61 protein-coding genes, 4 tRNA genes and 1 pseudogene are annotated in these 57671 nt (G+C 34.9%); 26 read left to right on the forward strand and 40 right to left on the reverse strand.

Annotated features, from left to right (window positions below; genetic code table 11):
* Together PQ963_03585 and nikR are read right to left on the reverse strand one after the other, a co-directional pair.
* The coding region (locus tag PQ963_03585) for a hypothetical protein (protein ID MEN4028749.1) at window positions 1–286 on the reverse strand (286 nt) is incomplete at its 3' end.
* Window positions 287–355: 69 nt separating this feature from the next.
* Entirely contained in the window at window positions 356–802 is a 447-nt protein-coding gene (gene nikR, locus PQ963_03590) for a nickel-responsive transcriptional regulator NikR (GenBank protein ID MEN4028750.1), read from the reverse strand.
* Window positions 803–1140: 338 nt separating this feature from the next.
* On the opposite strand from nikR, the gene PQ963_03595 reads away from it, so the two are divergent.
* A complete protein-coding gene (locus PQ963_03595; GenBank protein ID MEN4028751.1) occupies window positions 1141–1539 on the forward strand; it encodes a CBS domain-containing protein in 399 nt (132 codons plus the stop codon).
* A gap of 60 nt (window positions 1540–1599) precedes the next feature.
* Here PQ963_03595 and PQ963_03600 read toward each other — a convergent pair.
* The 8 genes from PQ963_03600 to PQ963_03635 form a co-directional block, all read right to left on the reverse strand.
* Window positions 1600–1673: transfer RNA gene (locus tag PQ963_03600), tRNA-Gly, on the reverse strand.
* Window positions 1674–1675: 2 nt separating this feature from the next.
* Window positions 1676–1749, reverse strand: a tRNA-Gly gene (locus PQ963_03605).
* Between the two features lie 173 nt (window positions 1750–1922).
* Window positions 1923–2576: a PAS domain-containing protein gene (locus PQ963_03610; protein MEN4028752.1), complete on the reverse strand. Its 654-nt coding sequence runs from the start codon at window positions 2574–2576 to the stop codon at window positions 1923–1925.
* Between the two features lie 93 nt (window positions 2577–2669).
* Window positions 2670–3491: a sulfite exporter TauE/SafE family protein gene (locus tag PQ963_03615; protein ID MEN4028753.1), complete on the reverse strand. Its 822-nt coding sequence runs from the start codon at window positions 3489–3491 to the stop codon at window positions 2670–2672.
* A gap of 51 nt (window positions 3492–3542) precedes the next feature.
* Window positions 3543–4199, reverse strand: coding sequence for an ABC transporter ATP-binding protein (locus tag PQ963_03620; GenBank protein MEN4028754.1), 657 nt, complete (start codon window positions 4197–4199; stop codon window positions 3543–3545).
* Window positions 4192–5280 carry an FtsX-like permease family protein gene (locus PQ963_03625; GenBank protein ID MEN4028755.1) on the reverse strand — a complete coding sequence of 363 codons (1089 nt, stop codon included), beginning with the start codon at window positions 5278–5280 and terminating at the stop codon, window positions 4192–4194. The genes PQ963_03620 and PQ963_03625 overlap by 8 nt, the downstream gene beginning before the upstream one ends.
* Window positions 5281–5363: 83 nt before the next feature.
* A complete protein-coding gene (locus PQ963_03630; GenBank protein MEN4028756.1) occupies window positions 5364–5573 on the reverse strand; it encodes a helix-turn-helix transcriptional regulator in 210 nt (69 codons plus the stop codon).
* 25 nt (window positions 5574–5598) lie between these two features.
* Window positions 5599–6030: a hypothetical protein gene (locus tag PQ963_03635; GenBank protein ID MEN4028757.1), complete on the reverse strand. Its 432-nt coding sequence runs from the start codon at window positions 6028–6030 to the stop codon at window positions 5599–5601.
* 182 nt (window positions 6031–6212) lie between these two features.
* On the opposite strand from PQ963_03635, the gene PQ963_03640 reads away from it, so the two are divergent.
* Window positions 6213–7130, forward strand: a complete 918-nt coding sequence (locus PQ963_03640) for a DMT family transporter (protein ID MEN4028758.1) — start codon at window positions 6213–6215, stop codon at window positions 7128–7130.
* A gap of 85 nt (window positions 7131–7215) precedes the next feature.
* Window positions 7216–7512: a hypothetical protein gene (locus tag PQ963_03645; GenBank protein MEN4028759.1), complete on the forward strand. Its 297-nt coding sequence runs from the start codon at window positions 7216–7218 to the stop codon at window positions 7510–7512.
* Between the two features lies 1 nt (window position 7513).
* On the opposite strand, the gene PQ963_03650 is transcribed toward PQ963_03645, so the two are convergent.
* On the reverse strand, window positions 7514–8665 hold the full coding sequence (locus tag PQ963_03650) for a thiolase domain-containing protein (protein ID MEN4028760.1): 1152 nt from the start codon (window positions 8663–8665) through the stop codon (window positions 7514–7516).
* An 11-nt stretch (window positions 8666–8676) separates the two neighbouring features.
* Window positions 8677–9717 carry a hydroxymethylglutaryl-CoA synthase gene (locus tag PQ963_03655; GenBank protein MEN4028761.1) on the reverse strand — a complete coding sequence of 347 codons (1041 nt, stop codon included), beginning with the start codon at window positions 9715–9717 and terminating at the stop codon, window positions 8677–8679.
* A gap of 482 nt (window positions 9718–10199) precedes the next feature.
* Here PQ963_03655 and PQ963_03660 point away from each other — a divergent pair, with 482 nt between their 5' ends.
* Window positions 10200–10751, forward strand: a complete 552-nt coding sequence (locus PQ963_03660; protein ID MEN4028762.1) for a YIP1 family protein — start codon at window positions 10200–10202, stop codon at window positions 10749–10751.
* A gap of 2 nt (window positions 10752–10753) precedes the next feature.
* Window positions 10754–11617, forward strand: coding sequence for a hypothetical protein (locus PQ963_03665; GenBank protein MEN4028763.1), 864 nt, complete (start codon window positions 10754–10756; stop codon window positions 11615–11617).
* A 46-nt stretch (window positions 11618–11663) separates the two neighbouring features.
* Here the strand turns inward: PQ963_03665 and PQ963_03670 are convergent.
* The 3 genes and pseudogenes from PQ963_03670 to PQ963_03680 all read right to left on the reverse strand — a co-directional run bounded on the left by PQ963_03670 (window position 11664) and on the right by PQ963_03680 (window position 14284).
* Window positions 11664–11771, reverse strand: a pseudogene (locus tag PQ963_03670) (4-hydroxy-tetrahydrodipicolinate reductase).
* A gap of 69 nt (window positions 11772–11840) precedes the next feature.
* A complete protein-coding gene (locus PQ963_03675) occupies window positions 11841–12071 on the reverse strand; it encodes an LSM domain-containing protein (protein MEN4028764.1) in 231 nt (76 codons plus the stop codon).
* An 89-nt stretch (window positions 12072–12160) separates the two neighbouring features.
* The gene (locus PQ963_03680; GenBank protein ID MEN4028765.1) at window positions 12161–14284 is read right to left on the reverse strand and encodes a thioredoxin domain-containing protein; all 2124 of its coding nucleotides are present in this window, start codon (window positions 14282–14284) and stop codon (window positions 12161–12163) included.
* Between the two features lie 201 nt (window positions 14285–14485).
* Here PQ963_03680 and PQ963_03685 point away from each other — a divergent pair, with 201 nt between their 5' ends.
* The 6 genes from PQ963_03685 to PQ963_03710 all read left to right on the forward strand — a co-directional run bounded on the left by PQ963_03685 (window position 14486) and on the right by PQ963_03710 (window position 21087).
* Window positions 14486–15877, forward strand: a complete 1392-nt coding sequence (locus tag PQ963_03685; protein MEN4028766.1) for a DUF460 domain-containing protein — start codon at window positions 14486–14488, stop codon at window positions 15875–15877.
* A gap of 60 nt (window positions 15878–15937) precedes the next feature.
* Window positions 15938–17248 carry a UDP-N-acetylglucosamine 2-epimerase (non-hydrolyzing) gene (wecB, locus tag PQ963_03690; protein MEN4028767.1) on the forward strand — a complete coding sequence of 437 codons (1311 nt, stop codon included), beginning with the start codon at window positions 15938–15940 and terminating at the stop codon, window positions 17246–17248.
* A gap of 71 nt (window positions 17249–17319) precedes the next feature.
* On the forward strand, window positions 17320–18300 hold the full coding sequence (locus PQ963_03695) for a DNA adenine methylase (protein MEN4028768.1): 981 nt from the start codon (window positions 17320–17322) through the stop codon (window positions 18298–18300).
* 51 nt (window positions 18301–18351) lie between these two features.
* Window positions 18352–19350 (forward strand): ATP-grasp domain-containing protein, encoded by a 999-nt coding sequence (locus PQ963_03700; GenBank protein ID MEN4028769.1) that lies wholly within the window; start codon window positions 18352–18354, stop codon window positions 19348–19350.
* Between the two features lie 9 nt (window positions 19351–19359).
* The gene (locus PQ963_03705) at window positions 19360–20394 is read left to right on the forward strand and encodes a hydantoinase/oxoprolinase family protein (protein MEN4028770.1); all 1035 of its coding nucleotides are present in this window, start codon (window positions 19360–19362) and stop codon (window positions 20392–20394) included.
* 15 nt (window positions 20395–20409) lie between these two features.
* A complete protein-coding gene (locus PQ963_03710; protein MEN4028771.1) occupies window positions 20410–21087 on the forward strand; it encodes a hypothetical protein in 678 nt (225 codons plus the stop codon).
* 34 nt (window positions 21088–21121) lie between these two features.
* Here PQ963_03710 and PQ963_03715 read toward each other — a convergent pair whose 3' ends face one another.
* Window positions 21122–21640 carry a CDP-2,3-bis-(O-geranylgeranyl)-sn-glycerol synthase gene (locus tag PQ963_03715; GenBank protein ID MEN4028772.1) on the reverse strand — a complete coding sequence of 173 codons (519 nt, stop codon included), beginning with the start codon at window positions 21638–21640 and terminating at the stop codon, window positions 21122–21124.
* Window positions 21641–21713: 73 nt separating this feature from the next.
* On the opposite strand from PQ963_03715, the gene PQ963_03720 reads away from it, so the two are divergent.
* From PQ963_03720 to PQ963_03745, 6 genes are all read left to right on the forward strand, one after another.
* Window positions 21714–23234, forward strand: coding sequence for a radical SAM protein (locus PQ963_03720; protein ID MEN4028773.1), 1521 nt, complete (start codon window positions 21714–21716; stop codon window positions 23232–23234).
* 12 nt (window positions 23235–23246) lie between these two features.
* Window positions 23247–24245 (forward strand): beta-ribofuranosylaminobenzene 5'-phosphate synthase, encoded by a 999-nt coding sequence (locus PQ963_03725; GenBank protein ID MEN4028774.1) that lies wholly within the window; start codon window positions 23247–23249, stop codon window positions 24243–24245.
* An 8-nt stretch (window positions 24246–24253) separates the two neighbouring features.
* Window positions 24254–24742 carry a homoaconitase small subunit gene (gene hacB, locus PQ963_03730; GenBank protein MEN4028775.1) on the forward strand — a complete coding sequence of 163 codons (489 nt, stop codon included), beginning with the start codon at window positions 24254–24256 and terminating at the stop codon, window positions 24740–24742.
* 75 nt (window positions 24743–24817) lie between these two features.
* The gene (locus tag PQ963_03735; GenBank protein ID MEN4028776.1) at window positions 24818–25417 is read left to right on the forward strand and encodes an HVO_0476 family zinc finger protein; all 600 of its coding nucleotides are present in this window, start codon (window positions 24818–24820) and stop codon (window positions 25415–25417) included.
* A complete protein-coding gene (locus tag PQ963_03740) occupies window positions 25414–26070 on the forward strand; it encodes a protein-L-isoaspartate O-methyltransferase (GenBank protein MEN4028777.1) in 657 nt (218 codons plus the stop codon). The genes PQ963_03735 and PQ963_03740 overlap by 4 nt, the downstream gene beginning before the upstream one ends.
* Window positions 26071–26084: 14 nt before the next feature.
* The gene (locus tag PQ963_03745; protein ID MEN4028778.1) at window positions 26085–27365 is read left to right on the forward strand and encodes a tRNA (N(6)-L-threonylcarbamoyladenosine(37)-C(2))-methylthiotransferase; all 1281 of its coding nucleotides are present in this window, start codon (window positions 26085–26087) and stop codon (window positions 27363–27365) included.
* 558 nt (window positions 27366–27923) lie between these two features.
* Here PQ963_03745 and PQ963_03750 read toward each other — a convergent pair.
* The 3 genes from PQ963_03750 to PQ963_03760 all read right to left on the reverse strand — a co-directional run bounded on the left by PQ963_03750 (window position 27924) and on the right by PQ963_03760 (window position 28636).
* Window positions 27924–27996: transfer RNA gene (locus PQ963_03750), tRNA-Phe, on the reverse strand.
* A 3-nt stretch (window positions 27997–27999) separates the two neighbouring features.
* Window positions 28000–28071 (reverse strand) — tRNA-Val (locus PQ963_03755).
* A gap of 358 nt (window positions 28072–28429) precedes the next feature.
* Window positions 28430–28636: a histone family protein gene (locus PQ963_03760; protein ID MEN4028779.1), complete on the reverse strand. Its 207-nt coding sequence runs from the start codon at window positions 28634–28636 to the stop codon at window positions 28430–28432.
* A 330-nt stretch (window positions 28637–28966) separates the two neighbouring features.
* On the opposite strand from PQ963_03760, the gene cofH reads away from it, so the two are divergent.
* On the forward strand, window positions 28967–30082 hold the full coding sequence (gene cofH, locus PQ963_03765; GenBank protein MEN4028780.1) for a 5-amino-6-(D-ribitylamino)uracil--L-tyrosine 4-hydroxyphenyl transferase CofH: 1116 nt from the start codon (window positions 28967–28969) through the stop codon (window positions 30080–30082).
* A 52-nt stretch (window positions 30083–30134) separates the two neighbouring features.
* Here the strand turns inward: cofH and PQ963_03770 are convergent, their stop codons facing one another.
* The 9 genes from PQ963_03770 to PQ963_03810 all read right to left on the reverse strand — a co-directional run bounded on the left by PQ963_03770 (window position 30135) and on the right by PQ963_03810 (window position 39427).
* Entirely contained in the window at window positions 30135–30527 is a 393-nt protein-coding gene (locus PQ963_03770) for a hypothetical protein (protein ID MEN4028781.1), read from the reverse strand.
* A gap of 429 nt (window positions 30528–30956) precedes the next feature.
* A complete protein-coding gene (locus PQ963_03775) occupies window positions 30957–31538 on the reverse strand; it encodes an acetate uptake transporter (protein ID MEN4028782.1) in 582 nt (193 codons plus the stop codon).
* A 572-nt stretch (window positions 31539–32110) separates the two neighbouring features.
* Entirely contained in the window at window positions 32111–33571 is a 1461-nt protein-coding gene (locus tag PQ963_03780; protein ID MEN4028783.1) for a cation acetate symporter, read from the reverse strand.
* On the reverse strand, window positions 33561–33836 hold the full coding sequence (locus PQ963_03785) for a hypothetical protein (protein ID MEN4028784.1): 276 nt from the start codon (window positions 33834–33836) through the stop codon (window positions 33561–33563). Before PQ963_03785 ends, PQ963_03780 begins: the two co-directional genes overlap by 11 nt.
* Before the next feature lie 10 nt (window positions 33837–33846).
* Complete coding sequence (locus PQ963_03790) at window positions 33847–34332, reverse strand: universal stress protein (protein MEN4028785.1); 486 nt, start codon at window positions 34330–34332, stop codon at window positions 33847–33849.
* Between the two features lie 37 nt (window positions 34333–34369).
* Complete coding sequence (acs, locus tag PQ963_03795; protein ID MEN4028786.1) at window positions 34370–36274, reverse strand: acetate--CoA ligase; 1905 nt, start codon at window positions 36272–36274, stop codon at window positions 34370–34372.
* A 237-nt stretch (window positions 36275–36511) separates the two neighbouring features.
* A complete protein-coding gene (locus PQ963_03800; protein MEN4028787.1) occupies window positions 36512–37030 on the reverse strand; it encodes an NUDIX domain-containing protein in 519 nt (172 codons plus the stop codon).
* Between the two features lie 158 nt (window positions 37031–37188).
* On the reverse strand, window positions 37189–38817 hold the full coding sequence (thsA, locus tag PQ963_03805) for a thermosome subunit alpha (protein ID MEN4028788.1): 1629 nt from the start codon (window positions 38815–38817) through the stop codon (window positions 37189–37191).
* Window positions 38818–38968: 151 nt separating this feature from the next.
* Entirely contained in the window at window positions 38969–39427 is a 459-nt protein-coding gene (locus PQ963_03810) for a RimK/LysX family protein (protein ID MEN4028789.1), read from the reverse strand.
* 229 nt (window positions 39428–39656) lie between these two features.
* Between PQ963_03810 and pheT the strand changes: the two genes are divergently transcribed.
* A complete protein-coding gene (gene pheT / locus PQ963_03815; protein MEN4028790.1) occupies window positions 39657–41369 on the forward strand; it encodes a phenylalanine--tRNA ligase subunit beta in 1713 nt (570 codons plus the stop codon).
* A 16-nt stretch (window positions 41370–41385) separates the two neighbouring features.
* Here pheT and PQ963_03820 read toward each other — a convergent pair whose 3' ends face one another.
* The 11 genes from PQ963_03820 to PQ963_03870 all read right to left on the reverse strand — a co-directional run bounded on the left by PQ963_03820 (window position 41386) and on the right by PQ963_03870 (window position 50745).
* On the reverse strand, window positions 41386–41799 hold the full coding sequence (locus PQ963_03820; GenBank protein MEN4028791.1) for a secondary thiamine-phosphate synthase enzyme YjbQ: 414 nt from the start codon (window positions 41797–41799) through the stop codon (window positions 41386–41388).
* A 122-nt stretch (window positions 41800–41921) separates the two neighbouring features.
* Complete coding sequence (locus PQ963_03825) at window positions 41922–43613, reverse strand: cell wall-binding repeat-containing protein (GenBank protein ID MEN4028792.1); 1692 nt, start codon at window positions 43611–43613, stop codon at window positions 41922–41924.
* Window positions 43614–43632: 19 nt separating this feature from the next.
* Window positions 43633–44097, reverse strand: a complete 465-nt coding sequence (gene pyrI, locus PQ963_03830) for an aspartate carbamoyltransferase regulatory subunit (GenBank protein ID MEN4028793.1) — start codon at window positions 44095–44097, stop codon at window positions 43633–43635.
* 224 nt (window positions 44098–44321) lie between these two features.
* Entirely contained in the window at window positions 44322–44750 is a 429-nt protein-coding gene (locus tag PQ963_03835) for a DUF2267 domain-containing protein (protein MEN4028794.1), read from the reverse strand.
* A 169-nt stretch (window positions 44751–44919) separates the two neighbouring features.
* The gene (locus tag PQ963_03840) at window positions 44920–45543 is read right to left on the reverse strand and encodes a tetratricopeptide repeat protein (protein MEN4028795.1); all 624 of its coding nucleotides are present in this window, start codon (window positions 45541–45543) and stop codon (window positions 44920–44922) included.
* A gap of 64 nt (window positions 45544–45607) precedes the next feature.
* Window positions 45608–46351, reverse strand: coding sequence for a sulfite exporter TauE/SafE family protein (locus tag PQ963_03845; GenBank protein MEN4028796.1), 744 nt, complete (start codon window positions 46349–46351; stop codon window positions 45608–45610).
* A 52-nt stretch (window positions 46352–46403) separates the two neighbouring features.
* Window positions 46404–47624: an MMPL family transporter gene (locus tag PQ963_03850; protein ID MEN4028797.1), complete on the reverse strand. Its 1221-nt coding sequence runs from the start codon at window positions 47622–47624 to the stop codon at window positions 46404–46406.
* Complete coding sequence (locus PQ963_03855; GenBank protein MEN4028798.1) at window positions 47621–48463, reverse strand: protein translocase subunit SecF; 843 nt, start codon at window positions 48461–48463, stop codon at window positions 47621–47623. The genes PQ963_03850 and PQ963_03855 overlap by 4 nt, the downstream gene beginning before the upstream one ends.
* A 12-nt stretch (window positions 48464–48475) precedes the next feature.
* On the reverse strand, window positions 48476–48970 hold the full coding sequence (locus PQ963_03860) for a flavodoxin (protein MEN4028799.1): 495 nt from the start codon (window positions 48968–48970) through the stop codon (window positions 48476–48478).
* Window positions 48971–49189: 219 nt separating this feature from the next.
* Complete coding sequence (gene argC / locus PQ963_03865) at window positions 49190–50200, reverse strand: N-acetyl-gamma-glutamyl-phosphate reductase (protein MEN4028800.1); 1011 nt, start codon at window positions 50198–50200, stop codon at window positions 49190–49192.
* 224 nt (window positions 50201–50424) lie between these two features.
* The gene (locus PQ963_03870; protein MEN4028801.1) at window positions 50425–50745 is read right to left on the reverse strand and encodes a hypothetical protein; all 321 of its coding nucleotides are present in this window, start codon (window positions 50743–50745) and stop codon (window positions 50425–50427) included.
* Between the two features lie 529 nt (window positions 50746–51274).
* On the opposite strand from PQ963_03870, the gene PQ963_03875 reads away from it, so the two are divergent.
* The 4 genes from PQ963_03875 to PQ963_03890 all read left to right on the forward strand — a co-directional run bounded on the left by PQ963_03875 (window position 51275) and on the right by PQ963_03890 (window position 55001).
* On the forward strand, window positions 51275–52336 hold the full coding sequence (locus PQ963_03875) for an mRNA surveillance protein pelota (GenBank protein MEN4028802.1): 1062 nt from the start codon (window positions 51275–51277) through the stop codon (window positions 52334–52336).
* A gap of 39 nt (window positions 52337–52375) precedes the next feature.
* On the forward strand, window positions 52376–53005 hold the full coding sequence (locus PQ963_03880) for a 4Fe-4S binding protein (GenBank protein ID MEN4028803.1): 630 nt from the start codon (window positions 52376–52378) through the stop codon (window positions 53003–53005).
* Between the two features lie 694 nt (window positions 53006–53699).
* Window positions 53700–54053 carry a hypothetical protein gene (locus PQ963_03885; protein ID MEN4028804.1) on the forward strand — a complete coding sequence of 118 codons (354 nt, stop codon included), beginning with the start codon at window positions 53700–53702 and terminating at the stop codon, window positions 54051–54053.
* A gap of 42 nt (window positions 54054–54095) precedes the next feature.
* On the forward strand, window positions 54096–55001 hold the full coding sequence (locus PQ963_03890; protein ID MEN4028805.1) for a cell wall biosynthesis protein: 906 nt from the start codon (window positions 54096–54098) through the stop codon (window positions 54999–55001).
* Between the two features lie 13 nt (window positions 55002–55014).
* On the opposite strand, the gene PQ963_03895 is transcribed toward PQ963_03890, so the two are convergent.
* On the reverse strand, window positions 55015–55170 hold the full coding sequence (locus PQ963_03895) for a hypothetical protein (GenBank protein MEN4028806.1): 156 nt from the start codon (window positions 55168–55170) through the stop codon (window positions 55015–55017).
* Window positions 55171–55263: 93 nt separating this feature from the next.
* On the opposite strand from PQ963_03895, the gene PQ963_03900 reads away from it, so the two are divergent.
* From PQ963_03900 to PQ963_03910, 3 genes are read left to right on the forward strand one after another with little or no spacing between them, the layout of a single operon-like run.
* A complete protein-coding gene (locus PQ963_03900) occupies window positions 55264–55587 on the forward strand; it encodes a heavy metal-binding domain-containing protein (GenBank protein MEN4028807.1) in 324 nt (107 codons plus the stop codon).
* On the forward strand, window positions 55580–56416 hold the full coding sequence (locus tag PQ963_03905; GenBank protein ID MEN4028808.1) for a heavy metal-binding domain-containing protein: 837 nt from the start codon (window positions 55580–55582) through the stop codon (window positions 56414–56416). The genes PQ963_03900 and PQ963_03905 overlap by 8 nt, the downstream gene beginning before the upstream one ends.
* 38 nt (window positions 56417–56454) lie before the next feature.
* Window positions 56455–57495 (forward strand): glycosyltransferase, encoded by a 1041-nt coding sequence (locus PQ963_03910; GenBank protein ID MEN4028809.1) that lies wholly within the window; start codon window positions 56455–56457, stop codon window positions 57493–57495.
* The last annotated feature ends 176 nt before the right edge of the window (window positions 57496–57671 follow it).

Below are 57671 nucleotides of genomic sequence, written 5' to 3' on the forward strand. Positions count from 1 at the left end.
CGGCCTTCAAAATCTCCGATTTTGACTGCCCAAACACTTCGTGTTTGACGGCCTTCAAAATCTCCGATTTTGACTGCCCAAACACTTCGTGTTTGACGGCCTTCAAAATCTCCGATTTTGATGCATCGAAAATTCCGTAGGAATTTTCGGTGGCCTTTTCCATTATTGCTTCGTGAAAAGCTTTTAACCTTTCCTTGTCAGATAAAAGATTAAAATGATATGGTGTTGTGCGCATTTCATTTTTTAGTGAACTTAAATCCACTACAGGCTGTTTTGAAGCGCACATACTGATCATCACTGATTATCAGGCTCTCTAAAGTCATTGTTAGATGATGTCTGTACTAACAAAAATTGCTTATGGTGAAATAGTACTTCTGGCACTGGCTTTATCGAGATCTAATGATTTTCCAAGGGCAGTACTGGTTAAACGTACGTGTTCTACACCTTTCAATCTCATTATTTTCTCTGAAAGTGCTCTGATGTATTTAACATCGCCTTTAACAACTATTACTTCAAGACAGTGTGTATCTGTCATGTGTACGTGCATAACTGCATTAATGAAATCTTTGTAGTCGTGCTGTATTTCTGTAAGGTCTTCCATTACTCCAGTGTAGTGGTGGTCGTATATTACAGCAATTATTCCAATTCTTTCTCCCTGCATCTCGTTCATCCACTGGTACCTTACAATATAGTCTTTTAATGCATCTCTGATACCTTTTGACCTGGATTGGTATCCTCTGTCTTTTAAAACCCCATCAAATTCGTTTAACAACTTTTTTGGTAGTGACATACTGATTCTCATCACATCTTTCCCTCCTATTATTAATTTAATATTATCATACTATTTTATGGTATTTAAATGTTGTTGTGGTAAGACAATATTGTGCTTGCCAAACAATATTTGCACATATTATTTTCATATATAATATGATATAATACACTTTCATGATATTTGTAGTATTTAAACTTTGTCCTTTGTGGACAATATTGTTCTATGAGAACAAAAAACTTAATAATAATTTTTGAAAGTGTGATATTTAATTTCAGTGTTACTCCATCATCTGGGAAGTCTCAATTTAGGATATCAAATATATTAAGTTGAAAAACAATTACTATTTAATAGAAAAAAGGAGTGATTGAATGGAAGTTAGAGAGGCAATGAATCAGGGGGTTATATCGATCAGTCCGGATACAAGTCCCCTTGAAGCATTTGAAAAAATGTACAGAAAGGGTATTAGAAGACTTTTTGTTATGGATAACGAAACTCCTGTTGGTGTAATATCCTATCTTGATCTTGTAGGTGTGCTTGGATCTTTGAGACCCAGTACCAGGGAATCTGGTAATTTAAAAATCAGTGAAATAATGTCAGAAAACATAATTACCATTGATGCTGATGATAAAATAGAAAATGCTGCTAATTTAATGTTAAGAGCAGATGTATCTGGTTTATTAGTCCTGGAAAATGGAAAACCTGTAGGAGTAATAACTAAAACAGATATCTGCAGGTTAGTAGCAGCTGAAATACTTGTTTCCCAGTAATTAATAATAACAAAAAGAATTTATCTATTAAGATCTGAAAATAAGCTGATCATATAAAAATGCGGCTGCCGGGATTTGAACCCGGGTCGTAGGCTTGGAAGGCCCAAGTCCTAACCAGACTAGACTACAGCCGCAATGCGGCGTCCGGGATTTGAACCCGGGTCACTGGCGTGGCAGGCCAGAGTCTTAACCAGACTGGACTAACGCCGCATATCCTACTTTCAGGCCCATTATATATAAACCTTTGGGTAGCTGAATAACCTGTGACATTCAAAGTCTATTTTCAGTATTTTTCTATTATTTTCCATCCTTTAATGCTTTGTTATATCTCGCCAGAAGACAGAGATGCCTTCTGAAAATGGATAAACACTGAAATCAAACCATTAACTGGGCATATGGATATCTTGAGCCTCAAAATGCTGAATTTCCCGCATTTCCATTGCCCAACGCAATTTTTTTTCGTAAATGGTCCCCGTAAGTTCAGGAAATCTTTCCCAGATGTTTTGTCCGATAAGACCCTCAACTTCAACACCAAAATATTCTCTGGCACGTTTATTTATGTAAATAATGTACCACTGGTGATTTAAAGCCATAAAACCATCCTTAATGCTATCTAAAATTTCTTTTATCTGAATTTTACTTCGAGCAAGTTCATCCTCAGCCTTTTTGCGTTCAGTGTCATCAAAAACATAACCTTTAATCTGTATAAGCTCAGTGGAACCATTAAAAATTCCCACTACATTGGCAATAACATGAATTCTCATACCGTCAGACCTCCGCTGCCAGCTTTGAAAACCCTGAATCTTACGCTCCTTTTTTAAACGAGTAACTATATACGGCCAATCAAAGGGGTTGGACTCTGAAATATTCCATTTAAGAGCTTTTTCACGCCTATCAAAGCCATATATTTCCATAAACGCAGGGTTACATTCAAGAATTTTTCCTTCAATGGTTGCAATGAAGTCACCGGTCAAATCATCCTCAAACCACTGCCTGTATTTCTCTTCACTTTTAAATAGAGAATCCCAATAGGAGATTTATTAAATATTTCATTTTTAAAGTTATTATCATTCCTTTTTAATTTAATTACCTCCATTTACTGTTTATTTAAGCTTCCACTTTATTTAAAATTAAATTATTCCCGGAATTATTCCCATCATTTTTAAGCCCACGTAGATAAGTATAATTGTAAAAATATAATTCAATTGTTTTGAAGGAAGATTATGGGATATTTTAACTCCTAACTGGGCTATTGGAATACTTGTACAGGCTAAAATTGCAAACTGAAGTAAATTAACGTATCCTAATGAGTAAGGAGGTAATCCATAGACTCCTATGCCATTAAAAACATAAGAAATGATACCTCCAGTTGAAGTAAACACTATCACTGCAGTAGATGTTCCAATGGATTTATGTATACCATATTTCATGAGAATAACCATAAAAGGCACGATTATAAAACCTCCACCAACCCCAAGAAGTCCAGACATTAACCCAACAAAAAGGCCTCCTGCAATATAATAAAGGGTACTGGTTTTTGGTTTTCCATTGACCTTACTTTTTATAGATATTATCATCCAAACTGCAGCTATTAATGCAGCAGCACCAAAAACAAATGTTAAAACATCTCCGGGAACATTAGAAGCAATAGTGCCTCCCATAATCCCTCCCATAATCCCTGTAACGGCTAAGTACGCTGCTGGTTTGAGCAAAACCGCATTTTTTCTGTAGTGACCATAAGCACTGCTTAATGCAGTTGGAAGTATTACCGCAAGGCTTGTGCCTAAAGAAACTCTTATGGCAATTGTGGGGTCAATTCCCATGGAAGTTAAGAGCCAGTATTGAATGGGAACCATAATAAATCCGCCGCCAATTCCTAAAAGGCCGGAAGCGAATCCTATTCCTGCACCGGTGATTAAAAGAACTATTAAGTAAAAAAGATTAGCTTCCATGACAAAAAAACACCCTGCATGGTAATATCAGATAGTAATGTATTAGATTCTTTAGATTATATTTCCATCCTGCATTTTAATTACTTCTTCTGCGTATTCTGCAGCCAACGGGTTATGGGTCACAGCTACAATGGTTAATCCCTCTTTTTTGTTGAGATTTCTGAGTAATTCCATTATTAGTTTTGTATTTTCAGTATCAAGCTCTCCTGTAGGTTCATCAGCAAGTAAAAGAGCAGGGTCATTTGCAAGAGCACGTGCGATTGCAACTCTTTGCTGTTCTCCTCCAGAAAGTTGTCTTTGAAACCTCTTATACTTATCCTGTAATCCTACTTTGTCCAGGAGCATTTTAGCCTTCTTTGCATCGGGAGAAATCATGGGAAGCATCACATTTTCAAGGGCTGTAAGCTGAGGCATTAAGTTGAATCTCTGAAATATAAATCCAATATCAGAGCGTCTTTGTTTTGCCTGCTCTTTTCCAGAATAATCTTTGATATTTTTTCCATTAATTAAAACCGTTCCATCTGTGGGCATATCTAAAATTCCTGCTAGATGAAGCAGTGTAGATTTACCTGAACCTGAAGGGCCCATTATGGCTATAAATGATCCTCTTTTTATAGTTAAATTAACACCGCGCAGTGCATTTACCTCTTCTGACCCCATTTTGTAAGTTTTCCACACATCGTTAAATTCAAGCACTGTATTAATCATATCTTAACGCCTCCACAACATTTAATCTGGACGCTCTCCATGCAGGGTACAGGCCTGCTAAAACGCTTAAAATTGTGGCACCACCAATTACTCCTGTAATTAACCATAAAGGAAGCATTTGAACAATGGTGATACCGTCCATACCCAATTCCTGAGCAAATAATATGATTCCAGTTTGTATTAAAATGGCAGCCACAATCACACCCACTATTGATGCTATAAATCCTAAAAGACCAGCTTCTGTAAGTATGCTCCCTAATATTTCTCTGTTTGTAAATCCTATTGCTTTTAGCACTCCAATTTCTTTTGTTCTTTCTGATACATTAACCAGCATGATGTTAATAATACTTATAACTCCAACAAGAAGCGCTATGCTTGCAATTAGTCCCACAAAGAGCATTATTCCACTCATCATGTCATCAATCTGTTTGGTGTAATCTGATTTTGTAAATACAGCTGTTCCCTTCACCTGTGATTCTATCTCTTTTTTTACAGTTTCAGGGTCTTCTTTAGTATTTGCGGTGATACTTGACACTTTATTATCATTCAATGGGAGTGCTTTACCAATATCTAAAAACACAAGGCCCATTCCAAGTCCGCCTTCGTGAGTTATGCCTGTTACAGCAAATTTCTGGTCTTTAATGGTTATATTACTCCCTATTTTGTATCCAAAAGCATCTGTCAGGGATTTACTAATGACGGTACCAGGTGTTCCATTAATTTTTATCTGATTCCAGTCACTCATTCCAACTACAATCACAGGCATACGATTTATATCTGTTGTAAACTGCGTTTCCTCTTTAATGTCATAAAGCTGGTTCATATTCTTTATTTGAGCCACTGTCTGGTTATTTAAGTATGAATCGCCTGTGGGTCCCATGAATGCTGCTGCAGAGCTGTTCATTATGGATACATCGCCCATTATTGATTCAGTTTGTTCCTTCATATAAGAAGTCATTCCTGAGCCAAGACCCATAAGAACTACTAAAGCTGTCACCCCAATTACAATCCCTAACATTGTTAGAGCACTTCTAAGCTTTCTTCTTTTAAGATTTTTAAATGATAGTTTGTAAATACTCATTTCACGCCCCCGAACATATAATAAATTCAAATAGTTTCTTATTATATAAATATTTGCATTATTTAGTTAATTAATACGATCAATTATTTGATTTCTATTTTTTCAAGATCAAAAACTTCTTCAATAAATCTTCTTTTTAATGCCCGGGTTATTTTATAAGCAAGAATAAGAGAAGGATTATATCGGCCCTGTTCCAGAGATATAATTGTCTGTCTGGTTACATTTACAGATTCTGCTAACTCCTCTTGAGTCATTTTTAGTTCTTTTCTATATTCCTTAATTTTAGTTTTCATAAGATCAGTGGGGTTTAATTTTCCATTAATTCTCTTTTTCAAGCTTATAGTTTGTTATGGATTTTATTATCACTCCCACAACTAAAGCAGCTATAATAAATGGATTTACATAAATTTCCTGCTTTAGTGCATTGTACATAAGTTCAATGAAAACTCCAACTACAAGAACAAGCATCATTCCCCACGCAGCATTTCTTTCGGCAATTGCTTCGTGTATTCGTTCTCTTTCATCTTTTTCAAGTTTCCACATTATATCCACTAAATCTACAAGTAAAAAAGCCATCCCGACCCCAGTAATGATTAATCGAGTTTCTGTGGATAAATTAGGGATTAGCTGAAGTATAATTAACAGTAAAAACATCCCTGCTAAATAAACGGCACCTTGCCATGTTTTTATGTTCACTCCCCACCCTCCATATTTTCTTCTTCCAAACCATTCTGGTTTTGCAATTATCATTCAATTCCTCCATGTAAAAAATATATTACATTTTATATAAATGTTTGGATTTTGTAAAAAATAGTTTACATTTTAAAGTTTTCACATTTAATTCCTTATATTAAAAATACTAATTTAGGAGTACAACAGAAAGATTAAAATAAAAGTAGCAAATTTATCAATTATAGAAGGATTGGCTAAAAATGAATCGTGCGTGGGGATATATCAGTGCATTAACAGTAGCTCTTCTTTTTGGTGTCTGGTTTTCGCTGGATAAGACTTTGCTTGGGTATCTACATCCTTTCACCCTTGCATCATTGACCTATCTTATTGCGTCAGCATTTCTATTTATAATAAACTTTTCTCCCCTTAGAGAGATAATACTGGACTTCATAAACCAAAAAAGTGAGGTAGAAAATTATATTACACGAAGAGAGTATTTAATATTGTTTTTAACCGCAGTTTTTGGCTCATTAATTGCTCCTGCGTTATATTTAAATGGTTTATTTATAATTACTGCAGTAAATGCTGCTTTTCTGGCTAATGCAGGAATAATATTTATTGTCATTTTAGGTGTACTTTTCCTGAAAGAAAAGGTTTGGAAGAAGGATTTTATTGGATTTGCTTTTTTATTAATAGGCGCTGTCTTTTTAAGCACAAATAACCTTCAAAACCTGTATTTTAACCAGACTTTGTTTGGAAGCATTCTTGTTATCTCAGCATCCTTTTTCTGGAGCATGGACACAATTTTAAGCAAATTTTTAAGTTTTAAAAGAAATATAATATTTATAACAGCTTTAAAGACATTAATCGGCGGCTCTATTCTGTTTATAGTTTCATTAATCATGGGATTGAGCTTTACTTTACCTTCAGATAAAGTACCTCTTTTACTTTTCATAGGACTTGTTTGTCTAAGCTTTTCACTGCCTTTAATTTATTTTGCAATCCGATTTATTGGGTCGACCCGTACAGGGTCAATATTTTCCCTTAGTTCATTATTTGGGGCTATAACTGCGTTTTGGGTGCTGGGTGAGCCTTTAACGGTCTTACAACTATTTTTTGGTATTTTAATGATAGCAGGAGTTTATATTTTGTATAGGGGTGATGTCGGTTCAAAATAACATATTAAAATAATATATTAAAGCTTTTAAATATATTTCAATTACTGGTTGTTTAATTGAGTTATTAATAAATTATGACCTGGCAGTGATTGAAATTCACGCTCCAGAGCATGTTCTGGAGTTTTCAAAGATGGGAAACCCGGAAATAGGGCCTGCATATACTCTTAAAGGAAATTTTAAAAATCCCTGTAACATTATGACCATAGGTAAGACTTATCATTATCTTTCATTTTCATTCAGGACACTTCCACTTCCAGGAGACAGCGGATCGCCTGTAATTCAAAATGGAAAGGTAGTGGGGATATTATCATCAGTATTTCATACCAATGCTAATGGAATTGCAGTATCTCTCAAACAATTCATTGATAATCAGATTAAATAATTTAGTTTGATAATATGTGCACGACGGCTGTTCCGCCGGTTCCTCCGATATTATGAGTCATGCCTATTTCAGCACCTTCAACCTGTCTTTTACCTGCTTCTCCTCTTAGCTGCCACACGATTTCAGCTGCCTGGGCAATTCCAGTAGCTCCTAATGGATGTCCTCTGGATTTAAGTCCTCCAGATGGATTTACCGGTATTTTACCGTCTAACCTTGTCATACCTTCTTCAATGGCTGTTCCGCCTTTTCCTTTTTCCACAAATCCAAGGTCTTCTATAGCCAGTAATCCATTAATAGAGAAACAATCGTGAACTTCTACTGCATCGATATCTTTTGGTTCAAGGCCTGTCATTTTGTACGCATTTCTTACTGCATGTACTGTAGCATCAATTGTGGTCAAATCTTTTCTATCATGTAATGCAATACTTCCAGAAGCCTGTGTTGAAGCTTTAACATATATTGGTGTGTCTGTGTATTTCTTAGCGTCTTCTGCAGGGCATAAAATTACTGCTGCTGCACCATCACTTACTGGTGAACAGTCCAGAAGTCTAAGTGGATCTGCTACCACTGTAGAATTCAGTACAGTATCTACTGAAATTTCCATTGGAAACTGAGCAAGAGGATTTTTAGCACCGTTTTGATGATTTATAACTGAAACCATTGCTAACTGTTCTCTTGTTGTTCCATACTCGTACATGTGTCTTCTTGCCATCATGGCGTAAAGTGAAGGGAATGTAATACCCTGCTGTGCTTCCCATTCCTGATCTGAAGCTGTGGCAATAGCAGGAGTTGGATCTACAACATCAGTCATCTTTTCAACTCCTGCTGAAATTACTATGTCATGGTATCCTGATGCAACAGCCATTATACTGTTTCTAAGTGCCAATCCGCCAGATGCGCATGCTGCTTCAACACGAGCGCAGGGTATTGGTGTTAGTCCTGCATGATCTGCTATTAGGGACGCTATATGTTCCTGCTGTATAAAAAGACCTGCAGACATATTTCCAATGTACATTGCATCTAAATCTGCTCCTTCAATGTTTGCATCCTCAACAGCTTTTATTCCTGCAGTTGTTATTAAATCTCTAAATGATTCATCCCAGAGTTCTCCAAATTTTGTCTGTGAAACTCCAATAATTGCAACATCTCTCATTTAAATCCCTCTTAAGCCATTTTCAATTTGCCTTTAAATTTAGCATATGTGGCATAATCAACATAATTTTTGTTTGCTATAAGTTCTGTGACTGTTGGTGCGTGATCTCTTCTTTCTTCTACACGGTCATTAACAGTTATGCTGAATGCATCACTACCTGCACCTGATCCATAAGATACTGCAAGAATTTTATCTCCAGGTTTTGCTATATCAAGAATAGCTGCCAGTCCAAGTGGAGTTGCACCAGAATAAGTATTTCCTATAACTGGAGTTAAAAGTCCTGTTTTTAACTGTTTATTGTTAAACCCAAGTTTTTTTGCAGCTTTGAGGTAGAATTTACCGTTAGGCTGGTGAAAAACTGCATGATCATAATCTGATGCATCAGTTCCCATTTTTTCAAACATCCCTTTAGCTGCAGATAATACATGTTTGAAGTAGGCAGGTTCTCCTGTAAATCTCCCGCCGTGCCTTGGATACGGCCTTCCTTCTCTTCTGTAGAAATCTGGGGTATCTGATGTGAAACTGTATGTCCCTTCAAAGTCTGCAATGGTGTTATCCTTTCCAATTACGTAAGCAGCTCCTCCTGCTGATGCTGTGTATTCTAAGGCATCCCCTGGAGCACCCTGTGCTGTATCTGCACCAACAGCTAATCCATAATCAATAATTCCGGAATCTACAAGCCCCATACAAATCTGTATTCCTGCTGTTCCAGCTTTACATGCAAATTCTAAATCTGCTGATGTCATATGAGGTGCTGCACCAACTGCTTCTGCAACAATGGTTGCTGTAGGTTTTACAGCATAAGGATGTGATTCTGACCCAATATAAACTGCCCCGATCTTTTGAGAGTCTATCATTGATCTGGTGATTGCATATCTTGCTGCTTCTACTGAAATAGTTGCAGTGTCCTCATCTGGAGCTGGAACAGACTTTTCCTGTACAACGAGTCCTCTTGAAATAGCATCTGGATCGTCTCCCCATACTCTGGCTATTTCTTCAACTTTTATTCTATATGAAGGTATATAAACCCCATATCCTACTATTCCTGCCATTTGTTATCACTACCTGAAATAAACAATTGATTTTTAATATTTTGTGATATATTTAATATTCTGTGACATAAATTCTTAATATCTAACCAGATTTGTCTTGATTTTATCTTAATTTTAACTAAATTTTAATTTTATACCTAATTTTATATCTGATCCCAACTGTATATTTGTAAAAAAATTAATAACAAAAATTTAATAAACAAGAATTCTCTTAAGATACGAGTATATAAACTTTGTCGTTATTTACTTCAAAATTTTTTTGACTTCCTTTTGATAGCTATAAATCTCATTCTAACCTCCTAAGACATTTTACGCTTAATATTTCTCCATAACTTTCCCTGTAGAAAAATTCATTTTTTAGTTCATGATAAAAGGCCGTGCACATCCACAAAACTTCTTTTTTTAGAAGAGCATGTTCCTCAGGATTTATACCGAAAAAAATACATACAATAAAGAAAGATAAAGTACTGGTGGTTAAATTGATGGAAAAATACCTGGGTTTTTTTGATAACCTTGCAGAGATCATGATCTCCCCTGAGAATACATTTAAAAAAATACTGGATGGAAATGAGGCACTGAAGGGTATATATATTTTTATTTTCTTTACAGCGTTTCTTGGAATAATGCTCGGTGCAATGATTGCGGGAGCCATTAAAATGCCCTTCCTGCCGATATTGATGGCTATAATTGCCATAATAATTGGACTGATAAAGATCCTGATCTGGGCTGGAATTAGCCATATGGTGGCTAAATTTGCTTTCAAAGGAGAAGGAAGCTTTTCGAATCTATTTGGTTTATTTGGATTTACTTCTGTTTCCTATATCTTATGGATCTTTGGAATCATGACCATCATGCTGGCAACTACCATATTTTCATCGGCATTACTTTTTGTGGTTATGCTGTTTTGGATGCTGATAATTGCCGTTGCCGCTGTAAATGCAGAACATAAAATAGGCATTGGGAAGTCATTTCTTTCATGCTTTGGAGTTCCTTCACTGGTAATAATAGCCATACTCTTGATATTGGGGGTTTAGCAATGGAAAGCAAAAGATTTTGGGGAATTGTTGTAATTGTGATACTGGTGGTGGCTTTTTGCACGGCTGTTTACATAACTGCATTTGGTTATCCGGGAGTAGCAGGAGAACAGGAAAGAGTAAAAGAATTGACCAGAGAGTATGAACTTCTTGATTCACAGTTATCAGGAGTAAATTATGTTAATCTTAATTTCACTTCAAATTCAGGAGGTTATAGCGTTTCATTCCAAAATAAAAGCGACTCACTATATGATATTACCATACGCCAGGATAAAAACTCAACACCAGCCTCTCTAACCTACAATAAAGTCGGGGACGTGCTTTATGTCAATGCAAATATGGACAGTGGATCTGCAGATGTGATCCTGGGCAACAGATGCACCTATAACGGAACCTTCGACACCAAAGCCGGAGGAATCTCTATAATAATGGCCAATAACTCCAAAGTAGACACCTTCAGCACTAACATCAAATATGTCGGTGGAGGCATGGTACTCATTGGTGATACTGCCTTTAACCAGATCAACTTAAATGCGAACATAGGTGGATTCCTGATCCAGGGTGAAAGACCTAACATCAGGCAGAATGGAGCTATTTCTACCAGGGTTCAATTAGGTGGGGTTACCATACAAGTTCTACCCGACGATAAAACCGGGCTTAGAATAAACAACCTCTTTGATATTGGTGGGGTTAATTTTGAGCCTGCAAACTTTGAAATAATCAACAATACCACAAATTCCATGGATATACAGACAAAAGGCTTCGACAACAAAACAATTAAACTGCAGATAAACAACACCGTTGGGCTGGGCGGGGTTAACATAAACATGATGATGTTCTGGCCGCATGTATCCATGTTTCAATAGAAAAATAGAAGGGACTTAAACCTTCTCACTTTTTTTGCCGAGAACATCCGTCTCCTGCAAAAAGTACTGCATGGTCTCCTGTGATGTCTCTAAAACGAACTGCATGCATTTCTGTTTCTTCAGGAGTTCTTGCACCTCTCTGCCTACCATAGACGTAAGATTAATCCTGATAATTTAGACTATAATCTTTTTATAGTAAAAATAAAGTATTATATAAAGATAATTATGTTTTAATTTGGATATACAAAATTTTAGTTCCTTTTACAAACTCCATCCCATTTATAGTTTGAATGGCAATATTTAGATAATTATCTATTGCTAAAAGCTGTCCCTCTTTGGTTTCAGTGTCTTTTTGCACTACATGAACTTCTTTATTTTGAAATTGTTTGAGCTGTCTGTGAAGTGGAGTTTCTATCTTTTCTTCTGATCTGGCAGCTATTATTTTTCCTTTCATCATATCCTCCCTTAAAGCATTGTTCTGGAATATTTCTTATAATATATTATTTTTATCTTTTAAATAATAATGGAAATCTTTTAAAGATCTCAGTTTTCTCCAGTTTTCTCTGTTTCTATATTTAACAATTTTAAATAAGTATTCAGGTCACTTGTAGGGGATTTACAAGTACCTTCTAAGCAAATGTAAGCTGTAGCACGATTATGTTCCATTTTTTTTGTTTTAAGAGATGGAATAACCTTTATTAGTTCAGGAGTTTTTTCATTATCCTCCCGTAAAACAAGAGTTCTGTTAGGAATGAAATTTTGTCTAAGAACATCGATGAAATTATCTGTTTCATCTTCTCCTTTCTTTCCTGCAATTACTATCTCATATGATGGTCCTATTTTAAAATCAAGTGCACACAGAAACCCTGCAAAACCTGTCGGGATTTTTTGTATTGTCTCGGAAAATGCTCTCTCTAACTCCTCTGCTCTTTTTTTAAATTCTTCATTTTCAGTTAACTGGGCAAGTTTAAGCAGGTTAAGCATCATAATTGAATTACCAGAATGTACTGCACCATCATATATTTCTTTTTTTCTTATAAGTAATTCTTCACCATCGTCTGGAGTAAAATAAAAGCCTCCAGTTTCAAAATCCCAGAAATGATTCAGCAATGTTTTATTAAGTGATAATGCTGATTTAAGATAATTCACGTTAAATGAAGCCTCAAATAGTTCTAAAAGCCCGTAAATCATGAATGCATAATCATCAAGGTTCCCGGTGATTGCAGATTCTCCTTCCCTGAATCTGTGCACTAAACGCGTTTTTTTGCACATTTTGTTGATAATAAAATTTACAGATTCTTCTGCAGCTTTCAAGTATTTTTCTTCTTTAAATACCTGTGATCCCTTTGCAAGTGAAGCAATCATTAGTCCATTCCAGTCTGTGAGTACTTTATCATCTTTATGTGGATGAATTCGTTTTTTCCTATACTTAAACAATTTATTTCTGATTTTTTCTATTCTTTTTTCTAATTCTTCTTTTGAAATATCAAATATCTCAGCCATATCCTCAACTGAGTTTTCAAGATGCAGTATATTTGTCCCTGTTTTTTTACCTGCTGATTCTTCCTGAAAATTGCCTTCATCAGTCACGTTAAACACTTTAGATGCAAATTTACCATCTTCTTCTCCAAGTACATCCATTATTTCCTTTTTGGTCCAAACGTAAAATTTTCCTTCCACACCTTCACTATCAGCATCTTCTGCAGAATAAAAACCGCCCTCTGGAGATTTCATATCTCTTAGAACGTATTCAAATATCTCACAAGCAGTATTTTTGTATTTTTCTTCACCAGTTGCCTGGAAAGCTTCGATGAATGCCATTGAAATCATGGCCTGGTCATAAAGCATTTTTTCAAAGTGTGGAACCAGCCATTCCTGATCTACAGAGTATCGATGAAAACCAGAGCCTATATGGTCATAGATTCCTCCATTGCGCATTGAATCAAGAGTTTCAGTCACCATTTTTAAAGCTCTATCCTTTTTGGAACGTTTCCAGTAGCGCAGCAAAAATAAAAGATTGTGGGCAGTGGGAAATTTAGGTGATTTCCCAAATCCTCCATAAATCTCATCAAAATTCGTTGAAAGATTTTGATAGCAGCGATCAAGCACATCTCTATTCAGTTCATCTCCTGATGTATCAGAAATCTTCTTGAGGGCATCAAATAAGTGAAAAGCTGAAGCATAAATTTCTTCAGGCTTTGTATTCCATAGTTCTTTAACACTTAAAATAAGATCTTTAAGTCCCTGTCTCCCGTAACCGCTTTCTTTAGCAAAATATGTACCTGCAAAGAACGGCTTTTTATCAGGAGTCATGATAATTGTTAAAGGCCATCCACCACTTCCAGTCATCAGTTGACAGACGGTCATGTAAATATTATCCAGATCTGGCCTTTCTTCGCGGTCTACCTTTATTGAAACAAATGTATCATTCATTAAACGACCGATTTCTTCATCTTCAAAGGATTCATGGGCCATAACGTGACACCAGTGGCATGTTGAATATCCTATGGATAAAAATATTGGTTTATTTTCATTAGTTGCTTTTTTAAATGCTTCATCACTCCAGGGATACCAGTCAACTGGATTATGAACGTGCTGGATTAGATATGGACTTTTTTCATTAACAAGGTGGTTATAATTGTTTGAATCATTATTTTCAGTGCTCATATTTAATCTCCAGAATTAATTTTAGAAATTAAGTATTGAAATTCATTAAGTTTCAAGCTTAAACCTCCTAAACATTACAGTTTCAGGGGGGATCATAAATGGGATCATAAATAAATATAAATTGTATTAATTTATAAATATATACGTGGCAGTTTTAAAAAAACACTTTACATCTTATTATCTGCGATATCAAATAAAAAAGTGAAGTTAGGAGGAAATCACCTGGTTTATAAGAATATTGGCAAAATTGAAGAAGCTAAAAACATGGATTTATTTTCAACTTCTAAAACAGAGGAAAGAAACCAAAAATGGATAATAGTGGGATTTGATCCAGGATTAACTGTAGGAATAGCGATTTTAGATTTATCAGGAAATGTTATTTCTACAAAAAGCTTTAAAGAAATTTCAAAAGCAGAAATAATAAAACACATTATAAGTTATGGAAAAGCTGTTTTAATTGCAACAGATGTTTATCCCCCTCCAAAAATGGTTAAAAAACTTGCATCATCCCTTAATTCTAAAATATATTCCCCAAGCAAGATTTTTACCGTAAGTTCAAAGACAGAACTTGTTGACAGTTACTTAAATGAAATATCTTCTTTAAAATTCCCTGATAATGCCCATGAAAGAGATGCGCTTGCTGCAGCAATTAAAACATACAGACACTATCAGAAAAAACTGAATCAAATTGAAAGAAGAACAGAAAAACTGAGGCTATCTCCCTATGAGGTGGATGAGATAAAAAACATGGTAATTAGAGATCGTCCCATAACCAAAGCAATTGATGATATTATTAAACCTGCAGATCTTGAAACTCAAATTGTTGAAATTGAAAATAGCATGGATTCCATCGACGGGGAAAAGCTTAAAGGAACTGAAGCTATCAGGAAACTTAAACAAAAGATAAAGTCCCAGCAAAACCAGATTAAATATTTAAACCGTAAAAATAAGCGCCTGAAAAAAGAAGTGAATAAATACAAAGATAAAAATAAAGTCCTTGAAAGTAAAATTGAAAAACTTCATTATGAGTATTCTAAGGATATTTTAAGAAAAAAAGAAATAGCTTCAAAGTTATCAATTATAAAGGGTCTCCAGGAAAAATATAATCATGAAAGAAAGCTTAGAGAAGAGCTTGAAGAAAACATGCGTTCAATAAAAAGTATCAGAGTACAGGAGTTATCCAAAAAAGCAGTCCCTGTAAAAATCATTGGATCATTCACTAAAGAGGGAATAAAGGCTGCTTGTGACTACTGGAAAATTAAAAAAGGAGATGTGGTTCTTTTATCCAGTTCTGAAGGGGGCGGTTCCCATACAGCATCATTACTTATAAAAACAGAGATAAGTGCCGTAATAATCATAGATAAAATGTCCCACCCTGCAGAAGAAGAATTTGAAAGGAATAATGTTCCTGTGCTGGATGCAGATAAGATTAATCTGAAAATGATTGATGAGTTTGCTGTGATTGATAAAGGCATTTTAAAGGAAGAAATAGAAAATTGGAAAGTTAAAATCAGGGAAAAACGAAAAAAAGAAGAAGAAGAAAAGTTTCTTGAAGTTATAGATGAATACAGGGCTCAAAGAAGGAGGCATTAATAAACTTCTGATTTTTAAATTAAATTTATAAACTTTGAAATATAATTTTCAGTAATGACTATAAAAATTGCTGTTATAATAGGAACAAGGCCAGAAATTATTAAAATCGCCCCAGTAATTGATGAAATGGAAAAAAGGGATGTTGAATATGTCCTGATTCACACTGGACAGCACTACGATCACCAGATGTCAGATCAATTTTTTCTTGATTTGAACTTGAGAAAACCTGACCATAATATTGGTGTTGGTTCTGGATCACATGGGGAACAAACAGCCAACATGATTAAAGGTATAGAACAGGTTTTACTGGCTGAAAAACCAGATATAGTCCTTGTTCAGGGAGATACTAACGCAGTGCTTTCTGGAGCTCTTGTTTCAACTAAGCTCCATATTCCTGTAGGTCATGTAGAGGCGGGTTTAAGATCCTACGATAAAACAATGCCTGAAGAGATAAACAGAGAAGTTGCAGATGTCTGTTCTAAAATGTTCTTTGTACCAACAGAAGAATCAGCCATTAACTTACTTTTTGCGGGTATAAGCCCTAAAGACATATTTATAACTGGGAATACAATTGTAGATAGCTGCATACGAAACCTTGAAATTGCTCGGAAGAAATCTGAAATACCTTTTGATATAAATGAAGACGATACAATACTGACTCTTACCATTCACCGGGCAGAAAATGTTGATAACCCAGTGAGGCTTCAAAATATCGTTGATGCATTAATAGAACTTGATGATCTTACTATAATATTCCCTGCACACCCAAGAACAGTTAAAAATCTTAAAAAATACAATTTGCTTGAAATAATAGAAGATGCAGCTCATATTAAACTTATAAACCCTCTTGGTTATCTTGATTTCTTACTTTTACTTTCAAAATCCAGATTTATAATGACAGATTCTGGAGGAATACAGGAAGAAGCTATTACCTTAAATATTCCATGTGCAACTCTTAGATACAATACAGAACGTCCAGAAACAGTTACAGCTGGTGGAAACGTCCTTGTAGGTACAAAAAAGGATAAAATAGTGGATACAGTTAAAAATATTTTAAATAACACTGAAATTTACTCTAAAATGAGTAAAGCCAAAAATCCATATGGACAGGGAGATTCCTCTAAAAAAATTTTGAATGCTATTTTAAAGCTTTTTAAAGAGAATAAACTTAATATGATTTCACCTTCAGATATTATGAAAATAAGAAACCGCCAAATAGCTGAAATCTGTGAAAATATTACAGTTAATGAATTTGAAAAGAAAAATAAGGATTTAGAAATTAGAATGGTCTTTGAAAATGGAGAAGTACGGTTTCCATACAGTAATTTTAACTTAAAGGATAAGATGATACTTTTTGATAGTATTAAATAAATGAATCTTCCATTAAATAAGAGTAAAGCTAAATATCTATTATTTCTAAAGATATTATTGGAGTAAGTTATATGCAGGCTACTTTGTTTAACACAGAATCAAATAGTGAAGTAACTGGTGCTAAACCATTCTTAAAATGGGCTGGTGGAAAAACCCAATTATTACCGGAATTTGAAAAGAGATTGCCAGCTTTTATACCTAAAAATAGAAAGATTAAGAGTTATATTGAACCCTTTACTGGTGGAGGGGCAATGTTCTTTTTCTTGAAGAGAAATTTTAATGTGAAAACTTCCTTTTTGTTTGATATTAATCCTGAACTGATAGTTGGCTATAAAACAATACAAAATGACTCCAAAGAACTAATCGAGATACTGTGCCAGATGGAAAAAGAATATCTCAAAAAATCAGAAGATGATAGAAAAGAATTTTATTATAACATTCGAGATAGCTATAATCTACAGATGAATGATTTTGATTATCATAATTACAGCGGTGAATGGATAGAAAGAGCAAGTTATCTTATTTTTTTAAACAAAACATGTTTTAATGGCCTTTTCCGTCAAAATAAGAAAGGAGAATTTAATGTTCCCTTTGGAAAATATAAAAATCCTACCATATCTGATGCTAAAAATATTAAAGAAGTTAATATAGCTTTAAAAAATACAGAAATATTCTGTGCTGATTTCTCTGAATCAGAAAAATATATAGAAAAAGGTAGCATTGTTTATTTAGATCCGCCTTATCGTCCTTTAAGCAAAACTTCCAGTTTTACAAGTTATGCTAAAGATGGCTTTGTTGATGAAGACCAGATTAGATTAGCTAAATTTTTTAAGGAAATGGATCAGCGCGGTGCATATTTAATGTTAAGTAATTCTGATCCCAAAAATGAGGGTCCTGATGATGAATTTTTCGATGAGCTTTATACTAATTATAATATTGAAAGAGTTCCTGCAAAAAGACATATAAACTGTGATGCTTCGGGAAGAGGGGAAATAAACGAGATAATAGTCAGAAATTATAATAATAGCTTTGGGATACAGGGAAAGAACTGAAAACTGTGTCCTATTTCTCACTAAAAAAATAGACTGTACCGGGTTGGTTAATTGAAAATACTTATTCTGGAATATGCATCAGCTTCAGGCATACATGATCCTTCTATATGTGCAGAAGGATATGCAATGCTTGAAGGACTTATAGACGACTTTAAATCTAAAAATGCTGATTATCTCCTATCTGAGAATTCTCATTTTGAAGGTAAATACTGCAACCCTGTTTGGATTAAAGGGGATTTAATGAACTGGCTAAATGAGAATATCGAATCGTACGATGCATGTCTTTTAATAGCTCCAGAAGAAGATTTTATTTTATATAAAATAACTGAACTGATTGAGAAAAAAAATGTGGAAGTAATTGGTTCCAGTTTGGAAGCAGTAAAGGTGTGTTCAGATAAATACCTCATGTATGAAGCTTTAAAAAAGCGTGTAAAAATCATAGAAACAGAAAAAGTATTTTTTGATGAATTAGATTATTACACGTCCTCCTTTAATAATGCTAAAAAGATTGTTAAACCAGCAGATGGAGTTTCCTGTTCTGGAATTAGCATTGTAAAGTCATTAGAAGAGGTAAAGAAAGCAGCGGGTTCAATGCAAACAAATCTCCCTTATTTTATACTGCAGGATTTTGTAGAAGGGGTCTCTACCAGTGTCAGCCTGCTTAGTAATGGAGAGGAAGCAATTCCATTAAGCTTAAATTTACAGAATATAGAATTTGGAGATAATTGTGTAAATTACGGTGGTGGAGAAGTTCCATTTGAACATGAAATGTCTTTTGAAGCAAAGAGGCTTGCAAAACATGCAGTTGAATCAATAAAGGGTCTTAAAGGCTACGTAGGAGTTGATGTTATTTTAGGAGATGCTGTTTACATCGTTGAAATAAACTCCAGAATTACAACGCCTTACGTGGCCTTAAAAGATGTTGTTAATTTCAATCTTGGTGAAGCAATACTTGACTCTGTTTATGGTATTTTTCCTTCAAAAATTAATTTAAATGGAAAAATATCCTTTTATAAGGAACATAATCATCTTAAGATAATCAAAGAGTAATGTGATTTTATGAAAATAGCTGGATTTGACATAGGTGGTGCAAATACAGACCTTGCACTGGTTCAATTTGATGAAACAGGAGATATTTCAATTGTAAAAACAGATTTTCTATATTTTCCAATGTGGCTTAAAAAAGATGAACTTGGAAAAGCTCTCCTAAAATTGGTTAAAGATGAAATAAACGACATCGATGCTGTGGGGATATGTATGACTGCAGAACTTGTAGATGCATATAAAACCAAAGAAGAAGGAGTAATAGATATTTCCCGGAAATGTAAAAAGGCATTCAACGTTCCTGTAGGTTTTATAGGTCTTGAAGGTGTTTTAAAATTTGATGATTTAATCAAATACCCCGGTCAGGCTGCAGCTGCAAACTGGGTTGCTACATCAAAAATAGCTGCTAAAATAGCTCCAGAGTGCGTAATGATCGATACTGGAAGCACAACAACCGATATCATTCCAATTAGAAATGGATCAGAATGTGCTAAAGGTAGATCTGACCTTGAAAGATTAAAAACAGGAGAATTGGTTTACAGCGGAACTTTAAGGACTAACGTTGCTGCATTGGTGGATAAAGTACCTTTAGGTGAGGAATTTGTAAGAGTATCTTCTGAACTTTTTGCAATTACTGCAGACATTCAAATGGTACTTGGAAACATAGAAGAGAAGGATTATTCCTGTGATACACCGGATGGTGCAGGAAAAACAAAATTAGACTGTATGAGACGAATTTCAAGGGTGATCTGCGGTGATCTCAACATGCTAAGCAAATCAGACATAGAACAGATTGCAACCTATATTTACGAAAAACATGTTGAAAATGTGGCTGAGGCTCTTCTTGAAGTCTCAAATAGAGAGAATCTTGATCTGGTCATAACAACAGGACTTGGAATGGACATTATTGGGGCTAAAGCTGCAGAATCCGCTGGTCTTAAATGGAAAGGGATGGATGATATTCTTAAAAAGGACGAATGTGTTGTTGCGCCGGCTGTTGGCACTGCCATGATGATGGGAGAATTTTTAAGTAAAAATAAGATAAAATAAATCTGGAGTGATACAATGAAATCCTATATTATAATAATACTGTTACTTATAATAGCAGGGGCAGGATTATTATTTCTATATAATTCGGCCGATCATTCGATTATAGGTTCTAACAACAATGGATTTGTAACAAAAGATGTTTATTCCCATTATGGTTCTAATGGAACTAAAATTGCGGTTATTACAGGTATGCACCCTCGCGAAAAACTATCTAAAACTATTGTGCCGCATGCTGTAAAATTCTACGCATTAACACATAACGTGGAGATTGTAAATTACCATGTAACTGTCACTAAAAATCCTGAAGACTTTACTGAAAGTCGTAATAATGGTGAAGGTCTTGTTGCCCAATATATCATTCCAGATATTAAAAAATCAGATTATGGACTTGTTATAATCTGCCACGACCATGAAGAAGGCTATGGTGATGGATATTATATTGCAACACCAACTATGGATTCTAAATCTGTTGCACTTGCTGAAGAAGTTCACTCTATCCTCCCCTCATTTAACTACTATAAAAGAAATACCGAAAAAAAGCCACAGAGTTCATCCATTACCAGAGTTAACAACCCTATAGCAGAATCTGGAACTCCTGTGTTTGTATATGAGATTCCAGAATGGCATGGGAGTATTGAAGCGTTTTTAAATTCTTACAGGTTGATTGATTCCTCATTTAAGGTGATGCTTTAATCTCTTTTACTGGTAATTAAGGTTAAAAAGTGATTTAATACCATACCTCTTTAATTCCCAGGAAGTAGGCAATGATATTGGCTGAAAGGTGCAAAATAAAACTGATTATAAGTATCAAAATGACCATATAAACTGGTAGTACCACAACAATGGAAGCAAATATTAATGCAACAACAACAAAATCAAGTTGATCTAAAAAAGGCGTTGCCTGACCTCTTTTGATTTTCATTCTTCTTTTTACAAAACTTCCACACGCATCCCCTATTAAAGCACCCCCTCCAAGAAAAAACCCAAGTAATATACCTTGAATAACATTTCCAGATAATATTCCCTGTAATAACCCAATTAACGTCCCAATTCCTGTGCCCATGAGTGTTCCACGCCATGTAACACCGTCTCCAAATATTCTACGCCCATCTGTGAATTTTCGACCAGAATCTAATGGTTTACCTCCGCCGAATGCCAATGCGGTAGCGTTTGCAAGATATGCCGGCAACATAAAGTATATTACATATGCGGACATATTTAGAACAATGATAACAGTTGTATCCATAGTTTTCCTCCTGATAAAAAAAGATAATATTAGTGTTATCTATTGAACTAATAAATAGCTTTATGGTGAAATGATGGTTATAAAGAAAACCAAAAGTCTTTGTCCGGGGTGCTTATCAGTTATCGATGCTGAAGTTTACAAGGATAAAGAAAAAATAATGATAAAAAAAGAGTGCAAAGAGCACGGTAATTTTGATAGTACTTACTGGGGAAGTGATGAACTCTACAAAAAAGCCTCTAAAAGTGATTTTAAAGGTGAAGGAATTGAAAATCCCCATACAGATTCCCAGGATGATTGTCCACTAAATTGCGGTTTATGCTTTGAACATGAAAGTCAGACTATTTTGGGACTTATTGATGTAACAAACAGGTGTAACTTAAAGTGTCCTGTTTGTTTTGCTAATGCAGCAGTTTCCAGATATTTATATGAACCTTCTTATGAAGAGATAAGGGAGATGCTAAGGAATTTAAGAGGTAATGAACCTGTTCCTGCGCCTGCAATTCAATATGCTGGTGGAGAACCAACAGTAAGGAAAGATATAGTTGATCTGATAAAACTTGCAAAAGAGGAAGGATTTAAACATACGCAGATTGCTACAAATGGATTAAGACTTGCAAGAAACCCTGAATTAGCTAAAGATTTAAAGGAAGCAGAATTAAATACTGTTTATCTTCAATTTGATGGAGTTACAGAAGAACCTTACCTTAAAATAAGAAATAAAGACTTACTTGCAACCAAGTTAAAAGCCATTGAAAACTGTCGAAAAGTAGATTTAGGCATAGTTTTAGTTCCTACAATTGTTAAGGGAATAAATGATCATCAAATCGGGGATATAATTAGATTTGCAGCTGAAAATATTGATATAATACGTGGCGTGAACTTCCAGCCTGTTTCATTTGCAGGAAGAACTCCTTCAGATGAAGTAGAGAAGCAGCGCATAACAATTCCAGATTTTGAAAAGCTTGTGGAAAAACAGACCAGCTCTAAAATTAAAGTTGAGGATTTCCACCCAGCAACATCGGTTTTCCCGATTTCAGAATTTATAGAAGCTATCGAAGGTGAAAATCAGATTGCCTTTACCTGTCACTCTCACTGTGGTGCAGCTACCTATGTCTTTGTTGAAGATGGAGAAATTATTCCAATCACCCGTTTTATTGATGTTGATAGATTTTTCAAGCTCCTCAAAAAAAGTGCAGAAAATATAAAAGAAGGAGGGTTAACTGGAAAAGCAAAAACCATTGCAAGAGCCACTGTTGAGATTCCAAGAACAATAGATCCATCGAAAGCTCCAAATTCAATTGATATAAAAAATATCCTGACTTCTGTCTTCAAAGAAAGATCCTATTCTGCACTTGGAAATTTCCATCATAATACACTGCTTATAGCATGCATGCACTTCATGGATCCATGGAATTTTGATCATGATCGGGTTAAAAGATGTGTAATTCACTATGCAGTTCCTGATGGAAGAATAATACCTTTCTGTTCTATGAATGCTCTTTATAGAGAAGAAATAGAAAAGAAATTTGCAGTTCCGTTTAAAAAGAATGAAATTATTCAAAGAAGCGCTGATGCACCATCCGATAAAACTTAATTGGTTTTTAAAATGATCATCAAAACTCCGTCAAGACTTCACATCACTCTAATTGATCTTAATGGAGCCCTTGGTAGAATAGATGGTAGTGTGGGATTAACTATTGAAAACCCCGGACTTACTCTCCAGGCAGAACCTCAAAATAAGGGTATTGAAATAATATTTAAAAACCACGACCGCGGCGAAAAATTAATGGTGAATTACAGAGAAAAGATTGAAAATGCAGCGGCAAAAATGCTGAAATTCTTGAATATCACTTCAGGATTTAAATTTATTGTAAAAGAAACTTATCCTGCTCATTCTGGACTTGGGTCAGGTACTCAAATCTCTCTTGCAGTTGGAAAAGCTGTATTAAACCTTAATAATATGGATATGACTGCCCCAGAAATAGCTAAAATTGTAGGACGGGGTGGAACTTCAGGTATTGGAGTTGGAACATTTGATTACGGGGGTTTTATAATAGATGGAGGGCATAGTATAACTGAAAAACCTGATTTTTTACCCTCATCCGCATCAAAAGCTTCTCCGCCACCAATAATTGCAAGATATGATTTTCCCGAAGATTGGGATATAATACTTGCAATACCAGATATTTCTGCTGGAGCATCTGGACCAGAAGAAGTGAACATATTCCATAAATACTGCCCAATTCCTTTAGGAGATGTACAGAAATTATCCCATATCCTGCTTATGAAAATGATGCCCTCAGTAGTTGAAGCAGATATAGACTCATTTGGGGATTCTGTTAACCAGATCCAGACTACTGGATTTAAAAAAGTTGAGCTGGAGCTTCAGCATCCTTTAATCAGTACTTTAATTGAAAATATGAGATCTGCTGGAGCTGCAGGAGCTGGAATGAGTTCATTTGGACCTGCAGTATATGCAGTTACTGATACCGGTTCTGGAGAAATATATAGAACTGCTCAAAATACTATGAAAGATGTGGGTGGAGAGCTGATCATTACAAAAGCACAGAACAGGGGCGCTATTTTAAATAAATTATTAAATTGATTAACATGATGGAAAAAATACATGGAAAGGTATGGAAATTTGGAGATAATATTGATACTGATGTTATAATTCCTGGAAGATATCTAAGGACATTCAGTCTGGATGATCTTGCTGCACATGTAATGGAAGGAGTAGACCCTGATTTTGCAAAGAATGTTCAAAAAGGAGATATTGTGGTGGCCAGTGAAAATTTTGGCTGTGGCTCATCAAGAGAACAGGCTCCTGTGGCTTTAAAACATGCAGGAGTTTCTGCAATCATAGCAAAGTCATTTGCCAGAATATTTTATCGTAATGCAATAAATATAGGGTTACCAGTTATTATTGCTGAAATAAATGCCAGTAATGGGGATGTTTTAAAGATTGATCTGGAAGAGGGTACTATTTTGAACGAAACAACAGGTGAAAGCTTTAAAATAGAACCGTTTAAAAAATTCATGCTGGAAATCCTAAAAAACGGTGGACTGGTGAATCATTACCTTAAAAAGAGAGACAAATAGCTTTTTACTCCTTGATAAAATTACTTAATAATAAAAAACAAAAAATTAATTAAATCATGGATTTGAGGAAAAGAAATGAAATGTCCTGTTTGTGAATCTGAATCCTTTAAAGTTTTAAAATCCAAAGGAAAACGTTTAAAAGAATTTCTTCTTGAGTGCAATGAATGCGGTAATGTTTATAGGGAAACAATAAGCAGAAAACCTGCAGATATTAGAATTATTATCAGCGAATTTGAAACTTCAAAAAAAGAATATGTAAAACTCTACCCTGATGAGGAATTACATGTAGATGATATTATAGATATTGATGGTAAAGATGTGGCAATAACTTCAATTGAAAATAAAAGGGGTGGAAGAGTATATAAAAGTCCAGTATCAGATATAGAAACAATCTGGGCTTCTTCCCTGGATATTCCAGCAAGAGTGGGGATTTCTGTGGACTTTAAAGGCAAAATAATTTCTAAAAAGGTGGATGTGGATAGAGACTTTGAATTCCATGTTGGAGATGTAATTAAACTTGGAAACCTTATTTTCAGAGTAAATTCCATTAAAACTCTGGAGAGAAAACTTAGAAGAGGCTTTGCAAAGGCAGATGTAACAAAAAGAGTTTATGGAAAACCTCTGGATAACCATGAGAGGTATAAATACGATTTAAGTTCGAATGTGGTAGGATGATTAATGAAAGAAAAGAAATGGTTAGAAGACTTTCAGAAATGGGTTATATAAAAACAGAAGAAGTTAGAAAGGCCATGGAAGCAGTGCCAAGAGAAGAATTTATACCTGCATCAAACAGGCCTTATGCATACGTTGATCAACCATTACCTATTGGTGAAGGGCAGACCATATCAGCACCCCATATGGTTGCAATGATCTGTGAAATACTTGAATTTGAAGAAGGTATGAAAGTAATGGAGATAGGTGCAGGGTTTGGATACAATGCAGCTGTTGTTGCACAATTAATTGGTAAAAAAGGCCATTTATACAGTATAGAACGCATCGATTCACTTGCAGAAACTGCAAAAGACAATCTTAAAAGAACAGGTCTTGGAGACAATGTTACAGTAATTATTGGTGATGGAACGAAAGGATACAAAGAAGAAGCGCCATATGACAGAATTTATGGAACAGCAAGTGCTCCTCAAGTGCCAGAACCATTGAAGAAACAGCTGAAAATTGGGGGAGTCATGTTAATTCCTGTAGGGGAGCAATATTATTTCCAGAACCTTGTTTACATTAAAAGAAAATCAGAAGACGACTATGAGCGAAAAAGCATGGGTGGAGTTGCCTTTGTTCCTATGGTAGGCGAACACGGCTGGCCTGAAAATTAAGGGTTTAAGGTAATATGAAAGTTTACATTGAAACATTCGGCTGTACGTTCAATCAGGGCGATTCACAGATAATGGCAGGGCTTTTAAAGGAAAAAAATGCTGAAATAGTGGAAAACCCCGGAGATGCAGATGTATTAATAGTTAATACCTGCTATGTTAAACATCCAACTGAACAGAAGGTTCTAAACAGGATCCATGGAGTTCAAAGAGATTATCCTGATAAAAAATTAATTATTTCTGGATGCATGGTGGAGATTGACCCAGAAAAACTCCATAAAGCTGCACCATCTGCAGGATGGATCGGACCACGTCAAATTAAATCAACGCTTGATGTTGTAAAATCATGTCTTGATGGTGAAAGTGCAAGGATTATTGGGCATGGAACTGATATTAAAGCAGGTCTTCCAAAGATGCGTTTTAATCCAAAAGTACATATCTCTGCAATATGCGAAGGATGTGCAGGTAAGTGCACCTACTGCTGCACCAGATTTGCAAGGGGGAAGCTGCAGAGTTATCCGGTAAATATCATAAAAAAAGAAGTAGAAGAAGCTTTAGGAGATGGATGTGTTGAAATTCAGCTTACAGCACAGGATACTGCTGCATATGGAAAAGATACGGGTGAAACACTATCTGATCTTATTAATGAAATTACAAGTATTCCTGGTGAATTCAAAGTTAGAATTGGAATGCTCCATCCAAAAAGTATAATTGGAAATTTAGAAGAATTAATTGAGGCATTTAAGCACGAAAATGTTTATAAATTTCTTCATATTCCTATTCAAAGTGGAAACAACTCTGTATTAAATGATATGAACCGGGGGCACACTGTCGCGCAATTTAAAGAGATAATATCAAAATTTAGAGAAGAACTACCTGAAATTTCAATTGCTACTGACGTAATTGTTGGCTATCCAACAGAAACAGATGAAGCATTTGAGGATACATTAAATCTAATTAGGGATATAAAGCCAGATTTTATCCATATTTCAAAATACAGACATAGACCAATGGCAATATCATCTTCAATGAAAGAAATTGACCATAATGACATGAAAAAGCGTTCTAAGGCGTTAAATGAATTGAAATCAAAAATACTTTATGAAAAAAATAAGGGTGAAATTGGAAAAATTCATGATGTTTTGATAACAGAAAAAGGCAGCAAAGGCGGTTATATTGGGAGGACAAACTCATACAAACATGTTGTTGTTAAAAATGGCCAAATTGGAAGTTTTATGAAAGTAAAGATAGATGATGTAACCAGTACTTATTTGAAAGGCGCATTGCTTGAAAATTAATTTTTTTTAATCGGGAATAGTATTAATGGTTAAATAATATTACTTCTTCTTTATGAATAATGATTGAGTGATAAATAATTAAATATCAAATCGTGATTCTATGACCTATGTAATCTGTGAAAAATGCGGAGGATATTACGAGCTTGAAAAAGGAGAATCACCAGAGGATTTTGATGCCTGTCAGTGTGGTGGAAACTTAAAATACTATGAATCTATTTGATTTTTCTTATTATAATCGAGGAGGGCTTTTGATTGCGTATGGAGCCTCTATTTGTTATTCACTTTCTTTCAGCTTTTTATTTTTCAAAAATTCTTTAATGGGAGAACGTATAGATTTATTTAATTCGGATGACAAAGAAGGTTTATATCTTAATTATTATCCTTTTATTTTCGCATTGTTCTATTATCATGATTATAGCAACTTTTCTTAGTCATGATTTACCCAAGAAATAATATTACTTTTCATATATTATATCTTTTTGGAATGGCTTAAAAAACAGCTAATTTAGAGAAAAATGTTTGTAAGAATTTAAAAATAATTATTTTATTTAAAAAAAGTGCCGTGGGCCGGACTTGAACCAGCGACATCCAGATCTTCAGTCTGGCGTTCTCCCAACTGAACTACCACGGCAAATGGGCCGGACGAGATTCGAACTCGTGATCACCTCCGTGTCAGGGAGGTATCATACCCCTAGACCACCGGCCCGGAGTGCGTCTACCTTGAATATGAGCGTATTCATATATAACCTTTTCCCTAATTCAGGGAATTTTTACCGGTAGTGAAATAAGTTTAATTACTCTGATTTTTCAAAGGACAGTGATCAATTATTTAAACTGTTTCTATCTAAGATTAACTGGGGTAAAAAGAAAATAATTGAATGGATTTTTCCAAGGAATTAAATGGTTTGTAAACAGTTTATCCTATTTTCTTAAATTCTATTTTAGGAGCACCGCAAATTGAACATATACAGTTTCTGCATAAGCAGCAGCTCTAAACAATCTTGCAACCTGGAAAAATCTTTCTTTTTCAACAAGAAATATATAAAATAAAGAAAGGAAAAAAATTAAGCTGTTTTAACAGCCATTTCCACGTCTTCAGCTTTAACAGTTTTTCTTCCAGCGTGTTTTGCAAGCTCTACAGCTTTTTTTGCAATTTCTTCGCCCTTTTCTTCTAATGATTTAGCTAAAGCTTCCTTTGCATCGTCACTGATTCTTTGTGCACCAGCATTTTTTATGATTCTTCCAACTGGAGCAATTGGTAATTCAGCCATAATTTCACCTCCTAACTTAACTTTACATCTATAATATTTAAACTTATCGTTTTTCATGGATTCATGGGCTATTATCAACCGCTTACAGTTATCAAAATCTTTGATTTTGATTACCCGAAAATCTATGATTTTCGATGGTTTCAGTAAATGTGCATATTTCATATGGAAAAAATTTTATGATGATGCAACAATGGAATACTTTGATCGCTGAACTTTTAGTATGTGTACTAACACATGGTTTAATATCATATCAAGGTAATTTTATCAGGCATTCAAAACAAAAATGATTAACCAAAACTTTTAATGCATTGAAATTTTATAAGAGATTGCATGTTTGATAAGTTGAACATTGACAACAGGGTAAACGAAATACTAAAAAAAGCAATGGATTATGAAATTTCCTTCAGGGAAGCTGAAATATTGATGAAAACACAGGGAAGGGAGTTTCAAGCACTAATTCTTGCTGCAGACTTTCTAAGAGAAAAAATAGTTGGAAATAAAATCACGTTCATCCAGAACTGGAACATTAATTTCACTAATATCTGCTCAAGTTCATGTGGTTTTTGTGCATTTAAAAAGAACAAAAATGATGAAGATGCATACTTTTTAGAGATTGATGAAATAGTTAGAAGAGCAAAAAATGCATATGATGATGGTGCAGTGGAAGTGTGTATTCAGGGAGGCCTTCATAAAGATATAGATGCCTATTTTTATGAGGATATTCTTTTAAGGGTTAAAGAAAAGGTTCCGGACATCCATATACACGCATTTTCGCCAATGGAGATATTTTACGGGGCATCAAAAGCAGAAATTACAGTAAAAGAGAACCTCAGGATGTTGAAGAAAGCAGGTCTTGGGTCAATGCCTGGAACTGCTGCAGAAATCTTAAATGACGATGTGAGAAAAATTATATGCCCTGAAAAACTTAGCACCTTAGAATGGATAGATGTAGTTGAAACAGCCCATAATGTTGGAGTTCCCACAACTTGCACGATGATGTATGGTCATGTTGAGAATTTAAGTCACAGGGTTGAACATCTTGAAATATTAAGAGATATTCAAAAGAAAACAGGTGGATTTACAGAATTTGTACCTCTTTCATTTATGCATAAAAATGCGCCTATTTTTAAACAGGGAATTTCAAGTGCTGGAACAACTGGAGCAGAGGATTTAAAAGTTTATGCAGTTTCAAGGTTAATGTTCAGGGACTTAATAAAAAATATACAGGTTTCATGGGTAAAATTAGGCTTTAAATTCGCTCAAATTTGTCTTATGGCAGGTACAAATGATCTGGGCGGGACATTAGGGAATGAAAACATATCCAGATCTGCAGGATCTGCACATGGAGTATACACACCCCCTGGCGAATTAAAAAAAGTAATAAAAGATATTGGAAGAGTTCCAGCTCTAAGAAATACTTTGTATGGTGAAATAAAGGAATTATAAAAACATTCTATTTTCAGGGTTTTAAAGCTACAATAATTGATTTTCTATATATTTAAGTTTTCATGTCCATAATTCGATCGCCAAAATCAACATTTTTCCATTTGATGCCCAGCATATCTGCCTGTTTTAAAAGAGTCTCAACTGATTCTTCATTTCCTTTTATAAGTACCAGATCTTCTCCTGCTTCTCTGTATTCTGCAAATGCAATGTTATTAAAGTAAATTTCCCTTTTAATTTCACTGGTAATGTTTTCAAGAAGTACTAAACCCACACTAGTCCGTGGATCTCCGTCTTTCAGGCACATGATCTCTGCTTTTACCTTTCTTTTTAGATTAAAAAGTCTATTTAAAAATAATTGCTCTTCTTCACCATCTTCAAGCTCTTTGCTCCGGATTAGATTAATAAAAGTATCTAATAACTCAGGGAGACTATTTTTACTTTCCATCATACCGCCTCATCTAAATTTAAGTTTATTCTATGCTTTTCCACTTCCAATCAAAGCTTCAAAACAAACTGTTATACAATTGATATACAACTTATTTAAAGATTTCATTTTTAATAAAAAATAATGAATTTAAACCATTAAATTTTAAAATAAATTTGTATTATTAACTATTTAGCAGTATACCATCTTATATAATGAATTTTTGCTTAAAAACAGAATTTATGTAATTTTAAATCCTGAAAATACCTCTTTAAAAAGAATAAAATATAAAACTTTTTAATTCATGTTATTTAAAAAAAATAAAAATTAGAAACTATTTTTATTCAATTTTAAAGTAGATTCAAAATTAAAATCATTAAATAGCATTAATAACTTTTTTAATACTCCAGGGCCCATTATTATCCTTAAAAATGTAAAAATTTAGATATTCTAAACTGGTAAAACTTTTCTATTGTATACTTCATTTATTACCTCTGCTAGTCCTACATATATGGCACTTGCACCGGTAAATATTCCTTCATAGCCTGCAATTATAATTATTGTAGAGTTACCTGTTAATTCTCCTGCAGTTAAGAGGAAAAACAATATAGTAAGGCTTAAAAATATAACCCGTAACCCTCGAGTCAATTTTAAAGTCGCGATAAACATTACCAGTGTAAAAAGCCCCCACATAAATAAGTAAGCCGCTAAAGATGCTGGATCAGCCGCGATTGCCAGATTCATTTTTGGCAAAATGAGTATAAAGACAAGAGACCACCAGAATAGTCCATATGAGATAAATGCAACAGTTGCAAAGGTATTACCTTTTTTATATTCCATTGCACCTGCAATTATCTGGGCTATCCCTCCATAAGCTATTCCCATTGCCAGTATCATACTGTTTAACTCAAAAAAACCTGCGTTGTGGAGATTTAAAAGGACAGTTGTTAATCCAAACCCCAAAAGGCCAAGTGGGGCAGGATTTGCAGTTGTATCCTTTATTTCCACATTTGACGTTATGTCTTTAGCCATCTAATCTCCTCTTTTAATCTAATCTATTATTCATTTATCCGGGTGTCTGACTTGGTGTGAAAATTTATGGGTTATCTGGGTTTAATTTCACGTATTGATAGTTATTCAAATGTCCCTGGCAAAAGTACAGTTGGATATTTTGTATATATTAAAATAGGACCTTAAAAACTGAAATATTTATTAATAATAGGATATAATATTTTTTTAGCTGATAAAAATGAATATCCCTTTAAATCCTGATTCAAAAGACCCTATTTAGACTTTGTTTGGCAAAGTAATTAAACTTATCGATAGTAGAACTTTGAAGCCATGAATTGGCTCGAAACGGGTTGCAAAGCATAAAGATATCAAACTATGCTAAAAATAGTGGTACTGGCTTCATATTTTAATTTAGAAGTGTCACATGTTTACTTTGAGGTAAAAAACCGGGAAAAGCTCCAGAAATTCTTAAAAATTGACGACCTGTTAACTTTAAAACAGACACCCTGTTTAAGAAATTAAAAAAGAAGAGGTAAATAAAAAATGTGGTCAATCATTGACCAATTCTGCAGCTTCAAGTTCATACAGCTCATTTACCTGTCTGTAGGTGAGTGCACTTTACGCATGAATTCATCTGTATCTGGAGGGATCTGACCATCAAATCTGGATACAATATATATTGTTAAAAAAGCCAGAGGTACTGTTATTATTGATGGGTTTGCCAGTCCATGGAGTCCAAGAAGGTTAGTGGCTATTATTCCAGTGGATGATATCATTCCTACTATAAGTCCAGCGAGCGCACCATTTTCTGTTGTCCCCCTCCACCAGGTTCCCATAAGAAGCACCGGAAAGAAGGTACTTGCAGCAATTGAAAATGCTAATCCAACCAGGAATGCTACACTGAATCCTTTAAACATGATCCCGGTTAATATAGAGAACAGGCCTACAGCCGCAGCAGATACCTTTGCAACCAGAACCTGTTTTTCCTCTGAAGCCTGTGGATTAACAAGATTTGTGTAAAAATCATGAGCTACTGCACCTGTTGTAGCAATGATTAAACCTACAACTGTTGAAAGAATTGCTGCAACTGCGCCTGCAATTACGATACCCAGCAATGTTTCACCACCCAGATACTGAGCTAAAAGAGGTAAAGCCGTATTTATGCCCCCTTCATCTCCCAGAAATATTCTGGCTGCAAAACCAGCGACAGGTGCCATCATATAGAAAGTACCCAGAATAAAGATTGTATAAACAGTGGCCCACCTCGCTGCTTTACCAGAAGGATTGGTGTAATAACGTATCAGTATATGGGGCAGTCCAGATACACCTAAAACCAGTCCAGCTATCAGGGAAAGACTGTTTTGGAAGTCTTGAGTTGCTGGCCAGTTATTGGGGTTTTGAAACCCGCCTACCCTCACAGTTTCCATCATGTGACTGAAATCGAATCCCATTTTTTGAAGTGCAAATGCTACAACAATAAACATGGCTGTCCATAAAATCCAGCATTGAATCATCTGGTTTAAGGTGGTACCCCTCATACCTCCCACTGTCACATAGGCTGTCATTAAAATCCCAGCAAAAATAACCGACATTGTGTAATCCCAGCCAAGTAGAACAACAAGAAGGTCTCCTACCCCCACCATTTGTGGAACTATGTAAAATACTGATATCAGGATCGTGCCCATGAGCGCAGCGAGTCTAAGCTTTTTCGAATGGAATCTGCCGGATACAAAATCTGCAATGGTGTATGCTCCAAACCTTCTTAAAGGACTTGCCAGAAAAAGTAATAGCAGTATCCATCCCCCAAAAAAGCCTACAGAATACCAGATACCATCAAATCCATAAAGCCAGACCAGCCCTGCTATACCTAAAAAAGTTGCAGCACTCATAAAATCGCCACTTAAAGCAAACGCATTTTCAGATGCACTGATCCCCCTTCCAGCTACATAAAAGTCTGCAGTTGTCCGGGTGAATCTTCTTGAAAATATGGTGACAGCTAGACTAATACCCACCATCAGGAGTACAAGTGCTATGGCCAAAGGATTATCTATCATTGTATTCTTCCTCCATTCTGTCAATTTTTAAAATATAATTAAGTGCTATAATCCACCCGCTTACAATTATAAAAATAGCTGTATATATGTATGTCACTGTAAATCCATGAAAATGGGTTAGCATTAAACTTCTTGCATATTCGTTCAATACAGGGAGTATCAGCACTATTACAAGGAATATGGCTCCTGATAACACGCTTAATTTGAGATTGGTTGCAATTAATTTACCAGTAGTATCAGTTTCCTTATCTTTTCCACGGTTCATGACCTCACCTTCACCTTACAACTAATACAGGAACATGTGCAGCTTTTACAACCATTTCAGCGACGCTTCCAATCGCTATTCTTTTTAGACCAGTCCGTCCAGTTGTTCCAATCACTATCAGGTCTGCCTCTTCCTCCTCGGCAGTGAATACAATTTTTTTGGGCGCACTCCCCTGTTTTATCATGGTTTTCACTTCGATTCCATTCTTCTTGCCGTACCATTGGGCAACCTGTAACCCTGCTGGTGAATGTTTTACTCCCTCAAATAGTTCTTCTTCATATTTTTCTTCCAGTAAGAGAGCTGATTGTTCATCAACATAGAGAGCTATTAACTGGGCTTTTAAAATTTTTGCAAGTGCAACCGCATATCTGGTGGCCTCAACTGATGGTGAGGAACCATCTGTAGCTAAAATAATTTTATTTACATCTAAGGCTACTTCTTCTATATCTGCTTTAGACATTTCCTCGGCTTTTCTGTCTATTGGATTTGAACCCATTTATATTCCTCCATTTTTTGTATTAAAGCTTTATTTTTCACTCTTCAAGTGTTGATGTATCTCCAAGGCCTTCACCTGTTTCCTGCGCCCTTAATATTCTCCTCATTATTTTTCCACTTCTTGTTTTTGGAAGTGAATTAACCTGGCTGATTTGACCTAAAACCGCAACTGGACCCAGTTCATATCTTACGTGCTTTTTAAGCTCTTCTAATAGCTGAGTATTGAGTTTATATCCTTCCCGTAAAATTACAAAGGCTTTAATCACTTCTCCTTTAACTGGATTTGATTTACCAATTACAGCTGCTTCTGCAACTGCAGGATGACTTACAAATGCTGATTCTACTTCAGATGTACCTATTCTATGCCCTGATATTTTTAAAACGTCGTCAGATCTTCCCTGTATCCAGAAATAGCCGTCTTCATCTTTTCTTGCTATATCTCCTGCTGTATATACACATCCTGGAACCTTTCTCCAGTAAGTATTTAGAAACTTTTCTTCGGCATTTACAAGTGTTCTAACCATTGATGGCCATGGCTTTTTAATCACTAAAAGACCGCCTTTTCCCGGAGGTACAGGGTTTCCTTCCCCGTCCACAACATCTGCATCTATTCCAGGTAACGGTTTTGTTGCTGATCCGGGTTTAAGAGGAGTGACAGGTAACGGTGAAATCATATACGCTCCAGTTTCTGTCTGCCACCATGTATCCATTATAGGACACTGTTCTTTCCCTATGTTCTTGTAGAACCACATCCAGGCTTCAGGGTTAATCGGTTCTCCAACACTTCCCAATATTTTTAGTGAAGAAAGATTGTAGATATTTGGATATCTGTTTCCAAATCTCATTAAATGCCTTATTGCGGTTGGGGATGTATAAAACTTGGTTACCCCATATTTTTCCACAATCTTCCACCAGATTCCAGGATCAGGGTGGTCTGGAGCACCTTCATATAAAAGAGTTGTTGTTCCAAGAAGCAGCGGGCCGTAAATAACATAGCTATGGCCTGTAATCCAGCCGATATCTGCTGTACACCACCATAAGTCTCCCTCACGTATATTGAATACATTTTTAAGTGTTGTTCCCACCCCCACCATATATCCTGCAGTTGTATGTAAAACTCCCTTTGGCTTCCCTGTACTTCCAGATGTGTATAAAATAAACAGGGGATCTTCAGCGTCCATTTCTTCTGCTTCACATTCTGCAGGTTCTCCTTCAATCAGCGTTTCGTAAACAATTTCCCTTCCGCTTAAATCAGAAATTTCTATGGGAGTTCCTGTGTGTTTTACCACTATAACTGTTTCTACGGTTGGACACTGGAGCATTGCTTCATCTGAAATTTTCTTTAAATCAATTACTTTGCCTCTTCTGAATGTTCCATCAGCAGTTACTATAATTTTTGCTTCTGCATCGTTTACTCTTTCTACAAGTGCTCCTACACTTAATCCAGAGTACACCACTGAGTGCACTGCCCCTATTTTTGTACATGCAAGTAGTGAAATGATAAGTTCTGGACACATGGGGAGATACGTTGAAACTCTATCGCCTTTTTTAACCCCTAAATTTTTTAGAGCATTTGCAAATTTGTTTACTTCTCTGTACAATTCGTAATAAGTTAGCTTTTTCTCATGACCACATTCATTAACATACAGAATAGCTATCTGGTTTCGTTTATCAGTTTCGATCCACCGGTCAACAGCATTGTATGCTAAATTAATTTTTCCTCCTGTAAACCATTTAAAGAATGGTTTATTGCTTTCATCAAGTGTTTTTTCAGGTTTTTTAAACCATATAAACTGTTCAGCTTTTTTGGCCCAGTATTTTTCTATATCCTTTCCTTTTTCAAGTTCCTCTTCCCAGTTTTTCACAATTGCTTTTTCAAGTATTGTTTCACTGGGCTTGAAAATCCTTCTTTCATTAAGCAGGACATCTGTATCGTATACCATTTATTTTCCTCATGTAATTTTTTTCACTTGAAAATTTTTCAAAAAAATCTTTGATTTTTGAGAGATCTGCATGCTTCGTGTTTGGAGTTAATCAAATACGGTGATCTTTAAGTTCTATTCTGTTTATATAGTTTACTATGATTAATCATGATAAATTCAAAAAAAAATCAAATATCCACTTAATGTTGGAAAACAACAATTTAGAAATATTTTATATTAAAAAACCGTGATAAGTCATTAAAACCATTTTTTCCTTAATATTTTGTCTATTGAGGTTCTGATTGAACCTATCCATGGCTTTAATATTTCATTAGAATATTTTTTATCTTCCTTTTCCTCTTCAGGGGAATTATTAATATTTTTCTGATCTTTAAAAAAATCATTAAACCAATCTGCCAGTTCATAGTCCTTAAGATCTTCAAAAAATACCCATGCATAACCGTCATGCTCGCTGCTTAAATTTAATTCACCATCTACTATCTTACCAGACATAATAACATGAACTACCCTTATAAAATATAAAGTCTGTTCACTAACACCAATAACATGATCAAGAGCTATTTTTAGATTAGTTTCTTCATAAACTTCCCTTATAAGTGCCTGGTCAAAAGATTCTCCCCGACCTACTTTTCCTCCAGGAAGTTCCCATTTTTCGGGGTTAGTTTTAGAATTTGCAGATCTCTTGAGAATTAAAATTTTACCCTCTTCATTCATTAAAAGAACCCTTACTGCAAGGCCAAAAACATATTCTATCATTTTTTCCATTTTTTGTTTTTATTTTAGATTTCAAATGAAATTTTAAATTAACTGAATTAAAAAAATAAGTTAAGGGAATTGACCCTTTAATGCTTGAAAATCAAAGCATGCAAAAAATTCGTTTTTTGCTGTGTCAAAATTGAAAATTTTTTGTCTGGTTACATCATTGGTGGCATTCCACCAGGCATTCCACCCATACCTTCCATATCAGGACCTCTACCAGCACCAGTTGATGCGATAATGTCGTCGATACGGAGGATCATTTCTGTAGCTTCTGCAGCGGATTGAATGGCCTGTTTTTTAACTCTTTGTGGTTCGACAACGCCAGCTCGGTACATATCTCGTACATCACCTTCGAAAACGTCCAATCCCATGTAGAGTGATTTTTCATGAGCTGCCCTTAGATCAACGAGAGCGTCGATGCTGTCAAGTCCGGCGTTTTCAGCGAGTGTTTTTGGAACAATTTCTAATGCTTCAGCAAATGCTGAAACTGCTAATTGTTCTCTGCCGCTTATGGAGTCAGCGTATTCCTTTAATCCTTTGGATATTGCTATTTCAGGTGCCCCTCCACCAGCAACAACTTTTTTATCTTCAATAGTGGATGCTACAACACCAATAGCGTCCTCTACAGCTCTTTCAATTTCTTCAGCGATGTGTTTGGTACTACCCCTTATAATAACTGAAACAGCTTTTGGATCTTTAGAATCTTCAATGAAGGTTAATACTTCATCGGATATTTTCTTTTCATAAACAAGACCTGCTTCTCCTAAATCCTCAGGATTAAGGTCATCGATGTTAGTTACAAGTTTTGCACCTGTAGCTTTTTCTATTCTATTCATATCAGATTTTTTAACCCTTTTAATAGCATAAACACCGTTTCTTGTCAGGTAGTGCTGTGCAAGGTCGTCGATACCTTTTTGACAGAACAATACGTTTGCTCCAGACTCTATGATCTTGTCCACCATTTCACTGAGCATCTGTTCTTCCTGTTCAATGAAAGCTTGCATCTGTGCTGGATCAGTTAAACTGATCTTTGCATCTGTTTCAAGGTCTTTAAGTTCAAGGGGATATTTAATAAGTGCTATTTTTGCATCTTCTATCTGTTTAGGCATTCCAGGGTCAGTCCTACCTTTATCTATAACAACACCGTTAACTATCTGTGATTCGTTTATAGATTCACCCGCAATCCTCTGGATGTTTATGTTATCTTTATCCACTTCTCCGTCTTCTTCAACCTGCATTACAGCGTCAACAACAAGTTCTGCAAGAGATTCTCTTGCTATTTCGGCCCCTTTTCCAGTTATTGCAGTCATTGCTACTTTTAATAGAGTGTCACGGTCATCAGCTTCAAATGAGATTAAATTTAAGATTTCCTGGGCTTTTGCGGCCGCTTGCCTGTAGCCCATGACAACAGTACTTGGATGAATATCCATGTCCAGTAATTCTTCTGCTTTTTTCAGTAATTCTCCAGCAATGATGACTGCTGTTGTTGTACCGTCGCCTACTTCGTCTTCCTGAGTTTTAGCAACTTCAACAAGCATTTTTGCTGCAGGGTGTTCAATATCCATTTCCTTGAGGATGGTTACACCGTCGTTTGTAACTACAATATCTCCAAGGGAGTCTACAAGCATTTTGTCCATTCCCTTGGGGCCGAGAGTTGTTCTTATCGTTTCTGCAAGGACTTTCCCTGCCATGATGTTCATTCTTTGAGCGTCTCTTCCTAAAAATCTGTTGGTACCTTCTGGTAAAATTAAAATTGGCTGGTTTCCACCACTTAATTGTGCCACTATATCACCTCAAAATTTTTTTTATTTTGTGGTTTGGAAATAGTATAATTTCCGCAACCTCTATTCTTTGTATTTTATCAGTGGGTTAGAGGTTCTATAAATAATTTTCGTATTAGTGGCCTGAAATTTTGCACTTAACTATAAACTGGATTTACTGGCCCTTAATTTCATATTCAAATTCGAAAATAGATTCTCCACTTATTTCACCCTCTAAAAGATGCTCCATTTCATGTGAAATTCCATAAGCGCTGGATCCACTGAATTTAAATGGTCCTTTGACCTTCTCAATAGATATTATTTTGGTCATTGGATTTAGAGATGCTTTTAAGGCATACTCTGCATCTATTGTAACTTTAAAAGGTCTTTTTACAATTTCCCTTTCTTTTCTGTCTCCACACTTTTCAAGACGATATACAGTTCCTTCCTGGTTTAATAAAACAGGATTATAAAATAAAAACATGATTTCAAGGGTATATCCAATCTTTTTTTCGCCATCAAATCGGGTTACCTTTTCTTTAATTGCCATTACTTTAGTAGAATCAAATTTAAGGCTCCAGTCTCCACCAAACTTAATTGAAAATATTAGGGGTAAAAATATGTCATGGGGCACATCAAGGCGCTCGATTACTTTTTTTTCCTTTAAACTGAACGATAACTGTTTTTTAAGTTCATCAAGTTCTTTTATCTTATCACCTTCCAGTAAAATTTGAACTCTTTAATATTGTTTAAATAATAGAAATTATAAAAAGTCATGCAGTGGTTTAATATATTGTCTAAAAGTAAGTTAAATTATTTCATTAAATAAAATCTATTTTAATTACTCTTTTGAGGATGACGTCATGCCAGTTATAACCTTTGATTACGAAGATCTCTATGAAATATTAGGGAGAGAAATTGATAAAAATAAATTAATAAAGCTTCTCCCTATGATTGGAAGCGATATTGATGATTATGATGATAAAACTATTAAAGTAGAGTTTTTTCCAAATAGACCAGACTATTTAAGTGTAGAGGGAGTTGCAAGGACTCTTAAAGGGTTTTTAGATATAGAAAAGGGGCTTCCAGAGTATTTTGTTGAAAAGTCTGGTATAGGTGTGGAAGTGGATGCACAGTTAAAAAATATCAGGCCTTTTATATCAATGGGAATCATTGAAAATGTTGATTTAAGCGGAAATAAGTTGAAACGAATTATGGATTTTCAAGAAGATCTTCACTGGGTAATAGGAAGGGATCGAAAAAAAGTAGCAATTGGAATTCATAATTTAGATGTTATTGAACCTCCATTTTATTATAAAGCTGCAGATCCTGATAATGTTTCCTTTATACCTCTTGAACATGATGAAGAAATGAGTTTAAGGCAAATACTGAAAGGTCATAAAAAAGGGGTTAAATATGCTCATTTAATTGAAAAATTCGATAAATATCCACTTATTGTAGATAATAATGATAATGTGCTTTCTATGCCTCCCATAATTAATGGAGAACTTACTAAACTTACAGAAAATACAAAAAATGTTCTTATTGATGTTACCGGTACTGATGAAAAGGCAGTTAAATATGCATTGAATATTATTATGACTTCTTTTGCAGAGGTTGGGGGAAATTTAAAATCATTGAACATCGTTTATGAGGATAGAGATGTTGAAACACCCAATCTGATACCTAAAAAGAAGAAAATTAAGGTTAAAAATGCCAGAAAAATTATTGGAGTGGATTTAACTGCATATGACATTGCAAATGTACTTTCAAAGGTGAGAATGGGGGCTGAAATTGAAGATGAAGATTCTCTTCAGGCTGTTATCCCTGCCTATCGAGTTGATATACTTCATGAAGTCGATGTTATTGAAAATATAGCTGTTGGATACTGTTTTAACAAAATAGAGCCTCAGTTACCAGAAATTGCCACCATTGCCTTTGAAGATAAAGGTGAAGTCTTTGATAATCTTTTAAGAGAAATTTTAAGTGGAATGGGTTTTTTAGAAACCATGAGCCTCATGCTAACCAGTGAAAAAGAACACTACCAGAACATGAAACTTGAAGAAGATGAAAGAGTAATGGTGGCTCAACCTATTTCTGTAGAAAGGACAATGCTTCGAAAAAATCTTTTACAGGGTTTGATGGAGTTTTTAGAAGATAATAAACATGAGGAATTGCCCCAAAAGATTTTTGAAGTGGGAACTGTTGTTTACAGGGATGAAACCTGCCAAACATGCACACGAGATATTAAAAAGATTGCAGGAGCCGTAACACATTCTACGGCCAATTTCACCGAAATAAAATCCATTGTGGACTCAATATTTGTAAATCTTGGCCTTAAAATGGAAATAGAATCTTATAAACACCCTTCATTCATTAAAGGTAGGTGTGCAGGGGTGAAAGGAGTTAATAGCTGGAAATCTAATACTGTCAAAATCGAAGATTTTGGGCATCAAAAATCCATGATTTTTGAAGATTTAAACATTACAGGATACTTTGGTGAATTAAGTCCGGAAGTTATAACTAATTTTGACCTTGAATATCCGGTTATTGCCTTTGAACTTGAATTTAATTAAAGTTCAGTTTTTCATTTTATTTTCCAGTAACCGTTACAATAAATTTTCTGTTTCTTGGACCGTCCAGTTCCACAAAAAAGACGCTCTGCCAGGTTCCTAAACTTAATGAATCACGAGAAAAAGGAACAGTTTCACTACCTCCTATATAAAATGCTCTTATATGGGAATCAGCGTTATTATCTATATTGTTATGTTCGTAACTGTTATTTTCAGGTGCTATTCTTTCCAGTGATTTTTGAAAATCATTGATTAATCCGGGTTCATTTTCATTTATCACAATTCCTGCAGTTGAATGAACTGCAAATATATTGACTATACCTTCATTTATTTTGCAGCCCCCAAGAATATTGTTAATATCTGAGGTGATGTCTATAATTTCAACTCTCTTTGATGATTCCTTTTCCAATTGATATTTCATTACATAGCACATGTCAACACCATTTGTATCAATTGTTTCTTTATGTGTTAAATACACTTAATTATTTTTTATGTATCAAAAATTGGAATAAAAAATGGAAGTGTAAAAGCTTCAATGGAAAGGGGTATTTTTAATTAGCCAGATAATTGATAAAATAAACTTCTAATGTACTTTACTATTATATCAAAGGGCTCATTGGACCTGTTCAGGAAAATGTATTTTGGAAAAGTCATATTTCGTTTGTCTGTATGATCATAGGTCAATCTTTGAAATAAATATTCCAAATCCGCCTTTCTAAATACTCTTCCATCTACTTCAATGGATTCAGGAACAGTTTTATTGGTTTCCATGTATTTTGATACAGCTTTTCCAACAGATCTGTATTCTCCAATGGTTAAAACGCCAAAATATGTGTTTTTTCCAGATTTATTACTTTTTGAAAAATTTTCAGTACTGTTTTTTAGGGGATAGCCACTTACATACTGTGAAGCTAAATACATCCATTTTGAATATCCTATTTCTGGTGTTTTATTTTTTAAGATACTTTGAGAAGCATAAGCAACATTTTCAGGGTTTATTTCATGAACACCTATTAATTCAAAGTTGTAATTAGAATTTAACTGATTTTTATTGGATAAATATGCTGCATCAATGAGTCCTGCAGCTATTTTATTAATTTCTTCCTGTTTTGATGATGTTCCAATGTTAGGCTGGATTAAACCTATTCCCGAACTTTCTAAAAATGATGATGGACTGAACAGGCCAGCGAAAAACTGGCTGGAATAATTGTCGTCATGAGCCCTTGGAAGGTAATCTGTACTTTCTAAATTAGTCTTCCCATAGTTTATAAAAACAATTCCATTTAACTTTTGAGCATCAGCTTTAAGATAACCTTTTTTGACTCCATTTACAAGATCAACCATTGATCCGGGATCTGCTGCAGCAATATAAGCAGCTATTCCTCCCGGTGCATTTTGGACTGTTCTGGGAGCTTCTCCAGGTTTGGGCGAATTTTCATCGATAATCACATTAGCAGAACCAGAAACTGCATTTTTTATGCTATTAAGCATTTCTTTATCGGTACTTTTAGAAATGAAGTTATCACAGGTTATGTAAATTACTGGTAGGTTTCCAGATGCATAGCTGTTCATTACAATGCCTGTGGTGATGTCAGTGGAGGACCATAAAGTTGTTTTGTCATTGACCGTAACTTTATCACCAATTTCAAATGATGAATTTTTCCACAGGGTCACTGCAACTGGCATGAGTGTTAAGGGGACTCTAATTTTTTGATCATTTCCACCAAGAGCGCTGATGGTACTTGCATCAGTACCCTTCCAGAATCTTTCTTTCTGGATATCAGGATATATTTCAAGGGCAGAATCAGGTATGGATGATGGGGATGCACATATTATGATTTTTTTTGGATTTAACCTTTGAATTTCCTTATTTACAGTATCAGGAACAGAGCTTCCAACTATAAATAGAGGTGAATTATTTTTTATTGCAACTAATGCTGCAGAAGCATCTTTCCCTGTCCCAATTACCACAACCTCGCTGTTTTTCCAGTATTTAGAAAGGCTTGCAGAATCTGCCGGGATTTTTTCTCCATTTAACAGGATATCCCCTACAACAACGGTTTCTTTACCATTAACATAATTTAAAACCGCTTGATTTGGAATTTTATCGCTGAAAATGAGCTGATTGTTTGTATATGATGCTGCTGGTGCTGTTACTATTCCATTTGCAGGTTCGCTTACAAAAACATTAGCAGAAACTGGAGAAATGAAAAAAAGGATAATTAAAAAATATAAGGCCTTATTCATACAAACACCCGTAATAAAATTAAAATTGAGCTTCAATTTCATTTTGTTCCATGATTCTTTCGCAGTAATAGCACCTTAAACTTACCGGTTTTTTTCCTGTAACATGAAATTTTGTTTTTACAGGTTCATCGGTATTGGTAATGCAGTTTGGGTTTGGACATTCTAAAATATCATTTATTTCATCTAAAAGAGTAACTTTACTTTTTTCTACAATCTCATAGTCTCTGATGATGTTAATTGTTGCTAAAGGTGCTATAAGTGCAATTTTATCAACCTCTTTAGGTTTAAGTTCTCTTCCCTCTATCTTAACTATGTCCTTGCTACCCATTTGGGAAGATGAAACATTCATTGCAACTGTCACTGTCCTTTTTTCATCAGGTAAATCCAGAATTCTAAGAACACTTAAAGCCTTGTTTGAAGTTATATGATCTATTACTGTCCCGTTTTTAATTGATTTAACCTTGAGTTTCTTTGGTGTTTTCATTTTTTCACTGTAATTTAGTTATAGTAGTAGTTAAGTTTAACCATTTAATAATAGTGTTTACATAATAAATTTTTTTCTATCTGGTAGGACTAACAGTTTTTGGGTGTTGAACACTCTCCAAACAAACTTTTAGAGTTCATTTATATAGAAGTGATAACATTTCGCTGCGTTTTTGCTGGCCACGCTTTTTGCAACACCTCTAACAACCTCAATTTAAGTTATTTCTAAGATTCCCATAACTTTTGAAGGTCCTTTGGAAGGTTATGTTTTACCTTATTTATTTCTCCACCACCACCAAGCTTTTTTTGGAGCAGGGAAAATACACCCTTTGTGGCTTCGTCAGTCTTTATCTCCCGCCTTGGGGATTTTTCCTGAACTTTTTGGAAAAACTGGGTCTGGTTTTTTATTTTTTCTGGTTTTCTTCTTGGACTGTATCCTTCATAATATATTCCTTTCATAACCATTGGAAGTTCATCACCAAGTTCTATAGCTTCTTCAACCGGTAATCTATCTCTTAATGTATGAATAACAGATTTAAATGCTATATATACCTCATTTTCATCTTCCCATCCAAGTTCATTCTGCACATCGTGTAACCATTCCTTTGTTTTTTGCATAGATTTATCTAATGAAGAAAATCCTGATTTTGGCATTATTTATCACTCTCCTCATTATTTTCTAATATTTTTGTCACTATTATTAATTTTTAATTTAAATTTAATAAAATGTTCTGTTTTTAAAAAATCAGGATAATGCAGATACATGATGATTCAAAGCTTAAAAAGGGATAAGAGCAGTTCTTTCCATTATAAAACTGATTAATCATTTCTGTCTTTTTAAAAGCAGTTTTAACTCTAAAATCATAGCCCATGCCTCCTGATTTTGGGCAGCTAATTCTGGAGGTGCAAGTTCTATAAATTTTTCCAGACTTTCAATGGCCTCTTCATATTTGCCCATAAATCTTAGAACTGATCCTTTACCTGCCCATGCCTTTGCATCATTTGGATTTAGTTTTAAAGCGTGATTAAAAGATTCCAGTGCGTCATCGTATTTAGAAATGCTGAATAATGCAGTTCCCCTGTTATCCCATGTGTTAACATCATCTGGCTCAATTTCAAGCGCCTTATCAAAACAGTTAATTGCTTCATCAAATCTTCTAAGTGCAGATAGTGCAACTCCCATATTTGACCAGGCTTTAGAATTATCGGGTTTTAGGTCAAGTGCGATTTCAAAACTCTCCACAGCATCATCAAATCTTCCAATGGATGATAATGCAACTCCCCTATTATCCCAGATTCTTGAATCTCCTGCATACAATTCCAGTGCTTTATCATAGCATATTAAAGCAGCAGTATATTCTTTACGTTTAAAATGACTATTTCCTTCTTTGATCCAGGATTCGTAGTCCTTTAAACCACTTATTCCTTTATTTTGATCCAGTTTCATCAATTATTTTTAAGTTCTTTATTTAACTTATATTTGGTGAAAAACATATTCTAAAATCTCAAAATTAGCTGAAAAATAAGCTGCGAATAATAAAGTTCAAACTAAGGAGTGCAATTGCAATCAGCACCACTATTCTGAATTTTTCCTGAGGAATTTTATTTACAATTCTTTTACCTGTATAGGAACCACTTATAGAGGCCAGAAGCAGTAATGGGAGGATAAAATAAAATTGTAACTCCAAAAAACCATTAAAAATATAGACAGGAATTCTGGTTAAATCCACTGCTAAGGCAACTGCAGCAGCTAAAGCAATATATTTTGCTTTTTTCAACTTAAAAGCAGTTAAAAAAGCTCCTCTAATAGCTCCTCCTGTTCCAATTAAACCTGCAAAAAATCCTGATATTCCGCCACCTAAAACTGCTGTATTATTAGTTGCCTGAAATTTTAGATCAGGGTATTTCAATGATAGAATTGAAAATATCAGCAGAAAAATTCCAACTATTAATATGGAAATTTTTTGAGGAACGTAAACAACAAGATATGCACCTAAAAACGTTGAAATGACGCTTGGAACTCCAAATAAGATTATTAATCTCTTATCCAGTCCGTGCTTGAAAAATGTTATTCTACCTGAATTTCCAAAAAGATGTGCAAAAGCAACCAGGACCAGCGCAGTTTTAAAATCAAATAAAAACAATGATAAAGGTAGGAGAATAGTTGAAGAGCCAAAACCTGCTATTGTACCTCCAATTTCGGCTATAAATGCTATTATCAAAAACAGGGAGATTAAATACAGTATTTCAACCATGAATATAACCAGGCACCTGTAGTTTAAAAACAAAGAAATGATGTAAAACACATCATTCTTTTGAAATGAATTTTTCTATAAATTTCGCATAAACTGGCCTTGTAATAAATATTCCAACCAGTATACCAATAATTGTGGTGAACGCGAAACCAGAAAGAATTCCTATTCCTGTATAACCCCTTGAAAATCCTATATAGGCTAAAGGAAGCATTGCAGCAATTAAAGTGGCAGCTGCGGCAAATATAATAAAGAATGCTTCTTTAATTTTTACTTTAAACCCGGTTCTACTTCTTTTATTTTTCTCATTTTTATTTCCTTTAAGAACTTCATCGGTTATAACAATCTGGTCATCCACACCAGTACCAATTGCAGCTATAATACCTGCAATAGCTGGTAAATCTATATTCCATTTAATTACTGAGGCTGTACCAAGAATCAGGATAAGTTCTGCAAGACTTGTAAGGATAATTGGAATAACCAGTATAGGAATTCTGTATCTAACGAATATTATAACCGAAATCACAATTAATGCCAGCAAACCTGCTATTAAAGCACCATTTGTAAACTGATCTCCAAGTTCGGCAGATACGCTGCTAATTCCAACTATTTCAACCTTTACAGGTAGCGATCCTGATTGTAAAAAGATTTGAGTATCTCTGGCCTGTTTTTCTGCGTCTGCTTTTGAGTCTCCAGGAACAGTTATCTCTACATCAGTTACAGGTACTCCAGTAGTAACTCCTTCACTTAATACTGGTGAGGTAACCAGTTCATCATCCAGATACATATCAACTGGCGTGCCTGTTTTACCTTTTGCAGCCTCTGCAAATCTCTGTGCACCTTCTAAAGTAATCTTAAATGGAACACGTCCTTCATTTCCTATAACTTCCGGTGGACTAACTGTTACTATATCTGCTCCTGTAAGAACAGTTTGATTATCTATTTTTGCCTCAAATTTACCGGGATTTCCCACAATATCTGCAACTTCTTCTGGTTTAACACCTGCAATTTCCACAATCACATCCTGGTTTCCGCTTGCACGAACTTTAATATCTGCAACACCGAATGCGTTAAGACGCTTGTCCAGAACTGTGGTAACCTGATTCATGGTGTCTGAATCAACTGGCTGGTCTAAACGAATTTGAATTATAGAACCGCCCTTTAAATCCAGCCCTTGCTGTATTCCATGGGCCGAAATATAAGCTAAACTACCTACTACAAGGACTATAAGTAGAATAACCCGATAATCTTTTAAGAAATCTATTACATTGCTCATCTTCCACCACTCTCCATGTACCATCTAAGAATTCCAAGATTCATGAGCCATGTAGCCAGAATATCAGCTACAAGTCCTATAATCAAAACAGCAGCAATATCTGAAAGAACTTCTGCAGATGGGATGAAAAATACAGTTACAATGTACAATGCTACCATTGAGCCAATAGATGCTGCAGCCATGGTAAAACCTGTTTTCATAGTACCCATTGCTCTTTCTGTTACGGTACCTTCTCTACGTTTAAGTACACGTGTGGTGAGTAAAATATCTGTATCCACACTGTAACCAATAAGCAGGAGCAAAGCACCGACAGATGCAAGTGTAAGTGGAATTCCAAACAGGCTCATTCCACCAACTGCAATAATAAGATCAGTCAGTGCTGCAAGAATAACTGCCATGGAAGGCACAAAATTCCTGAATATTATAAATACAGTGATGGACATGAATATGAAAGCTATGGCCAGTGCCCAGTAAACCTGATTTAATGCCTGTGCACTTAATACTGGCCCTATAGAACTGTAACTTTCTATTGTAGCTGTTCCATTCATTAAGTTGCTGAATGTTATTACATCTGTAGCTCCGCCTATGGTTACAGTAGCTGTGGTACCGTTAAATGAATTTACAGTTACTTCAGTTGTATTAAGCCCTTTTTCTATCATGCTTTCAAGTTGAGATTGATCTAAAGGTTTTTCAAGATTCAAAGTGGTTATAGTACCTCCTTTTAATTCAATTCCCTGATCTATACCATTAAATGCAATAATTACAATGGCAATCAGGGTTATGATAACTGGAATTGCGATCAATGGTTTGTAAGACTCCATAAGCTTTTCTATTTTCATTAGACCACCTGATTATACTCCGTATATTTTTAAGTCCATTTCTTCGACTATTCTCTTAACTTCATTATTTATTTCATACGTTTGTTTGCCAGCAGTTTCTATCAAAAAGGAAGTTACCATTCTTCCTCCTCTTAGCTCGATTTTTTCATTCATCCTTTCAATTGCTTTTTCGCCCCCAGATCCTCCAAGTGTGGCAAACAATATCACATCTTTACCTTGAAAATTACATCTATCTATAAGAGAGATTATTGCAGGAGAAGGTTTCCCAGCCCAAACAGGTGTTCCAATATACACCATGTTATATGGATTTAGATCAATTGATGATGGACTGATTTCAGTCTTATTTTCTCTAAATGCATCTATAGATGCATTAATGTAGTTTAAAGCTCCTTTTCTGGGTTTTAAGTCTTTTATTTCAATTATATCTGATTTAAGCTCATTTGAAAGAGTTTTTGCAGCTTTGGCTGTTTTTTGTGTTCTGGAATAATAAAGAACTACTGTTTTCATTGATCACACCATTTAGCATATATGGGATTACAGTTAAGTGCAAAAGTTTTCAGACCACTAATAGCCCTAATAAACTGGATTTAAACCGTTTATCCGTAAGTTTAAATATGCACATGACCCTATGATCACATTTTATAGTTATTGTATATTAAACCTTTGAATTATTCGACATATCATTTATAGTTATTTATTACAGTTATGAAATAATTATGAAAAAGTTCAAGGATGCAGTCCAGTGATATCAATAGATTCATTCTCTGGAAAATCAAACATTATATTCATATTTTGAACAGCCTGGCCTGATGCTCCTTTTACCAGATTGTCAATTGCAGATACTATAACAATTCTTCCATTGTGGTCTATCTGGAAACATCCAATGTCACAGTAATTTGATCCTCTAACTGCGCTTAATCTGGGCATTTCATCAAGATCTAAAATTTTAGTGAATGGTTCTCCCCTATAAAAATCTTCATAGAACTTTTTAACCTGTTTTGATGTTACATCTTCCTTTAAAAAGGTGTGGACTGTGGTTAAAATACCCCTGATCACGGGTACAAGATGGGGGGTGAAGGAAACTTTAACATTGCCCCATTTAGATACCTCCTGTTGAATTTCAGGCATGTGGCGGTGTATAGTTGTAGCATAAGGAATAACATTGTCACTGCAGTTTGGAAAATGAGTAACATCTGCAGGTTTAATTCCAGCACCGCTAACACCGGTTTTTGAGTCAACAATTATGCTTTCCACCAGATTTTCCTTTGCAAGAGGTAGCGTTGCTAAAATAGCTCCTGTAGGAAAACATCCAGGATTAGCAACAAGATTGGACTTCTTTATTTTCGCGCGGTAAACTTCTGGAAGCCCATAAACAGCATCAAGAGGTGCTAAATGGTCTAAACCATACCATTTTTCATAAATAGAGACATCATCAAAACGGTAGTCTCCACTTAAATCCACAACCCTAATGCCTCTTTCAATTAAATCAGGAACAATGTCCATGGATGCCCCATGTGGTGTTGCTGTAAATACTAAATCTGTGTCAATATTTTCCGGTGCAACATCTTTAAATTTGAGTTCTTCACCTCTTAAATGTGGATGAACTTTTGATACACACACTCCATTGTATTGCCTTGATGTTGCAGTTTTAATGTCAACTTCTTTGTGATTTTTTAAAAATCGCAGCAGTTCTCCTCCAGTATAACCACTTGCCCCAATAATAGCTACATCAATCATATATTCTTCACCTGAATCTTTTTTGGATCTTTGTCATATAATAACATTACTATTTAAAAAAAAACGTTCATCTTCTGAGTGTACATTTTTATAGAATGATTTCAGGTGATTTTTGAAACCAGTTTATTCTTTTTGAAGGTAATTGATAAAATTACGGCTCTGTAGAAATCATTTTTATTTCGCATTTCTACAAAGCCTTAATCTTTTATTTAAATGCTCATATGCTATATCTCAATTGCTTTAACTTCTTTTTTCTTCTCCTTTCCATCTATTTCTTCTATAGCATCTAAAAGGTCCATAACACTTTCATTTTCAAAAATACCTTTGAATCCACCAAATTCAGTGGTATCCTTTAAAAAAAGTCCTCTTCTCTTCATTGGAGATCCTCTTTCATTTAGGGGATTAATTTCAACCATTATGGTTTCTTTACTATTGTCTGCAGGGGTTTTTACAAGATATACTCCATTTACAGATGTTGGGACTCTCTGCCATGGCCTAACATCTTTTAATGCTTCTTTTATTTTATTTTCCAATTCTTTTGCCATATTAATTCCCACCAAAAGCATGGTTTTTTTTGGGGTTTAGAAAATACTCTCGAAATCTCTCAAAAATTCCCTCAAAAAATCGAAGATTTTTTGGGGTATCAAAAACCTTTGGTTTTTGAAAACTTTGAATTTTTGGAGCATTCAAACGCTTTGTGTTTGATGCATCGAAATCATAGATTTCGAATGCACGAAAAACGAAGTTTTTCGTAAGCTACGTATTATTCTTCAAACCTCCAAAAATCTATTGTATGAAGTAATATTTAAAGTCATCATAAGTGAATACTAAATAATATTAAATGATAGGAAGTACAAACATTCCTAAAAATAATAAAATAAAGCCATGTTTTTAATTTTAATAAAAAAATACGTGAATAATCCTCATAAAAAGTGGAATACGGCCCTGATAATGTCTAAAATTTAAATAAGAAATAATAAATTATTTAATTGTCATTTAATATAGAAAATAAAAAAGAAATAAAAAAATTAAATAAATTGATAAACAGTAATTTAAAGATTAACGGTGCATAAAATGCGTATTGTTCACCAGGATACAAAAAAAGGATTTATTGAACTTATTCCAGAAACTCTGGACGATTTATGGCATTTATCACATATAATTAAGCCTGGAGATTTAGTTTCATCCAGAACAACCCGTAGGATACAGGATTCAACAGGAGAACGGATTAGAAGTGATCGTGGGATTAAAAAAACATTTTTTATGGGAATTAGAGTAGAAGGCGTAAGTTTTCACAAATACACAGGTAAACTAAGGGCAACAGGTATAATTGAAAAAGGACCAGAAGATCTGGTCCCCCTGGGAACCCACCATACCATCGAGCTAAAACTAAAAAATCCAGTGAAGATCACCAAGGAAAAATGGTCGAGATGGACAATTAAGCGTCTGAAAACTGCTGTAGATTCATCTAAAAAGCCATCCGCCATTATTGTGGCTATTGAAGACGACGTGGCAGATTTAGGAGTTATAAAACAGTATGGAATAGATTATTATGGGCCAATTGTGGGTGGAATATCTGGAAAAAAGATTATTCAAAAGGATAGAGGTAAAAATATAACCAATTTCTATAATGAAGTTGCAAAAACACTCCAGGGCTTTGAAGACATACATGGTATTGTTATTGCAGGTCCTGGATTTACTAAAGGCGATTTTTACGATTTTTTAAGCGAAAAATATCCGGAATTAGCTAAAATATCTGGAGTTGAAAACACGGGAACTGGGGGACGTGTAGGAATACAGGAAGTCCTTAAAAAAGGAACAATTGAACAAATGGCTGCTGAAGGCCGCATAGCCCAGGAAATGAGATTAATAAACAGAGTTTTGGAAGAAATTGGAAAGTCCTCTAATATGGTTACCTACGGAAAATCAGATGTAGAAAACGCTTCAAACGCTGGCGCTGTGGAAACATTGCTTGTGCTTGACAACATGGTGCGCAGAGAAGAAATTGAGAAAATTATGAACATTGTAGAAAGCACTGGAGGTAAAGTAATGGTTGTAAGTAGCGAACATGAAGGAGGAAAGCAACTTCAGGCTTTAGGTGGAATAGCAGGACTACTAAGATATAGCATAAGATAATAAAACTGATTTATATAATCAATTCAAATTGAGGATATTATGGCCGTAAAACTCATTAAAGAAAAATGTAGCAGATGTAATATATGTAAAAATCTCGTGCTTTGTCCAGCAGGAAATGTAAAGACAGCTATAGAAACAGGAAAATGCATTGGATGTGGAATATGCATAGCAGCATGCCCAGAAGAAGCTTTAGTTTTAAATGATAATTATAAAAAAGAAAAAATGGTTTTTGTAAATGGTGAAAAAATTAAAGCATCCGGTGCTTTGAAAAATGCTTTACAGGCTTCTGGCATAAAATTAAGTAAATTTCCAGATTTTAAGGGTGAGAAAAAGGGACAAATATTCATGCCCTGTGATTGTGGAGGGTGCTGGGCATGTGTTGTAAAAGCAAATGGAAAATTTGCACCTGCATGCATCACGCCCCTAAAAGAGGGAATGAAAATAGAACCCAATATTGAAAAGGGGAAATATCCCGTAGTACGGGTTATAAGTGGATTTGGAGCCCATACAGTAGGTGGGGTGGGGACACCTTACTGGCTAAAAAACAAAAAAGGACCTGTTGAAGTAGTTGGTTTTACTCATGGATGTAATTTGAGATGTCCACAATACCAGAACTTTCCTATGGCTTTTACAGTTGGTGGCCACTTAACTTGCAGAAAAATATCTTAAAACTTCATGGGATGCTGTAGAATATATTATAAACAATTATATTAACAATATTTTCCTTGGAATTGGAATACCTTATAATGCCGTACTTATATCAAAAGAAGAAATAGAAAAAATAGGGAAAAAGATTTTTAGCCTTAAATCTGATGTTCAAATTTGTGTACTTGATTACAGGCCAGAATTCAGGAGAAAAGACCTTATTAAACCATCAGTAAAGGAAATGATTGAAATTAAAGAACTATTAAACCATACAGGTCTGGAAACTGTTATAGTTCAAACAGAAAAAGGCCATTTTGGACCATAAATCTGTTAATTGAGTTTTGTTTAGATTAAAATAGAAAGGCAAAGTTTATTAACTGGTGAACTAATATGACTTTAGAGAATAAAGGAGGGGGCACCAATTCGAAAAATTATAGGGATATTTCTATGTTTAATTTTAGCATTTTCCTTTGTAGATGTAAGCTTTGCTGGAACATATTTAGGTGGTAAAAGCTATGGCTGGGCTGAAAAAGAATTTTATGGTAATCAAAACTCTGGAGATACTATTGCCATAATAATAGGAGTTCATCCACGTGAATATCAATTCCATGATGCTATTGCCGCCGCTTTAAAGGATAAATCCAGTAGTTTATCTAAAAAATACGTTCTTTACAGGGTCCATGTAACAAAAAATCCCGGGCATTACAGTAAAGGTAGAATGAACGGCCAGCTTATTGCAAATAAATTTGTTGTAGGCGATGTTATAAGAACCAATCCAAAACTGGCTATAGACATTCATGAGTGCATGTGGAGAAAAAGCGGTTACAGATACGGTAAATTTGTAGATCCGATCTCTAAAAACAGGATAACCAGAAACTACGCCAGTACCATCATACAGAAAATGCCGTTTTTAAGGATATATTCACCAAAAGGAACAAGCCCAAAGTACGTTACAAAACCCATTGCACGTAAGGGAATTCCTACATTGTTATATGAAACCTATAAACTGGACTCATACGACAACAAGTATTCTGACGCCAGTCAGTTAATTGATGTATTAGACAAATTATAGAGCCTGATCCTATTCCCTTTTTTATTTTTAACAGGTGAATTGATGTACACTCAAATTTTCCTTGCATTTATAATATCCGTTATTTTGACATTGCTATTCAAGTGGATTATTCAAAAAAGTGGCAGCAGTTTATACACCAGTATAAGGGGCGGCACACCCCGTGCCGTGGGTATTGCACCGTTTATAGCCATGGTTCTATTTATAAATCAGCCCTTCAACTATTTAATTGCTGTAATAGGAATTTTTGCATTATTTGACGATATAACTGGCCGAAAAAAGATTAAGAGACTACCTTTTGAAATAGGGCAGCTATCAAGAGGTATTGGGATGCTGGTTGTTGCTGTTTTGGGATTTTTTTACTTCGGGCCAGCATCAATACTGATAGCGTTGATGATACAGCCCCTTAACATTTCAGACATGCAGCCAGGCTCTGCCTGTTCAACAGTTATTATAATGTGTATTATATTAATTTCTTCAATGTTTTTAACTGGTTATGAGGGTTATTACATTCCTCTGATAATTTTAGCCGCATGTATTGGCTACGCACCCCTTGATTATATGGGAAAAATCATGATGGGTGAAGTTGGGAATCATTCCTTTGCAGTTGGACTTGGAATATCCTGTGCACTCTTTGGTGGATATTTAGGAAGTATTTCAGAGATAGGAATTCAAAACGGAAGCTTTTTAGGTGTTTTAATTCTATTTATTGCTTCTTCAATACTTATAGCTTTTATCAGGAGAAAAAACTTAAATATGTTCATGAGAAACAGGCTTGGAATTAAAAACCCTTGTTTTGGAGATTATGTAATGGATGTAATGACAGGAGGGGGTTTGGGTGACCTTGTACGTAGAATACTACTTAAAAATAAGAAAATAGTTATAAAAAATAAATTTTTATGTTATCTGGGATTTAGAAGGCTTTTCTACAACCCTCATGCAGTTAAATAAAAAAATTATCTGATTATTTAATCCTTATGTAACCTAAAATAAAGAAAATTATGCCTAAAACCGTCCATATAACACCTGAAAAAACGTCTTTAGTAACAATAAAGCTGTAAACACCCAGTATGACAAGTACAGCCGCACATAAAAACACAATTAATTTTGCAGTCTTCATATAACTTAGTCATTCTTTCTGAGTATTAAATCTTTTTGTAGCAAAAAAATTATATTAAAAGATAGATATGTACCTAAACAAAGGAGGAAAAATATGCTTATTTTAAACACTCCAAATATTGAGGGTAAACAGATCACCGAATATTATGGTCTTGTAACTGGTGAAGCCTTAATAGGTGCCAATGTTTACAAAGATCTTTTTTCAGGCGTTAGAGATGTTGTAGGTGGCAGAACTTCTGCCTATGAAGAAGAACTGAAAAAAGCAAGAAACATTGCTCTAACAAGCATGGAAGAAAAAGCTAAAAAATTCGGCGCTAACGCTATTTTAGGTGTTCAAATAGCCTACCACAACCTTGGGGGAACTATGGGAAACACAATTATGGTGGCAGTACTGGGTACAGCTGTAAAATTTGAATAGAAAATTATCGGCAATGGGAGTGGAAAAATTGTTTGCTTCAGTAAAAAAATTTCTCCAGAATAAGCACTGGGCATTTGCTGCAATACTCACAGGCACGTCAATAGGTTTTATATCAGCAGTAATCTGTGTTAGATTCAATTTAGTGATTTTAGGATTTAATATTATGTTTATTGCATCTCCTTTAATCGCTGGCTTTAGCGAGGCAGTTATTGCACGTAAAAAATATGGCAGAAGCACTGGAGCTATAAGTGCTCTTTTAATATTCATTATAATTAACATTTACGGCTGGGTTTTCCCTAAAGATCCATTGACACTTAATTTATTTACTTTAGGAGGTCTTGCACTCACAATACAGGCTGCTGTGCCTATTCTTGTAAATTACTTATTATTAGTGGTTTTTATAGGAACAATAACTTATGTTATAGGCATTATAGGAAATTTATTGGCCAGGTTAACTGGAGAGGAAATTTATGTACCTGAACAGCCTGAAAGTGTAGATATCCCTGAAATGGAACTGTTATTTAGTACAGTACCTCTTTTACAGGGAAAAAAAATTGTCCGGCATTTTGGAATGATTTCTGCGGAAGCAGTTGTAAAAGAAGAAAAAAAAGAAGGATCTTCCTTTTTTGACAGATTTAAAAAATCTAATGATGTAGTTTATAAATTAGGAACTGCTAGAAACGAAGCACTGAAAAAACTGGAAAATGATGCAAAACAAATGAGCGCTAATGCTGTTTTGGGTGTGACAATGGATTATAAAAGCATGGGTGGACTTAAAGGTACTTCAATGATTGTTACTGTAGCAGGAAATGCAGTTTTATATGAATAGTTTAATTCAAATTTTTAAGTATAAATGAGGGCGGTTCAATGAAAGCATTATTTGTGGTGACAGGGAGAGGAATTGGGGGGGATGCGGCTATAGCTTTCCATATATCTAAAGCTTTATCTAAATATGGAATGAAATGTGAATTTGCGCTTAATCATGGAGCTCCTGGTTTATTATTCAAAAAGCATGGTATAGAATGGCATGAAACCAGTATTCCTCAGGCAGGTGGACACGCTGCAACCAAACTCTCCCTTATTACAGGTGGGTTTAAGATTGTTAAGGCCATTTTTGAAGCTTTAAGATTGTACAGGAAGGTGAAACCGGATGTTGTTGTTGGAACAATCGGGGGAGGAGCCATAGTTGGATGTTTAACTGCTAAAATTACAGGAATACCTTCTGCAGGAATTGTTTCAACTCCTTCCGACTTAAAAATTTCAAAATTCACTACTGCAATTGCACTTCCTGAATCTCCATTGTTTAATATGGAAATAGATAATGTAAACGTGTATAAAGTTTACATGCCCATAAATCCAGACATAATCACTGGAAATAAGGAAAGTGCACTGGAATTAATGCCTGAAGAGTATGATCCAGAACTTCCAACAATACTGTTATCATCAGGTTCTACGCTCTTTGAAAAAATGGCTCTTGCTGCACTTAAACTTAGAGACAGTGAAATTAGAGCTAATATAGTTGTTATAGGAGATCCTCTGGATGAAAAATACCGAAAATACCTTGAAACTCCAGGGATAATTTATCTCGGCTATATTAACTGGGTTAAAGACCTTTATAAATTAGCTGACGTAGTAATTATAACTGACGATGGAATGATGCTCCACGAAGCAATAGCCTGTAATTTACCAATTATAACACTATTAAGGGTTAAATATGGTCGTTATCATAATATGGGGAAAATATTTAGAGGAGCAATGGTTGAAAGTGAATTTGAAAACATTGACAAGACTGTAAATAGTTTTTTAAAAGATATGGATAAAACAAAGGATAATGCAGCTAAATATGGTATAGAAGTGTTGCAGGCATCAGATAAAATTGCTAAAATAATTTATAACTTAATTAAATAATGTTCACTTAATCCTGGAAACATTAAAATTTGCCTGGCATGTATCAAATGGTGCCCGCAAAATGCCATTCATGGCTATGGGGAATTACCCAGAGGCTATCATCATCCTGATGTGAGGATTTCAGATATGTTGAAGGATTAAAATGTAGAAGAGGAATTTTTTATAAGCACAGAAAT

The organism is Methanobacterium sp. (assembly GCA_039666455.1).
Taxonomy (GTDB): Archaea; Methanobacteriota; Methanobacteria; order Methanobacteriales; family Methanobacteriaceae; genus Methanobacterium_D.

Coding starts and splice junctions, on each gene's coding strand:
- PQ963_03800 (MEN4028787.1), bottom strand. CDS start 37,030: ATGATAGAATATGTTTTTGGCCTTGCAGTAAGGGTTCTTTTAATGAAT.
- PQ963_03630 (MEN4028756.1), bottom strand. CDS start 5,573: ATGAAAACTAAAATTAAGGAATATAGAAAAGAACTAAAAATGACTCAA.
- argC (MEN4028800.1), bottom strand. CDS start 50,200: ATGATTGATGTAGCTATTATTGGGGCAAGTGGTTATACTGGAGGAGAA.
- PQ963_03835 (MEN4028794.1), bottom strand. CDS start 44,750: ATGCCAAAATCAGGATTTTCTTCATTAGATAAATCTATGCAAAAAACA.
- PQ963_03895 (MEN4028806.1), bottom strand. CDS start 55,170: ATGAAGACTGCAAAATTAATTGTGTTTTTATGTGCGGCTGTACTTGTC.
- PQ963_03910 (MEN4028809.1), top strand. CDS start 56,455: ATGAAAGCATTATTTGTGGTGACAGGGAGAGGAATTGGGGGGGATGCG.
- PQ963_03695 (MEN4028768.1), top strand. CDS start 17,320: ATGCAGGCTACTTTGTTTAACACAGAATCAAATAGTGAAGTAACTGGT.
- PQ963_03840 (MEN4028795.1), bottom strand. CDS start 45,543: ATGAAACTGGATCAAAATAAAGGAATAAGTGGTTTAAAGGACTACGAA.
- PQ963_03655 (MEN4028761.1), bottom strand. CDS start 9,717: ATGGCAGGAATAGTAGGATATGGGGTTTATATACCTTCATATAGAATA.
- PQ963_03845 (MEN4028796.1), bottom strand. CDS start 46,351: ATGGTTGAAATACTGTATTTAATCTCCCTGTTTTTGATAATAGCATTT.
- PQ963_03680 (MEN4028765.1), bottom strand. CDS start 14,284: ATGAGCACTGAAAATAATGATTCAAACAATTATAACCACCTTGTTAAT.
- PQ963_03855 (MEN4028798.1), bottom strand. CDS start 48,463: ATGAAAATAGAAAAGCTTATGGAGTCTTACAAACCATTGATCGCAATT.
- nikR (MEN4028750.1), bottom strand. CDS start 802: ATGAGAATCAGTATGTCACTACCAAAAAAGTTGTTAAACGAATTTGAT.
- PQ963_03875 (MEN4028802.1), top strand. CDS start 51,275: ATGCGTATTGTTCACCAGGATACAAAAAAAGGATTTATTGAACTTATT.
- PQ963_03650 (MEN4028760.1), bottom strand. CDS start 8,665: ATGAGAGATGTTGCAATTATTGGAGTTTCACAGACAAAATTTGGAGAA.
- PQ963_03635 (MEN4028757.1), bottom strand. CDS start 6,030: ATGATAATTGCAAAACCAGAATGGTTTGGAAGAAGAAAATATGGAGGG.
- PQ963_03640 (MEN4028758.1), top strand. CDS start 6,213: ATGAATCGTGCGTGGGGATATATCAGTGCATTAACAGTAGCTCTTCTT.
- PQ963_03820 (MEN4028791.1), bottom strand. CDS start 41,799: ATGTGCTATGTAATGAAATATCAATTGGAAAAGGAATCATCAAAGAGA.
- PQ963_03735 (MEN4028776.1), top strand. CDS start 24,818: ATGAAATGTCCTGTTTGTGAATCTGAATCCTTTAAAGTTTTAAAATCC.
- PQ963_03870 (MEN4028801.1), bottom strand. CDS start 50,745: ATGGCAAAAGAATTGGAAAATAAAATAAAAGAAGCATTAAAAGATGTT.
- PQ963_03745 (MEN4028778.1), top strand. CDS start 26,085: ATGAAAGTTTACATTGAAACATTCGGCTGTACGTTCAATCAGGGCGAT.
- acs (MEN4028786.1), bottom strand. CDS start 36,274: ATGGTATACGATACAGATGTCCTGCTTAATGAAAGAAGGATTTTCAAG.
- PQ963_03715 (MEN4028772.1), bottom strand. CDS start 21,640: ATGGATACAACTGTTATCATTGTTCTAAATATGTCCGCATATGTAATA.
- PQ963_03740 (MEN4028777.1), top strand. CDS start 25,414: ATGATTAATGAAAGAAAAGAAATGGTTAGAAGACTTTCAGAAATGGGT.
- PQ963_03885 (MEN4028804.1), top strand. CDS start 53,700: ATGAACGGCCAGCTTATTGCAAATAAATTTGTTGTAGGCGATGTTATA.
- PQ963_03615 (MEN4028753.1), bottom strand. CDS start 3,491: ATGGAAGCTAATCTTTTTTACTTAATAGTTCTTTTAATCACCGGTGCA.
- PQ963_03710 (MEN4028771.1), top strand. CDS start 20,410: ATGAAATCCTATATTATAATAATACTGTTACTTATAATAGCAGGGGCA.
- PQ963_03675 (MEN4028764.1), bottom strand. CDS start 12,071: ATGAAAGGAAAAATAATAGCTGCCAGATCAGAAGAAAAGATAGAAACT.
- PQ963_03785 (MEN4028784.1), bottom strand. CDS start 33,836: ATGAACCGTGGAAAAGATAAGGAAACTGATACTACTGGTAAATTAATT.
- PQ963_03760 (MEN4028779.1), bottom strand. CDS start 28,636: ATGGCTGAATTACCAATTGCTCCAGTTGGAAGAATCATAAAAAATGCT.
- pyrI (MEN4028793.1), bottom strand. CDS start 44,097: ATGAAAACACCAAAGAAACTCAAGGTTAAATCAATTAAAAACGGGACA.
- PQ963_03705 (MEN4028770.1), top strand. CDS start 19,360: ATGAAAATAGCTGGATTTGACATAGGTGGTGCAAATACAGACCTTGCA.
- PQ963_03780 (MEN4028783.1), bottom strand. CDS start 33,571: ATGATAGATAATCCTTTGGCCATAGCACTTGTACTCCTGATGGTGGGT.
- PQ963_03720 (MEN4028773.1), top strand. CDS start 21,714: ATGGTTATAAAGAAAACCAAAAGTCTTTGTCCGGGGTGCTTATCAGTT.
- PQ963_03850 (MEN4028797.1), bottom strand. CDS start 47,624: ATGAGCAATGTAATAGATTTCTTAAAAGATTATCGGGTTATTCTACTT.
- PQ963_03790 (MEN4028785.1), bottom strand. CDS start 34,332: ATGGGTTCAAATCCAATAGACAGAAAAGCCGAGGAAATGTCTAAAGCA.
- PQ963_03890 (MEN4028805.1), top strand. CDS start 54,096: ATGTACACTCAAATTTTCCTTGCATTTATAATATCCGTTATTTTGACA.
- PQ963_03825 (MEN4028792.1), bottom strand. CDS start 43,613: ATGAATAAGGCCTTATATTTTTTAATTATCCTTTTTTTCATTTCTCCA.
- pheT (MEN4028790.1), top strand. CDS start 39,657: ATGCCAGTTATAACCTTTGATTACGAAGATCTCTATGAAATATTAGGG.
- PQ963_03660 (MEN4028762.1), top strand. CDS start 10,200: ATGGAAAAATACCTGGGTTTTTTTGATAACCTTGCAGAGATCATGATC.
- hacB (MEN4028775.1), top strand. CDS start 24,254: ATGGAAAAAATACATGGAAAGGTATGGAAATTTGGAGATAATATTGAT.
- PQ963_03880 (MEN4028803.1), top strand. CDS start 52,376: ATGGCCGTAAAACTCATTAAAGAAAAATGTAGCAGATGTAATATATGT.
- PQ963_03625 (MEN4028755.1), bottom strand. CDS start 5,280: ATGAGTATTTACAAACTATCATTTAAAAATCTTAAAAGAAGAAAGCTT.
- cofH (MEN4028780.1), top strand. CDS start 28,967: ATGTTTGATAAGTTGAACATTGACAACAGGGTAAACGAAATACTAAAA.
- PQ963_03860 (MEN4028799.1), bottom strand. CDS start 48,970: ATGAAAACAGTAGTTCTTTATTATTCCAGAACACAAAAAACAGCCAAA.
- PQ963_03775 (MEN4028782.1), bottom strand. CDS start 31,538: ATGGCTAAAGACATAACGTCAAATGTGGAAATAAAGGATACAACTGCA.
- PQ963_03595 (MEN4028751.1), top strand. CDS start 1,141: ATGGAAGTTAGAGAGGCAATGAATCAGGGGGTTATATCGATCAGTCCG.
- PQ963_03665 (MEN4028763.1), top strand. CDS start 10,754: ATGGAAAGCAAAAGATTTTGGGGAATTGTTGTAATTGTGATACTGGTG.
- PQ963_03770 (MEN4028781.1), bottom strand. CDS start 30,527: ATGGAAAGTAAAAATAGTCTCCCTGAGTTATTAGATACTTTTATTAAT.
- PQ963_03900 (MEN4028807.1), top strand. CDS start 55,264: ATGCTTATTTTAAACACTCCAAATATTGAGGGTAAACAGATCACCGAA.
- PQ963_03725 (MEN4028774.1), top strand. CDS start 23,247: ATGATCATCAAAACTCCGTCAAGACTTCACATCACTCTAATTGATCTT.
- PQ963_03620 (MEN4028754.1), bottom strand. CDS start 4,199: ATGATTAATACAGTGCTTGAATTTAACGATGTGTGGAAAACTTACAAA.